Origin of the sequence: Ramlibacter sp. (assembly GCF_035655895.1) — a bacterium.
Lineage (GTDB): Bacteria > Pseudomonadota > Gammaproteobacteria > Burkholderiales > Burkholderiaceae_C > Ramlibacter.
Genome location: NZ_DASRTN010000009.1, coordinates 56,151 through 110,768, shown reverse-complemented (window position 1 = coordinate 110,768; position 54,618 = coordinate 56,151). Strand labels below are relative to the sequence as shown.

Annotated in this window: 55 protein-coding genes (2 of these 55 running past the window's edge); 26 read left to right on the top strand and 29 right to left on the bottom strand. The window is 68.5% G+C overall.

Features of this window, described 5'->3' with window-relative positions; genetic code table 11:
- Positions 1–647, top strand: the 3' portion of a protein-coding gene (gene adk / locus VFE82_RS12235) for an adenylate kinase (protein ID WP_325000595.1). It extends 10 nt beyond the left edge of the window; the window shows 647 of its 657 coding nt (coding positions 11–657); its start codon lies beyond the left edge, outside the window; the stop codon is at positions 645–647.
- 5 nt (positions 648–652) lie between these two features.
- Here adk and VFE82_RS12230 read toward each other — a convergent pair whose 3' ends face one another.
- From VFE82_RS12230 to VFE82_RS12220, 3 genes are read right to left on the bottom strand one after another with little or no spacing between them, the layout of a single operon-like run.
- Positions 653–1,117: a DUF6152 family protein gene (locus VFE82_RS12230; RefSeq protein ID WP_325000594.1), complete on the bottom strand. Its 465-nt coding sequence runs from the start codon at positions 1,115–1,117 to the stop codon at positions 653–655.
- Positions 1,118–1,132: 15 nt separating this feature from the next.
- On the bottom strand, positions 1,133–1,549 hold the full coding sequence (locus tag VFE82_RS12225) for a hypothetical protein (protein WP_325000593.1): 417 nt from the start codon (positions 1,547–1,549) through the stop codon (positions 1,133–1,135).
- On the bottom strand, positions 1,546–2,475 hold the full coding sequence (locus tag VFE82_RS12220) for an asparaginase (protein ID WP_325000592.1): 930 nt from the start codon (positions 2,473–2,475) through the stop codon (positions 1,546–1,548). The genes VFE82_RS12225 and VFE82_RS12220 overlap by 4 nt, the downstream gene beginning before the upstream one ends.
- Before the next feature lie 76 nt (positions 2,476–2,551).
- Here VFE82_RS12220 and lexA point away from each other — a divergent pair, with 76 nt between their 5' ends.
- Entirely contained in the window at positions 2,552–3,226 is a 675-nt protein-coding gene (lexA, locus tag VFE82_RS12215; protein WP_325000591.1) for a transcriptional repressor LexA, read from the top strand.
- A 129-nt stretch (positions 3,227–3,355) separates the two neighbouring features.
- The gene (locus VFE82_RS12210) at positions 3,356–3,673 is read left to right on the top strand and encodes a hypothetical protein (protein WP_325000590.1); all 318 of its coding nucleotides are present in this window, start codon (positions 3,356–3,358) and stop codon (positions 3,671–3,673) included.
- A gap of 301 nt (positions 3,674–3,974) precedes the next feature.
- Here the strand turns inward: VFE82_RS12210 and VFE82_RS12205 are convergent, their stop codons facing one another.
- Positions 3,975–4,487 (bottom strand): DUF1993 domain-containing protein, encoded by a 513-nt coding sequence (locus VFE82_RS12205; protein ID WP_325000589.1) that lies wholly within the window; start codon positions 4,485–4,487, stop codon positions 3,975–3,977.
- 139 nt (positions 4,488–4,626) lie between these two features.
- On the opposite strand from VFE82_RS12205, the gene VFE82_RS12200 reads away from it, so the two are divergent.
- A complete protein-coding gene (locus VFE82_RS12200) occupies positions 4,627–5,634 on the top strand; it encodes a D-2-hydroxyacid dehydrogenase family protein (protein ID WP_325000588.1) in 1,008 nt (335 codons plus the stop codon).
- 46 nt (positions 5,635–5,680) lie between these two features.
- On the opposite strand, the gene VFE82_RS12195 is transcribed toward VFE82_RS12200, so the two are convergent.
- Positions 5,681–7,741 (bottom strand): hypothetical protein, encoded by a 2,061-nt coding sequence (locus tag VFE82_RS12195; protein WP_325000587.1) that lies wholly within the window; start codon positions 7,739–7,741, stop codon positions 5,681–5,683.
- Positions 7,742–7,807: 66 nt separating this feature from the next.
- On the opposite strand from VFE82_RS12195, the gene VFE82_RS12190 reads away from it, so the two are divergent.
- The 5 genes from VFE82_RS12190 to VFE82_RS12170 all read left to right on the top strand — a co-directional run bounded on the left by VFE82_RS12190 (position 7,808) and on the right by VFE82_RS12170 (position 13,353).
- On the top strand, positions 7,808–9,328 hold the full coding sequence (locus tag VFE82_RS12190) for a 3-hydroxyacyl-CoA dehydrogenase (protein WP_325000586.1): 1,521 nt from the start codon (positions 7,808–7,810) through the stop codon (positions 9,326–9,328).
- A gap of 5 nt (positions 9,329–9,333) precedes the next feature.
- Positions 9,334–10,113, top strand: coding sequence for an oxepin-CoA hydrolase, alternative type (locus VFE82_RS12185; RefSeq protein ID WP_325000585.1), 780 nt, complete (start codon positions 9,334–9,336; stop codon positions 10,111–10,113).
- 105 nt (positions 10,114–10,218) lie between these two features.
- On the top strand, positions 10,219–10,938 hold the full coding sequence (locus VFE82_RS12180) for a Crp/Fnr family transcriptional regulator (protein WP_325000584.1): 720 nt from the start codon (positions 10,219–10,221) through the stop codon (positions 10,936–10,938).
- Positions 10,938–12,041: a phosphotransferase gene (locus VFE82_RS12175; protein ID WP_325000583.1), complete on the top strand. Its 1,104-nt coding sequence runs from the start codon at positions 10,938–10,940 to the stop codon at positions 12,039–12,041. Before VFE82_RS12180 ends, VFE82_RS12175 begins: the two co-directional genes overlap by 1 nt.
- 37 nt (positions 12,042–12,078) lie before the next feature.
- Positions 12,079–13,353, top strand: a complete 1,275-nt coding sequence (locus VFE82_RS12170; RefSeq protein WP_325000582.1) for an acyl-CoA dehydrogenase family protein — start codon at positions 12,079–12,081, stop codon at positions 13,351–13,353.
- Positions 13,354–13,396: 43 nt separating this feature from the next.
- Here VFE82_RS12170 and VFE82_RS12165 read toward each other — a convergent pair whose 3' ends face one another.
- The gene (locus tag VFE82_RS12165) at positions 13,397–14,110 is read right to left on the bottom strand and encodes a hypothetical protein (RefSeq protein ID WP_325000581.1); all 714 of its coding nucleotides are present in this window, start codon (positions 14,108–14,110) and stop codon (positions 13,397–13,399) included.
- Positions 14,111–14,175: 65 nt separating this feature from the next.
- Between VFE82_RS12165 and VFE82_RS12160 the strand changes: the two genes are divergently transcribed.
- The 3 genes from VFE82_RS12160 (at position 14,176) to VFE82_RS12150 (ending at position 16,656) form a co-directional block, all read left to right on the top strand.
- On the top strand, positions 14,176–14,868 hold the full coding sequence (locus VFE82_RS12160) for a glutathione S-transferase N-terminal domain-containing protein (RefSeq protein ID WP_325000580.1): 693 nt from the start codon (positions 14,176–14,178) through the stop codon (positions 14,866–14,868).
- A 132-nt stretch (positions 14,869–15,000) separates the two neighbouring features.
- Positions 15,001–16,278 (top strand): PQQ-dependent sugar dehydrogenase, encoded by a 1,278-nt coding sequence (locus VFE82_RS12155; protein ID WP_325000579.1) that lies wholly within the window; start codon positions 15,001–15,003, stop codon positions 16,276–16,278.
- A 63-nt stretch (positions 16,279–16,341) separates the two neighbouring features.
- Positions 16,342–16,656, top strand: a complete 315-nt coding sequence (locus tag VFE82_RS12150) for a cytochrome c (protein WP_325000578.1) — start codon at positions 16,342–16,344, stop codon at positions 16,654–16,656.
- Positions 16,657–16,749: 93 nt separating this feature from the next.
- On the opposite strand, the gene VFE82_RS12145 is transcribed toward VFE82_RS12150, so the two are convergent.
- Positions 16,750–19,353 carry an ATP-binding protein gene (locus VFE82_RS12145; RefSeq protein ID WP_325000577.1) on the bottom strand — a complete coding sequence of 868 codons (2,604 nt, stop codon included), beginning with the start codon at positions 19,351–19,353 and terminating at the stop codon, positions 16,750–16,752.
- A 217-nt stretch (positions 19,354–19,570) separates the two neighbouring features.
- Between VFE82_RS12145 and VFE82_RS12140 the strand changes: the two genes are divergently transcribed.
- The 3 genes from VFE82_RS12140 to VFE82_RS12130 all read left to right on the top strand — a co-directional run bounded on the left by VFE82_RS12140 (position 19,571) and on the right by VFE82_RS12130 (position 21,449).
- Positions 19,571–19,759: a DUF3606 domain-containing protein gene (locus VFE82_RS12140; RefSeq protein ID WP_325000576.1), complete on the top strand. Its 189-nt coding sequence runs from the start codon at positions 19,571–19,573 to the stop codon at positions 19,757–19,759.
- Positions 19,760–19,761: 2 nt separating this feature from the next.
- The gene (locus tag VFE82_RS12135; protein ID WP_325000575.1) at positions 19,762–19,959 is read left to right on the top strand and encodes a hypothetical protein; all 198 of its coding nucleotides are present in this window, start codon (positions 19,762–19,764) and stop codon (positions 19,957–19,959) included.
- A 353-nt stretch (positions 19,960–20,312) separates the two neighbouring features.
- Complete coding sequence (locus VFE82_RS12130; protein WP_325000574.1) at positions 20,313–21,449, top strand: ABC transporter substrate-binding protein; 1,137 nt, start codon at positions 20,313–20,315, stop codon at positions 21,447–21,449.
- Positions 21,450–21,538: 89 nt separating this feature from the next.
- Here the strand turns inward: VFE82_RS12130 and VFE82_RS12125 are convergent, their stop codons facing one another.
- Together VFE82_RS12125 and VFE82_RS12120 are read right to left on the bottom strand one after the other, a co-directional pair.
- A complete protein-coding gene (locus VFE82_RS12125) occupies positions 21,539–21,766 on the bottom strand; it encodes a hypothetical protein (protein ID WP_325000573.1) in 228 nt (75 codons plus the stop codon).
- A gap of 59 nt (positions 21,767–21,825) precedes the next feature.
- Positions 21,826–22,989, bottom strand: a complete 1,164-nt coding sequence (locus VFE82_RS12120) for an FAD-dependent oxidoreductase (RefSeq protein ID WP_325000572.1) — start codon at positions 22,987–22,989, stop codon at positions 21,826–21,828.
- A gap of 98 nt (positions 22,990–23,087) precedes the next feature.
- On the opposite strand from VFE82_RS12120, the gene VFE82_RS12115 reads away from it, so the two are divergent.
- Positions 23,088–23,687: a TetR/AcrR family transcriptional regulator gene (locus VFE82_RS12115; protein ID WP_325000571.1), complete on the top strand. Its 600-nt coding sequence runs from the start codon at positions 23,088–23,090 to the stop codon at positions 23,685–23,687.
- A 7-nt stretch (positions 23,688–23,694) separates the two neighbouring features.
- Here the strand turns inward: VFE82_RS12115 and VFE82_RS12110 are convergent, their stop codons facing one another.
- The 4 genes from VFE82_RS12110 to VFE82_RS12095 all read right to left on the bottom strand — a co-directional run bounded on the left by VFE82_RS12110 (position 23,695) and on the right by VFE82_RS12095 (position 27,652).
- Positions 23,695–25,827, bottom strand: coding sequence for an ATP-binding protein (locus VFE82_RS12110; protein WP_325000570.1), 2,133 nt, complete (start codon positions 25,825–25,827; stop codon positions 23,695–23,697).
- A 265-nt stretch (positions 25,828–26,092) separates the two neighbouring features.
- Complete coding sequence (locus tag VFE82_RS12105; protein WP_325000569.1) at positions 26,093–26,422, bottom strand: hypothetical protein; 330 nt, start codon at positions 26,420–26,422, stop codon at positions 26,093–26,095.
- 116 nt (positions 26,423–26,538) lie between these two features.
- A complete protein-coding gene (locus VFE82_RS12100; protein ID WP_325000568.1) occupies positions 26,539–27,165 on the bottom strand; it encodes a cation transporter in 627 nt (208 codons plus the stop codon).
- A 103-nt stretch (positions 27,166–27,268) separates the two neighbouring features.
- A complete protein-coding gene (locus tag VFE82_RS12095; protein WP_325000567.1) occupies positions 27,269–27,652 on the bottom strand; it encodes a DUF305 domain-containing protein in 384 nt (127 codons plus the stop codon).
- Between the two features lie 560 nt (positions 27,653–28,212).
- Here VFE82_RS12095 and VFE82_RS12090 point away from each other — a divergent pair.
- Positions 28,213–28,440: a hypothetical protein gene (locus VFE82_RS12090; protein ID WP_325000566.1), complete on the top strand. Its 228-nt coding sequence runs from the start codon at positions 28,213–28,215 to the stop codon at positions 28,438–28,440.
- A gap of 98 nt (positions 28,441–28,538) precedes the next feature.
- Here the strand turns inward: VFE82_RS12090 and VFE82_RS12085 are convergent, their stop codons facing one another.
- The 4 genes from VFE82_RS12085 to VFE82_RS12070 form a co-directional block, all read right to left on the bottom strand.
- Positions 28,539–29,708 (bottom strand): sensor histidine kinase, encoded by a 1,170-nt coding sequence (locus VFE82_RS12085; RefSeq protein ID WP_325000565.1) that lies wholly within the window; start codon positions 29,706–29,708, stop codon positions 28,539–28,541.
- A 100-nt stretch (positions 29,709–29,808) separates the two neighbouring features.
- Positions 29,809–30,036 (bottom strand): hypothetical protein, encoded by a 228-nt coding sequence (locus VFE82_RS12080; RefSeq protein WP_325000564.1) that lies wholly within the window; start codon positions 30,034–30,036, stop codon positions 29,809–29,811.
- Positions 30,037–30,338: 302 nt separating this feature from the next.
- Positions 30,339–31,058, bottom strand: a complete 720-nt coding sequence (locus VFE82_RS12075; protein WP_325000563.1) for a serine protease — start codon at positions 31,056–31,058, stop codon at positions 30,339–30,341.
- A gap of 212 nt (positions 31,059–31,270) precedes the next feature.
- Positions 31,271–31,471 carry a hypothetical protein gene (locus VFE82_RS12070; protein ID WP_325000562.1) on the bottom strand — a complete coding sequence of 67 codons (201 nt, stop codon included), beginning with the start codon at positions 31,469–31,471 and terminating at the stop codon, positions 31,271–31,273.
- 210 nt (positions 31,472–31,681) lie between these two features.
- Here VFE82_RS12070 and VFE82_RS12065 point away from each other — a divergent pair, with 210 nt between their 5' ends.
- The gene (locus VFE82_RS12065; protein ID WP_325000561.1) at positions 31,682–31,957 is read left to right on the top strand and encodes a hypothetical protein; all 276 of its coding nucleotides are present in this window, start codon (positions 31,682–31,684) and stop codon (positions 31,955–31,957) included.
- On the opposite strand, the gene VFE82_RS12060 is transcribed toward VFE82_RS12065, so the two are convergent.
- The 3 genes from VFE82_RS12060 to VFE82_RS12050 are packed head-to-tail and all read right to left on the bottom strand — an operon-like array spanning position 31,944 to position 35,087.
- Positions 31,944–32,927: a tripartite tricarboxylate transporter substrate binding protein gene (locus tag VFE82_RS12060; protein ID WP_325000560.1), complete on the bottom strand. Its 984-nt coding sequence runs from the start codon at positions 32,925–32,927 to the stop codon at positions 31,944–31,946. The two genes, VFE82_RS12065 and VFE82_RS12060, sit on opposite strands and share 14 nt — an antisense overlap.
- A gap of 30 nt (positions 32,928–32,957) precedes the next feature.
- On the bottom strand, positions 32,958–34,124 hold the full coding sequence (locus tag VFE82_RS12055) for a CaiB/BaiF CoA-transferase family protein (RefSeq protein ID WP_325000559.1): 1,167 nt from the start codon (positions 34,122–34,124) through the stop codon (positions 32,958–32,960).
- A gap of 24 nt (positions 34,125–34,148) precedes the next feature.
- Positions 34,149–35,087: a hydroxymethylglutaryl-CoA lyase gene (locus tag VFE82_RS12050; protein ID WP_325000558.1), complete on the bottom strand. Its 939-nt coding sequence runs from the start codon at positions 35,085–35,087 to the stop codon at positions 34,149–34,151.
- A 15-nt stretch (positions 35,088–35,102) separates the two neighbouring features.
- Between VFE82_RS12050 and VFE82_RS12045 the strand changes: the two genes are divergently transcribed.
- A complete protein-coding gene (locus VFE82_RS12045) occupies positions 35,103–36,092 on the top strand; it encodes a LysR family transcriptional regulator (protein WP_325000557.1) in 990 nt (329 codons plus the stop codon).
- A 34-nt stretch (positions 36,093–36,126) separates the two neighbouring features.
- Here VFE82_RS12045 and VFE82_RS12040 read toward each other — a convergent pair whose 3' ends face one another.
- A complete protein-coding gene (locus VFE82_RS12040; RefSeq protein ID WP_325000556.1) occupies positions 36,127–37,257 on the bottom strand; it encodes an ABC transporter substrate-binding protein in 1,131 nt (376 codons plus the stop codon).
- Positions 37,258–37,429: 172 nt separating this feature from the next.
- Positions 37,430–38,077: a TetR/AcrR family transcriptional regulator gene (locus tag VFE82_RS12035; protein ID WP_325000555.1), complete on the bottom strand. Its 648-nt coding sequence runs from the start codon at positions 38,075–38,077 to the stop codon at positions 37,430–37,432.
- A gap of 39 nt (positions 38,078–38,116) precedes the next feature.
- On the opposite strand from VFE82_RS12035, the gene VFE82_RS12030 reads away from it, so the two are divergent.
- Genes VFE82_RS12030 through VFE82_RS12020 form a run of 3 tightly spaced genes read left to right on the top strand, consistent with a single transcriptional unit; the run spans position 38,117 to position 43,894 of the window.
- Positions 38,117–39,349, top strand: coding sequence for an efflux RND transporter periplasmic adaptor subunit (locus VFE82_RS12030; RefSeq protein WP_414708754.1), 1,233 nt, complete (start codon positions 38,117–38,119; stop codon positions 39,347–39,349).
- A 10-nt stretch (positions 39,350–39,359) separates the two neighbouring features.
- Positions 39,360–42,494, top strand: a complete 3,135-nt coding sequence (locus tag VFE82_RS12025; RefSeq protein WP_325000554.1) for an efflux RND transporter permease subunit — start codon at positions 39,360–39,362, stop codon at positions 42,492–42,494.
- Entirely contained in the window at positions 42,491–43,894 is a 1,404-nt protein-coding gene (locus tag VFE82_RS12020) for an efflux transporter outer membrane subunit (RefSeq protein WP_325000553.1), read from the top strand. The genes VFE82_RS12025 and VFE82_RS12020 overlap by 4 nt, the downstream gene beginning before the upstream one ends.
- A gap of 25 nt (positions 43,895–43,919) precedes the next feature.
- On the opposite strand, the gene VFE82_RS12015 is transcribed toward VFE82_RS12020, so the two are convergent.
- Positions 43,920–46,142: a DUF3772 domain-containing protein gene (locus tag VFE82_RS12015; RefSeq protein ID WP_325000552.1), complete on the bottom strand. Its 2,223-nt coding sequence runs from the start codon at positions 46,140–46,142 to the stop codon at positions 43,920–43,922.
- Between the two features lie 575 nt (positions 46,143–46,717).
- Here VFE82_RS12015 and VFE82_RS12010 point away from each other — a divergent pair.
- On the top strand, positions 46,718–48,127 hold the full coding sequence (locus tag VFE82_RS12010; RefSeq protein WP_325000551.1) for a patatin-like phospholipase family protein: 1,410 nt from the start codon (positions 46,718–46,720) through the stop codon (positions 48,125–48,127).
- A 15-nt stretch (positions 48,128–48,142) separates the two neighbouring features.
- On the opposite strand, the gene VFE82_RS12005 is transcribed toward VFE82_RS12010, so the two are convergent.
- Genes VFE82_RS12005 through VFE82_RS11990 form a run of 4 tightly spaced genes read right to left on the bottom strand, consistent with a single transcriptional unit; the run spans position 48,143 to position 50,681 of the window.
- A complete protein-coding gene (locus VFE82_RS12005; protein WP_325000550.1) occupies positions 48,143–48,988 on the bottom strand; it encodes an NAD(P)H-binding protein in 846 nt (281 codons plus the stop codon).
- A gap of 15 nt (positions 48,989–49,003) precedes the next feature.
- The gene (locus VFE82_RS12000) at positions 49,004–49,339 is read right to left on the bottom strand and encodes a MoaF-related domain-containing protein (RefSeq protein WP_325000549.1); all 336 of its coding nucleotides are present in this window, start codon (positions 49,337–49,339) and stop codon (positions 49,004–49,006) included.
- Positions 49,336–50,223 (bottom strand): class III extradiol ring-cleavage dioxygenase, encoded by an 888-nt coding sequence (locus VFE82_RS11995; protein ID WP_325000548.1) that lies wholly within the window; start codon positions 50,221–50,223, stop codon positions 49,336–49,338. Before VFE82_RS11995 ends, VFE82_RS12000 begins: the two co-directional genes overlap by 4 nt.
- A 26-nt stretch (positions 50,224–50,249) precedes the next feature.
- A complete protein-coding gene (locus tag VFE82_RS11990) occupies positions 50,250–50,681 on the bottom strand; it encodes a DoxX family protein (RefSeq protein ID WP_325000547.1) in 432 nt (143 codons plus the stop codon).
- A 95-nt stretch (positions 50,682–50,776) separates the two neighbouring features.
- Between VFE82_RS11990 and VFE82_RS11985 the strand changes: the two genes are divergently transcribed.
- Positions 50,777–51,673 carry a LysR family transcriptional regulator gene (locus VFE82_RS11985; RefSeq protein WP_325000546.1) on the top strand — a complete coding sequence of 299 codons (897 nt, stop codon included), beginning with the start codon at positions 50,777–50,779 and terminating at the stop codon, positions 51,671–51,673.
- Positions 51,674–51,900: 227 nt separating this feature from the next.
- Here the strand turns inward: VFE82_RS11985 and VFE82_RS11980 are convergent, their stop codons facing one another.
- Both VFE82_RS11980 and VFE82_RS11975 read right to left on the bottom strand, forming a co-directional pair.
- Positions 51,901–52,668, bottom strand: coding sequence for a ZIP family metal transporter (locus VFE82_RS11980; RefSeq protein ID WP_325000545.1), 768 nt, complete (start codon positions 52,666–52,668; stop codon positions 51,901–51,903).
- A 94-nt stretch (positions 52,669–52,762) separates the two neighbouring features.
- The gene (locus tag VFE82_RS11975; RefSeq protein WP_325000544.1) at positions 52,763–53,200 is read right to left on the bottom strand and encodes a transcriptional repressor; all 438 of its coding nucleotides are present in this window, start codon (positions 53,198–53,200) and stop codon (positions 52,763–52,765) included.
- A 141-nt stretch (positions 53,201–53,341) separates the two neighbouring features.
- On the opposite strand from VFE82_RS11975, the gene VFE82_RS11970 reads away from it, so the two are divergent.
- Positions 53,342–54,052, top strand: a complete 711-nt coding sequence (locus VFE82_RS11970; RefSeq protein ID WP_325000543.1) for an ABC transporter ATP-binding protein — start codon at positions 53,342–53,344, stop codon at positions 54,050–54,052.
- Positions 54,049–54,618, top strand: partial view of an ABC transporter permease subunit gene (locus VFE82_RS11965; RefSeq protein ID WP_325000542.1) — the beginning only. Its footprint extends 828 nt past the window's final position; the window shows 570 of its 1,398 coding nt (coding positions 1–570); it begins with the start codon at positions 54,049–54,051; its stop codon lies beyond the right edge, outside the window. Before VFE82_RS11970 ends, VFE82_RS11965 begins: the two co-directional genes overlap by 4 nt.

Below are 54,618 nucleotides of genomic sequence, written 5' to 3'. Positions count from 1 at the left end.
TCTTGCTGGGCGCGCCAGGCGCGGGCAAAGGCACGCAAGCAACCTTCATCTGCCAGAAGTACGGCATCCCGCAGATCTCCACCGGAGACATGCTGCGGGCCGCGGTGAAGGCTGGCACGCCCCTCGGGCTGGCTGCCAAGAAGGTCATGGACTCGGGCGCCCTCGTGGGCGACGACATCATCATCGGCCTGGTCAAGGAGCGGCTCGCGCAGCCGGACTGCGCCAACGGCTTCCTGTTCGACGGCTTTCCACGCACCATCCCGCAGGCCGACGCCATGAAGGAGGCGGGCGTCAAGCTCGATTACGTGCTGGAGATCGACGTGCCGTTCGAGGCCATCGTCGAGCGCATGAGCGGCCGCCGCTCGCACGCCGCGTCCGGGCGCACCTACCACGTGAAGTTCAACCCGCCGAAGGTCGCCGGCCTGGACGACGTCACCGGCGAGCCGCTGATCCAGCGCGAGGACGACAAGGAAGAGACGGTCACCAAGCGCCTGCAGGTGTACGCCTCGCAGACCCGGCCGCTGGTGGACTACTACGCGAACTGGGCGAAGGCGGATCCGGGCAACGCCCCCCGCTACCGTGCCATCAGCGGCATCGGCGCGGTCGAGGAGATCACGGCGCGCGCCCTCGCGGCACTCGCCTCCTGAGGCCCTCAGGCCGGGCTGGATCGCAGCCCGTAGGCCTGGCCCCCGACGAACAGGTATTCGGCCCGCAGCACCGGGTCGCCCTGTTCGTCCTTGAACGAGAAGCCCACCACCGAGATCACCGTGCCAGGCTTGATCTCCGGAACCTTCCAGGCTTCCATCCGCGTCAGCGGCGCCAGCTCGACGGTCCAGGCGCGGTCCTTGCGCCGAGGCAGTTGCGCCCTGGCGAGCAGCGCCTTGCCGTCCACCGGCGCGCTCTGGGACGGAACGGCCCGGCCCGAGAGGTCGGTCGGAAGGCGCAGGTCGGGTGCGAGATCGAGCTTGACCTCGGCGTGCGGGTTCTGCCAGCGCACCGAGGTGGCGCGCCCCTCCAGGTAGATCGGCCGGTCCTGGTCGAAGCTGCTCCAGCCATGGTGGGCGGCAGCCAGCCCGGGAAGCCCGGCGGCGGCCAGAACGAAGTTGCGCCTCTTCATCATCAGTCTCCTTGGTCAGCGATACGCGATCCAGCGACCGCACGCGACGATCGCGATCCAGAGCGCGGTCGACACCAGCATCTGCGCGCGCGCGGGGCCATCCAGTTTCCACAGCGATCCGCGCAGGTGGAAAGCTGCCGCATTACACCCCGCCAGCAGAAGCAGCAGCATCTTGAGGGTGAAGGCGCGGTTGGCGATGAGCTCCTGCGGCTGCGACGAGAACATCAGCAGTCCGGAGGCCGCCGCGAGGAGGAAGCCCGCGCCGGCGATTCCCAGGCTCAAGCGTGCCAGTTCCTGCACCGGCAGCGCCGCGCCGCGGCCGAACACACGCAGTTCGAGCAGCACGAGGTTGCCCACCAGCAACGCGATCCCGAGGATGTGCGCCACTTCGAGGGCCGGATAGGCCCAGGGATGCCCGAGCAGTCCGCTCATGCAGCGAGCAACTGCAGCAGCAGGTCGATGCGCGCCTTGACCGGCGACAACGGATGCGCGGGCCATCTGTCACTCGCGTGCGGGACGACCCGCCCTTCCACGCAACGGGTCGATCGCAGCACGCGGATCCCGCGCTCGGCGGCCGCGGCCAGCGCGGCCTCCAGCGCCTCGTGCACGGTGCCGTTGCCCGTCCCCGCGACCACCAGCCCCTGGACGCCGTCGTCGAGCAGCAGTTCGACCAGGCGCGCGTCCGCCCCGGCGTGGCTCAGGACGATGCTCACGCGTGGCCAGCCGCGGTCGCCGGCGATCTGCCGGAGCGACGCGACCGCCGCCGGTGCCGGACAGGGGCGCACCAGCCGCACGCGCCCATCCTCCACGTAGCCCAGCGGCCCCGCCTCGCCGGAGGAATACGGGTCGAGGCGGTAGGGATGGACCTTGGTGATGTCGGCGGCGGCATGGATGCGTCCCGCGCAGACCACGGCAACGCCCCCGACGCCATCCGCACGCGCGACCGACACGGCATCGGCGATGTTCTGCGGGCCGTCGGCCGACAGCGCCGTTGCCGGCCGCATCGCGCAGGTCAGCACCAGCGGCTTGCGCGGCCCGAGCACCCGCTCGAGGAAGTACGCGGTTTCCTCCAATGTGTCGGTCCCGTGGGTCACCACGACACCCCGCACCTGCGGCTGGTCCAGCCAGTGGGCACAACGCTCGGCCAAGCGGACCCAGGTGGCGGGCGTTATGTCCTTGCTGTCCACCTGCGCGATCTGCTCGCTGACCAGGCGCACGCCGGCCAGGGCCGGGATGCCTTGCAGCAGATGCTCCACGGCGAGCTGGCCCGCCCGGTAAGCCACGTGGTCGCCGGGTGCATCGGCACTGCCGGCGATGGTGCCGCCGGTCCCCAACACCACGATCTGATCGGCCGTCACTTGCGTTCTTTCACGAAACTGGTTAAAAATACAGGTACTGGATGGGTAGCCAGTGACTGCCCCTAGGAGCCATCGCATGAACGAGACGCCCAAGCTCACCGCCCGTCAGCAGCAGATTCTGGACCTGATCCAGGCCGCCATTGCACGCACGGGAGCGCCGCCCACGCGCGCCGAGATCGCCGCCGAACTCGGCTTCAAATCCGCCAACGCGGCTGAGGAGCACCTGCAGGCACTGGCCCGCAAGGGCGTGATCGAACTGGTCAGCGGCACATCGCGCGGCATCCGGCTCAAGGGTGACACGCTGCGCTCCATCCACGAGTCCCGCTACAAGCAGTTCCCGTTGCCCTTGCAGAGCCTTGCACAGCTCGCGCTGCCGCTGGTCGGTCGCGTCGCCGCCGGCTCGCCCATCCTGGCCCAGGAACACGTCGACCAGACCTACTTCGTCGAGAGCAGCTTGTTCCAGCGCCGGCCCGACTACCTGCTCAAGGTGCGTGGCATGTCCATGCGAGACGCCGGCATCATGGATGGCGACCTGCTCGCCGTGCAGTCCACCCGTGAGGCCAAGAACGGCCAGATCGTGGTGGCCCGGCTCGGCGACGAGGTCACCGTCAAGCGCTTCCGCCGCAACAAGCACCTGATCGAGCTGCACGCGGAGAACCCGGACTATCCCACCATCGTGGTGGAGCCGGGCGAGCCCTTCGAGATCGAAGGCCTGGCGGTGGGTCTGATCCGCAACACCATGCTCATGTGACACCCTGCCGGGTGGCGCAGGTGGCGGGCGTATGGCGAAAGATCGCCATCACCCTGCACCGCCCGGCTTCCCTGCCAATCTCGCCTGTGTTCCCCATCCGAACTTCCGGGAGAGACCAACATGGGACTGATGTCGATGATCACGCTGACGGGCCTTCTGCGCCCACTGGGGCGGCTGCTGCGCGCCGGCTGGCCGGGCAGGCGCACCCGGAGCTGCAGCCAGCCCTGGGGAACGTCGCGCGGGATCCACACGGCGGCCGGCCACGGTCATGTCGCGTGGCCGCCCAAATGCGCCCAGCGGCGTGACGAGCGCCCCCTTCGGGTGCTGCGCATCGTGGACGAAGGCCACGCGCCCAGCACCGCGGGCCGGATGGTGATCTCGGGGCGGATGGCAGACGTCTGCGCAGAGCTCGAACGGCTGGCGGCGCTGGAAGCGGCCGCGGCCTGAGCCTGCGGCGACAGCGCGCGCGCGTGCCTGGCCCAGGCGGCCGCGTCGCGACGGGTCACTGCGGCCGCCCTGCTCTGCTGCTCTGCTGCTCTGCTGCGCCGATCCGATCAACTGCGGCACGTGGCGGCTGTCCTGGCGGCTGACCATCGATCGCGGTCGTGGCTCGTTCCAGCAAGCAAGCACCAGGCATTCGGCGCCAGGCATCAGGCCTTGGCACCCGTCACGAAGCACCGGGCCGGTCTCGAAGCACCAGACCGCTCATCAGCCACCCACCGTCGACGCCGAGGTCGACTGGCGCCCGTCACTGCGGGCCGACCAGGTAGTCCGACTTGCCCAGCTCCACGCCGTTGTGCCGCAGGATGGCATACGCGGTGGTGACATGGAAGAACAGGTTCGGCAGGACCCAGTGCTTGAGGTAAGCCTCGCCCTTCATGGTCCTGGTGGTCTCGCGCCCGACCGGGAACGTGATCTCCTTGTCCTCGGTGCCGTCGAGCTGCGCGGGCGGCACCGTGTCCAGCCAGGCCAGCGTCTTGGCGATGCGCGCCTTCAGCTCCTCGAACGTGGTCTCGTTGTCCTCGAAGCGCGGAGCCTGCACGCCCGACAGCCGTGCGACGCCGTTCTTCGCCGCGTCGCACGCGATCTGGATCTGGCGGGTCAGCGGCAGCATGTCGGGCGCCAGCCGGTCGGCCGCCAGCACCTGCGGGTCGAACTTGCGAACCTGCGCATGGGCCACGCCCTTGTCCAGGATGTGGCTCAGGTTGCTCAGCATGGTCCGGAAGATCGGCAGGCTGGCGGACGACATCGAAATCGGCATCAAAAGTCTCCTCGGGGGTCGTGACACGAAACCGCCGATGGTAGTGCCGCCCGCACCTGCTGTCGTTCCGCAGCGCTCGATGCGCCGTGAACCGGTGCAGGCGCCCCGGACGGCGCTTGCCTCAGGGCACAATCCCCGCATGAACATCGTGATCCTCGACGATTACCAGGACGCCGTTCGCAAGCTGAAGTGCGCGGCCAAGCTCGAGGCGTATCCCGCCAAGGTGTACACCAACACGGTCAAGGGGATCGGGCAGCTGTCGGTGCGCCTGCGCGACGCCGACGTCATCGTCCTGATCCGAGAGAGGACGCACATCAACCGGCAGCTGATCGAGAAACTGCCGCGCCTGAAGCTCATCTCGCAGACCGGCCGGGCCGGCTCGCACATCGACGTCGACGCCTGCACGGAGCGCGGCATCGTCGTGACCGAAGGTGTCGGGTCGCCAGTCGCGCCGGCCGAGCTCACCTGGGCGCTGATCATGGCGTCGATGCGCCGCCTGCCCCAGTACATCCAGACGCTCAAGCACGGCGGCTGGCAACAGTCGGGCATGAAATCCGCGTCCATGCCCGCCAACTTCGGGCTGGGCATGGTGCTCAAGGGCAAGACCCTGGGCATCTGGGGCTACGGCAAGATCGGCCAGATCATCGCCGGCTACGGCCGGGCCTTCGGGATGCGGGTGCTGGTGTGGGGACGGGAAGGTTCTCGCTCCCGCGCACAGGCCGACGGCCACCTCGCCGCCGAAAGCCGCGAGCAGGTCTTCGCCGAGAGCGACGTGCTGAGCCTGCATCTGCGCCTCAACGACGAGACCACCGGCATCGTCCGGCTCGAGGACTTCGGCCGCATGAAGCCGACCGCCCTGTTCGTCAACACCTCCCGCGCCGAGCTGATCGAGCCCGAGGCTCTGCTGACCGCCTTGAACCGGGGCCGGCCCGGCATGGCGGCGGTGGATGTGTTCGAGAGCGAACCCATCCTGCAGGGCCACGCGTTGCTGCGCCTCGAGAACTGCATCTGCACGCCGCACATCGGGTACGTGGAGCAGGAGAGCTACGAGCTCTACTTCGGCTCGGCGTTCGACAACGTGGTGAACTTCATCGAGGGTCACCCGACCAACGTGGTGAACCCGGCGGCGCTGCAAGTGCGCCGCTGACCCACGCACGGGGGAGCGCCGGGCGCCGCCGCGGCGCGCCGCGTGCTCACTCTCCCGTTTTCTTGGGCTTGAACGCGCTCAGGTCGACGTCGGGCAGGTCGAAGTCCAGCAGATGGCTGTCGGCCGGTGCGGCGGGCGGACGGCCGCTGTCCATCGACGCTTCGTTGGCCGGCGGCAGGTCGTCCAGGTTCAGGTCGAGCCCGATCTCCGGATAGATGCTCGCCGGCCGCGTCTCGGCGGCCGCGGCCGACAGCGGATGGATCGAGGTGTGGGCGAAGTCCGCGCGGGGGCCACCCAGTGAATCGCGAAATGCCGAGGCGCCGAAGCCAGACCGCGAGTCCGGGGCTGCGCCGTCGGCGAAGGCGGCCTTCTCGGTCGCCCCGAAGACCTCGGTGCCGATGTGATGGAGCAGCAGGAGTTCGCGGTAGGCCTGCAGGCTGAACGCCGGCGCGCCGTCCTGCGCGGGCTCCCGGAAGATCGATTCCTCGATCACTTCCAGCACGCGCCGCGAAGGCCACAGCGCGACGATCCGGGCCATGGCGTTCTCGTACGCCTCGAGACCGAGACTCTCGTCGCGGTACGCGTCGAACTCGGGCACCTGGGCATTGAAGGCCCTCTGGAATCCGGCGCGCACGTTCTCGAATTCGGCACGGCGGTCCAGCCTGTGGAAGATCTCCATCAGGTCCAGCCAGGCGACCGCGCTGGTGCCAGGATGCGCCGCGATGTGGGCCCGCAGCACGTCGATCGCGCGCTCGTACTCGCCCAGCGAGAAGAAGAAGTCGGCCTCTTGCTGGACGTCATGCAGTTCTTCCGCACGCAGCGACCGCAGGGTCGAGCCGTGGCTGGCCTGGAAGTCGGGCTGCTGGGACGGACGGAAGGCCTGGATCGGCGCCGGCTCGGTGAGCACCGGCGCCGCCGCTCTCTCCGGTGCGGGGGCCGGCACATCCAGGTCCAGGTCGAGAGCCGGCGCGCCCGGGCGTTCGCGCGGCGGCTGGGTGACAGGCGGGGTCTGCGTCGGCACCGCGGTCGCGGTGGCGAAGTCGCTGTCGGCTCCGGCGTCGGGTGCGCCCCACCACGGGCCGCTTCGGCGCGCCTGGGCGGCGCGGCGCCAGGCCCAGGCGGCCGCCGCGATGGCGGCAAGGGCCAGCAACGCCAGCAGGTACACCAGCGGATTGGCAAAGCGCTGCGTGCGGGCCTTCTGCAACTGGCTGCGCAGGTCGGCCAGCGCCGCGTCGTTGCGCTGGACGGACTGCCTCAGGGAACGCAGGTCGCTCTCGAGCGACTGGAGGCGCTGGGCGTCCCGCAGCAGGTCTTCCGGTTGCGCATTCAGCGCGCGCCACAGGGCGACCGCGGCGGCGCGCTGCTGCGGCGTGCCCTCGCCCGGCGTGGCCATTCCATCGCTCAGGCGCAAGGTGGGCTCGAGCGGCGCCGAAAGGTCCAGCGGCTCGAGCTTGAGCCGGGCCTGCGGCGCGGCTGCGCCCGGCTTGCGTGCGGCAGTGCGCCCGCCGCTCTGCGCGGGTGGGGTGGCCACTGGCCCGGGCGGCTCGCCCCGTGGTGCGTCGACCTGCGGCGAACGCTCGCCGGCGCGGCCGCGGCCGCTGCGATCCGGGCCGACGACACCGGATGAGGTCGCGCCGGCGCGTGGCTCCGGGCGTGCGGCTCCGGCCCCGGGGGGCGCCGTGCCGGTCGCCGGCACCCGTGCCAGGCTGCGCGGCGGCTCGGCTGCCGGATCCGGGTGCTCGGCCAGCAGCACCAGCCGCCGGGTCGTCCGGCTGCCGCAGCCCAGGTGCAGGTACACCGTGACCACCGGCTCGTTCAGGACGATGCTGGACCGCACGCGAACGACGGCGCCGGAACTCGCCGGCGCGATGTCGGCGGAGAGGCGCCCGCGGTCGATGCGGGTGTCGCCATAGAACACGTCGGCTTCGGCGCATTCCGGCAGGCTTTCACTGGCCAGATCGAACTGCACCGGCACCGTGATGTCCAGCGAGCGACCGATCAGGGCCACACCCTGGGCACGGCCGACGGACATCGCCCAGCCCCCGCCGGCGACGGCGCAGGCGGCAATGGCGACCGCCAGGCGTCGGGGGCGAAGGACGAGCTTCATGGATCGTGAATTCTCCCACAGGCGAGCTGACGCGAAGCCCCGAAAAGGGTGCCGGATAATCCCCAAATGCAAACTCGCTACACCACCGTCGGCGTCGTGGGCGCCGGGGCCATGGGACGCGGCATCGCCCAGATCGCCGCCCAGGCAGGCAGCCGTGTGCGGCTGTTCGACACGCAACCGCAGGCGATCCAGCGCGCGTTGCAGGACATCGGCGGCCAATGGGATCGGCTTCAGGACAAAGGCCGCATGGATGCCGCCGCAGTCGCCGCGTGCAAGGAGCGCCTGTCCGGCGCCAGTGCGCTGGGCGAGCTCGCCGACTGCGATCTGGTGGTCGAGGCGGTGATCGAGCGCCTGGACGTCAAGCAGGACGTGTTCGGCCAGCTCGAGGCCGTCGTCGCGCCGACTGCCGTCCTGGCCACCAACACCTCCTCGCTGTCGGTCACGGCGATTGCGGCCACGCTGAAGCATCCTGGGCGCTTCGCGGGCTACCACTTCTTCAACCCGGTGCCGCTCATGAAGGTGGTCGAGGTGGTCGCCGGCCTCAAGACCGATCCCGCGGTGTGCGAAGGCCTGGCGGCGTACGCGCGCCAGATGGGCCACACGCCTGTCCAGGCGCAGGACACGCCCGGCTTCATCGTCAACCACGCGGGCCGCGGCTACGGCACCGAAGCGCTGCGCATCGTCGGTGAAGGCGTGGCCGATTTCGCCACCATCGACCGCATCCTGCGCGATCAGGCCGGCTTCAAGCTCGGACCCTTCGAGCTGATGGACCTCACGGCGCTGGACGTCTCGCACCCGGTGATGGAGTCGATCTACCGGCAGTACTACGACGAGCCGCGTTACCGGCCGAGCGTCATCACGGCGCAGCGGCTGGCCGGCGGCATGGTCGGCCGCAAGTCGGGCGAAGGCTTCTACCGCTACGCCGATGGCAAGGCACAGGTGCCGGGCGAGGCTGCTGCGCCGGTGGTCGAGGAGATTCCGCCGGTCTGGGTGTCGACCCGGGCGGCCCGCCGCCAGGAGCTCTACCAGCTGCTCAAGGACCTGGGCGCCCGCATCGAGACGGGCCAGTCGCCCTCCTCCAGCGCGCTCACGCTGGTCGCGCCGCTCGGCTTCGACGTCACGACGGTCGCGGTCGTCGAGCGCCTCGACCCTGCCCGCACCGTCGGCATCGACATGCTGATCGACGACGCCGCCACCAAGCGGCGCGTGCTGGCCACCAATCCGGCCACCCGGGCCGACATGCGGGATGCCGCGCACGCGCTCTTCGCGCGCGACGGCAAGGCGGTCAGCGTGGTCCGCGACTCCGCCGGTTTCGTCACGCAGCGCGTGGTGGCCACCATCGTGAACATCGCCTCCGACATCTGCCAGCAGCGCATCTGCAGCCCGCAGGACCTGGAGACCGCGGTGACGCTCGGCCTCGGATATCCCATGGGGCCGCTGGCCATGGGCAACCGCTGGGGCCCGGCCAACGTGCTCGAAGTGCTGTTCAACATGCAGACCGTCTACGGCGACCCGCGCTACCGTCCCAGCCCGTGGCTGCGCCGCCGGGGGGCGATCGGGCTGTCGCTGCTGCAAGAGGAATCCTGACCGCCATGCCCGCCGAACTGAAAAGCGTCACGCAGGCCGGCACCATGGTGCTGACCATCAGCAACCCCGAGATGCGCAACGCGCTCGGCCCGGAGATGTATGCGGCCGGAGTCGAGGCGCTGAACGTCGCGGAGCGGGCCGCGGAGGTCCGCAGCGTCGTCATCACCGGCGAGGGACGATTGTTCTGCGCCGGCGGGAACCTCCAGCGGCTGCAGGCCAATCGCGAGCAGGCACCGGAGGTGCAGGCCCGCAGCATCGAGGGCCTGCACGACTGGATCGAGACGATCCGCAGTTTCCCCAAGCCCGTCATCGCGGCCGTCGAAGGCCCGGCGGCCGGCGCCGGCTTCTCGCTCGCACTGGCCTGTGACCTGATCGTGGCGGCGTCCACATCGGTGTTCGTGATGGCGTACAGCAACGTGGCGCTGTCGCCCGACGGCGGCGCGACCTGGTCGCTCGGCCGGGCTTTGCCCCGGCAGTTGGCCGCCGAACTTCTGCTTGGCGGCGAGCGCATCGGCCCCGACCGGCTGCATGCGCTTGGCGTCGTCAACCGCGTGGTCCCGGAAGGCACGGCCCTGGCCGAGGCGCTCGCACTGGCCGCTCAGCTGAACGACAAGGCGCCCAACGTGCTGGCCAGCATCAAGGACCTGCTCAACGAGGCCGGGGCTGCCAGCCTGCACGAACAACTCGGGGCAGAGCGCGACCACTTCGTGCGCAACCTGCACCATCCCAACGCCGGCATCGGCATCGCCGCCTTCCTCGCCAAGGACAAGCCGCGGTACAGCTGAGCGCGCCGCGCGCCATGCCCTGCCGCGCGGGTGACAACCCTGAGCGGCGCGCCCCGTCCCGCGCGCGACAATCCGCGCGCGCACCAGTCACTGACAGGACAGCTCATGGACGAGCCCATTCTTACCATCGAGGAACGCGAGGCCATCAACGGTGGTCGCTGGTTCTCCTCGCTCTCACCATCGCTGCGGCACGACATTCTTCGATGCGCTTTCGTCAGACGCTACCGGGACGGCGACCTGATCGCCGCGCGCGGCGACCCGCCCGAGGACTGGATCGCGTGCGCCAAGGGCGCCGTGCGGGTGAGCTCGACCTCGGTGTCCGGCAAGCAGATCACGCTGACCTACGTCGAGCCGGGCATCTGGTTCGGCGACGTCGCCATCTTCGACGGCGACCGGCGCACGCACGACGCCTATGCGCATGGCGACACCACCATCCTGTGCGTGGCCAAGGCGGATTTCCGCAAGATCCTGGCCAGCCACGTCGAGCTGTACGAGGCGATGCTGCGGCTGCATGCACGCCGCATCCGCCAGCTGTTCGGACTGGTGGAGGATCTCAACACGCTTCCGCTGCGCTCGCGGCTGGCCAAGCAGCTGACGCACCTGGTGCGCAGCTACGGCGTTCCTTCGCTGGCCGACGGCCGCGAGATGCGCATCGGCCTGCACCTCGCGCAGGAAGAACTTGCACAGCTGCTGGGCGCATCGCGCCAGCGCGTCAACCAGGAACTCAAGGCGATGGAACGCGAGGAAGTGATCCGCATCGAGCCCGGCGGGCTGGTGGTGCGCAACCGGGACGCGCTTCTGCGCATCGTGGAGGCTGAGAGCTGATGGCCGATTTCGACCACTTCGTCGGCACCCGTCCGGTCTCGGACAAGCATGCGTTCGACGTCGCGGCGCTCACCGCCTGGCTCGAAGCGAACCTGCCCGGCTTCCGCGGGCCGCTCACCGTCGAGATGTTCAAGGGCGGGCAGTCCAACCCGACCTACAAGCTCACCACCCCCGGCGCCAGCTACGTCATGCGCGCCAAGCCCGGGCCGGTGGCCAAGCTGCTGCCCTCGGCACACGCGGTCGAGCGCGAGTTCGCGGTGATGAGCGGCCTGGCCGGCACCGACGTGCCGGTGCCGCGCATGCACTGCCTGTGCGAGGACGAGTCCATCATCGGCCGTGCCTTCTACGTCATGGAGTTCATGCAGGGCCGGGTGCTGTGGGACCAGGCCCTGCCCGGCATGACCCCCGCCCAGCGCGGCGAGATCTACGACGAGATGAACCGCGTGATCTCCGCCTTGCACACCGTCGACGTCGCCGCCCGCGGCCTGGGCGCGTACGGCAAGCCGGGCAACTACTTCGAGCGGCAGATCGGCCGCTGGAGCAAGCAGTACAAGGCTTCGGCGGATGGCGCAGGCCCCATGAGCCAGCCGATCCCGGCCATGGAAAAGCTGGTCGAGTGGCTGCCGGCGAACATTCCCGCCGCGGCCCGCGACGAAGCCCGGGTCTCGATCGTCCATGGCGACTTCCGGCTCGACAACCTGATGTTCCATCCGACCGAGCCGCGCGTGATCGCGGTCCTCGACTGGGAACTGTCGACGCTGGGCCACCCGCTGGCCGACTTCAGCTACCACTGCATGGCCTGGCACATCCCGCACGGCTCGTTCCGCGGCATCGGCGGTCTCGACCACGCAGGCCTGGGCATCCCGGCCGAGGACGACTACATCCGCCGCTACTGCGACCGCACCGGACTCGCCACGGTAGCCGACCTCAAGGCCGACTGGAACTTCTACATGGCCTACAACATGTTCCGCATCGCCGCCATCCTGCAGGGCATCGCCAAGCGGGTGGAGGCCGGCACCGCCTCCAGCGCGCAGGCGGCCGCGTCGGGCGCGAGCGCACGACCGATGGCCGAGCTGGCCTGGCAATTCGCCGAACGCGCCTGATCCCGGGCACGCCCCACCGTTTCACCGAAAGGCATCCATGGACTTCGAGTACTCCCCCAAGACACGCGAACTGCAGGCCCGGCTCCTGAAGTTCATGGACGACCACATCTACCCGAACGAGAAGGCCTACAAGCAGGAGCTCGAGGCCAACACTGCGGCCGGCAAGCGCTGGACGCCCCTCAAGCTCATCGAGGAACTCAAGCCGAAGGCCCGCGCGGCCGGGCTGTGGAACCTGTTCCTGCCGGTCGACAGCGCGGCGGCCTCGGGCTACGAGGGCGCCGGCCTGACCAACCAGGAATACGCGCCACTGGCCGAGATCATGGGACGCGTGCCCTGGTCCAGCGAGGTCTTCAACTGCTCGGCGCCCGACACCGGCAACATGGAGACCATCGCCCGCTACGGCTCCGAGGAGAACCGGGCACGCTGGCTCAAGCCGCTGCTGGAAGGCCAGATCCGCTCGGCCTTCGCCATGACCGAGCCCGAGGTCGCCTCCTCCGACGCCACCAACATCTCGACCCGCATCGAGCGCCAGGGCGACGAATACGTCATCAACGGGCACAAGTGGTGGATCTCCGGCGCCGGCGATCCGCGCTGCGCCGTGTTCATCACGATGGGCAAGACCGACCCGGAGGCTCCCCGCCACTCGCAGCAGAGCATGGTCCTGGTGCCGGCCGACGCCAAGGGCATCCGCATCGTGCGTCCGCTGAACGTCTTCGGCTACGACGACGCGCCGCACGGCCACGTCGAGATGTATTTCGAGAACGTGCGCGTGCCCGCCTCCAACATCCTGCTGGGCGAGGGACGCGGCTTCGAGATCGCGCAGGGCCGTCTCGGGCCGGGCCGCATTCACCACTGCATGCGCCTCATTGGACTGGCCGAGCGGGCGCTCGAACTGATGTGCCGGCGTTCCCTCGACCGGGTCGCCTTCGGCAAGACCGTGGCCCAGCAGACCGTCACGCAGGAACGCATCGCCGAAGCCCGCTGCAAGATCGACATGGCGCGCCTGCTCACGCTCAAGGCCGCCTGGCTGATGGACATGGCGGGCAACAAGGTGGCACGCACCGAGATCGCGATGATCAAGGTGGTGGCGCCCAGCATGGCCTGCCAGGTGATCGACTGGGCGATGCAGGCGCACGGCGGCGGTGGCGTCAGCGACGACTTCCCGCTCGCTTCGGCGTACGCGGGCGCCCGCACGCTGCGCTTCGCGGACGGCCCGGACGAAGTGCACCGCAACGCGATCGCCAAGTGGGAACTGGGCAAGTACGGCAGCTACGGGCGCGATGCCCAGGCGGCGGTGACCCGCGGCGCATGACACGCGCCGGATGAGCCGCACACGGTGAGCGCGGCGCCGGACGCTAGCGGCTGCCGGCGGCCGCGAAGCACTCCAGCGCGCTCTCGGCGGCCGCCGTGAAGATGCCGGTGGCGTGGCGCAGCCCCGCCAGGCCGCCCGGCCCCTGCTGCATGCGCAGGTAGACCTTGCCGCCGCGCAGGGCCAGCACGAACGGAACCGCCGGAGCGAGGCCTGGCGCAGGCCAGCCGAGCATCCTCTGCACGAGGTCGTCGTGCAGCCACGCCGGCGCATGCTGCGGCTTGGAGGCGAGCACCGCCCAGTGTGCCCACAGCGAACGCGGCGCGCTCTCCCAGGCCACGTCCTCGTACATGGCCAGCCACCGCATCTCCTCGGTCATGCCGCCGCCCACCGCCGTCTGCAGCGAATCGGTGCACACCGAGTACGCCTCGTTCTCGAGCGCGTCCTTCAGCACGCGGTTCATCACCACGACCGACACCTCCGGGTCGACGCCCAGCTCCGCACGCGCGCGCAGCTCGTCGCCTTCGATGAACGGGCGGCTCGGTCGGCCGACCTCCAGCCGCCACGGTCGCCCGCCCACCGTGCCCTTGAGGGAGAACACGACCCCGGGCGCACGGCTGCCGAAGCTCAGGCCCTGGCTCGCCGCCCAGACCGACACGGGGCCGAGGGCGGGCGCTTCGGAGGCCGCGCCTTCGGCGTCGTGCAGGGAAGGCCGGGAATGGGCGTTGCGCGTGAACGCCTTGCGAAGCCGGTCGAACATCGAATCTCCGGTTGGCCTACAGTGGTCGGATTATCAATTGCAACAAGCGGAAACGGAGCGCGACAATGATCGAAGTGTTCAGCTGGCCGACCCCGAACGGCCACAAGGTCCACATCCTGCTGGAAGAGCTGGGTCTGCCGTACAGGGCCGTTCCCATCGACATCGGCGCGGGCGACCAGTTCCGGCCCGAGTTCCTGGCGATCAGCCCCAACAACAAGATCCCCGCGATCACCGACCCGGACGGTCCCGATGGCCAGCCCATCTCGCTGTTCGAATCCGGCGCGATCCTGCTGTACCTGGCTGGCAAGACGGGCCGCTTCCTGCCCCCCGGCTTGCGCGAGCGCTATGAAGTGCTGCAGTGGCTGATGTTCCAGATGGGCGGTGTGGGCCCGATGCTCGGACAGAACCACCACTTCCGGCAGTACGCGCCGGAGAAGCTGCCCTACGCCATCGACCGCTACACCAATGAAGCCCGGCGCCTGTACGGCGTGATCGACCGGCGCCTGGCCACCAGTGCCTGGCTCGGAGGCGCGGAGTACTCCATCGCGGACATCGCCACCTGGCCCTGGCTGCGCAACTGGAAGAACCAGGGCATGGAACTGTCGGAGCACCCGCACCTGGAGCGCTGGTTCCGCACGATCGAGGCCCGCCCGGCGGTACAGCGCGGCGTGCAGGTCCTGGCGGACCTGCGCAAGCCCATCCACGATGACAAGTCGCGCGAGATGCTCTTCGGCAAGACCCAGTACCAGCGGCGTTGACGATCGCGTCAGGCCCGGGCGCGTGCAAGGCCCGCGGCCCGCGGGTTTGCCCTTGGCAGCAGCCCGTCTGGCGCGCCTAGGATGGTTCAGGCTTCCGATGGTCGGGAGCCGCCAGATGGTGAGGAGACGGCGATGAAGACGAACCGACTGCTGGCAGCGCTGCTGCTGGCCGGCCTGGCCACGGGCGTGGCCGCACAGGCCGGCAGGGACAACCTGTCCAACCTGAAGCAGATGAAGGTCTCGAACGTGGACCTCAACATCCCGCCGGTCCCGCAGACCGGCCGCAATGCCGACGCGATCCGGGCGAACCTGAAGAACGTGAAGCTGCCGCCCGGCTTCAAGATCGACCTGTACGCGGTGGTGCCCGACGCCCGGCACATGGCGGTCGCGCCCAGCACCAACATGCTGTTCGTCGGCACGCGCAAGACCACCGTGTGGGCCGTGACCGACCGCAACGGCGACGGCGTGGCCGACGAAGTCAAGCCGTTCGCGCCCTCGCTGCAGTTCAAGGTGCCCAACGGCGTCTGCTGGACGCGCGACGGCTTCCTCGTGGTCGCCGAGCACAATCGCGTGCTCAACTTCCCGGCGGCCGAGTTCTTCTACGAAGGCCCCGACGTGGCGGTGATCGAACTGGTGCCGCAAGGCAAGCTGATCTCGCCGGAAGACGAGTCGTACAACCACGGCGCCCGCACCTGCCGCGTGGCCGATGACGGCACCCTCTACATCACGCTGGGCCAGCCGCACAACGTGCCTCCGGAGGAGAAGTTCGCCAGCTATGCCAGCCAGGGCATCGGCGGGATCGTGCGGATGAATGCGATGGACGGCAGCAAGCGCGAGGTGTTCGCGCTCGGGGTGCGCAACTCCGTGGGCATGGACATCAATCCGAAGGACAAGACCATCTGGTTCACCGACAACCAGACCGACGGCCTCGGGGACGAGGTCCCGCCCGGCGAGCTCAATCGCGCGACCAAGGCCGGCCTGCATTTCGGCTACCCGTACTGGAACGGCAAGTTCAAGGTCGCGGGCTCGGCGGCCGCGCCGGAGCTGAAGAACATGAAGGAGCCGGCCAACGCCGTGTTCCCGCAGGCGGAGTTTCCCGCCCACCAGGCGCAGCTGGGCATGGCGTTCTACACCGGCGGCATGTTCCCGCCCAGGTACCAGGGCGGCGCGTTCGTGGCCGCGCATGGCTCCTGGAACCGCACCAAGCCCACCGGCGCGCTGGTGAACTTCGTGCCGATCAAGGCCGACGGCACGGCAGGCCAGCCGGAGGTGTTCGCCGAGGGATGGCTCGACGGCACCGGCGTCTACAAGGGCCGGCCGGTGGATGTCGCGCCAATGAAAGACGGCTCGCTCCTGATCTCCGACGACTTCGCCGGCGCGATCTACCGCGTCACCTACGCACCCAACTGACCACAGGGCCGCGCCAGCGCACCATCCGCGCCGGCGCGGCCGCCAGGTCGCTGCAGTCGAACCATGCGCCACATCCTTTCCTTCTGCATCGCCCTCGCGGTGGCGGGCACCGGACACGCGGCCGACGCCGCTGCCGGCAGGAGCAAGGCCGCCATGTGCGCCACCTGCCACGGCGCCAACGGCGTGTCGGTCACGCCGGATGCCCCCAACCTGGCCGGCCAGCCGGCCCAGTACCTGACCGGCCAGCTGCGCAACTACCGCAGCGGCAAGCGGCCGCACGAGGTGATGGCGGTGGTCGCCAAGCCACTGACCGACGAGGACATCGAGAACCTCGCAGCGTGGTACTCGTCACTTCGGATCCAGGTCGAGACGCCCTGAGCCGTGCGGCCTGCGCTGGGGCCTCTCGACGACAGGACCCCACCGACAGCGCCGCCCACGAGGGGCGGCCGCCCGTGCTCGGAGCCGTGCGCGTCAGTGCCCTGCCGCGCTGCCCGATGCGCCGCCCCTGCCGGACGTCGCCGACCCGCCGGTTCTGGCCAGGTCCGTCAGCAAGGTGTCGAGCCGCTGCACGTCGACCGGCTTGGTGAGGTGGACGTCGAAGCCGGCCTGCGCTGCGCGGTCGCGATCGTCGTGGCTGCCCCAGCCCGTCAGCGCCACCAGCTTGCACGCGGCCAACCGCGGGTCAGGGCTGGTGCGCAGGCGGCGGGCCACGTCGTAGCCGTTCATCCCGGGCAGGCCGATGTCCAGCAGCACGCAATCCGGCGTGAACGCGTGGGTGACCTCCAGCGCCTGCTCGCCGCTGACAGCCACCCGCGCCTCGTGGCCCTGCGCTTCCAGCAGGATTGCCAGGGTGTCGGCCGCGTCCACGTTGTCGTCCACGACCAGGATGCGCAGGCCCTGCTCCGGCAGGCCGGGCGCCGGGTCCGCGGTTGCCGCCTGGACAGCGGCCGGATGCCCTGCCGCGAGCGGGAGCGTCAGCGTGAAGGTGCTTCCATGGCCCAGCCCCGGGCTGGTGGCGGCGATGCGCCCGCCGTGCATCTCGAGCAGCTGGCGCACCAGCGCCAGCCCGATGCCGAGACCACCCTGGGCGTTGGCACGGCTGCGGTCCTCCTGCACGAACATCTCGAAGACCGAAGGCAGGATGGCGGCCTCCATCCCGGCACCGTTGTCCTGCACGCGCAGTTCGGCCTGGCCATCGCGCCTGCACAGCTGCACCTCGATGCGTCCACCGGCCGGCGTGTACTTGATGGCATTGCTCAGCAAGTTGCCCACCACCTGCGCCAGCCGGGTCGCGTCGCCCTCGACCGGCAGTTCCTCGTCCGGAAGGACGAGCTGGAGTTCATGGCGCGCGATCTCCAGGGCGGGACGGCAGCTCTCCACCGCCGCATTGACCGCCGAGCGCAGGTCGAAGCGGTGCTTCTGCAGCTGGATCTTGCCCGTGCTGATCCGGGAGATGTCCATCAGGTCGTCGATCAGACGCACCATGTGCCCGAGCTGGCGCTCCATCATCTGCAAGGTGCGGGCCGACGTGTCCGGCGAGGGCGTGCGCTGCAGCAGGCCGATGCCGGTGCGGATCGGGGCCAGCGGATTGCGCAGCTCGTGGGCCAGCACCGCCAGGAATTCATCCTTGCGGCGGTCCTGCTCGCGCAGCCGTTCGTACAGCTGCGCGTTCTCGATGCTGACCGCAGCCACCGCGGCCAGCTGCTTGAGCACGGCTTCGTCGGAGGCAGTGAATTCCCCGTCCACCTTGTCCGACAGCTGCACCAGCCCGAGGTTGGTGCCGCTGTGCCCGACCAGCGGAACGGCCAGCCAGCCGTTCATCGGCGGGTGCTCCGCGGCGTGCGGGCCGAAGCCACGCCAGGCCGGGTGGGCCTCGAGCTCCGCCTGCGTCATGCGGGCCGCGGTGTTGGTGCGGCACACCTCCGCGTAGATGCCCGTGCCATCGGGGGCGCCCACGTAGTCGCGCCAACGGTCGTACTTGGGCGAGAGCGACACGGCGTTGATGGCCTGCGACCAGTCTCCGCCCACGGTGAGCGAGGTGACGGACTGGTGCGCGCCGATCAACTCGCGCGCCTCGTCGGTCAGCAGGCGCGCCAGGGCGTCGACCGACAAGGTGCGGTTCAGCTGCTGCGACACCGTGGCCACCCGCGCCATCAGGTCGGCGCGCCGCTGTTCGCGGCCGAGATCGCCGGCCAGGCGCTGCTCGTCCTGCTTGAAATCGGTGACGTCGCGCGTCGTGCCGGCCACGGCTTCCACCCGCCCCTGCGCGTCCAGCACGGGCACGAGGATGTAGTCGTACACGCGCGGGCCGAAGGCCCCCTCGAAGGGCACCTGGCCCCGGACGCTGCGGCCGGTGGCCTTGACCTCCTCGATCTCGCGGTCGTGCATCGCCGCGTGCCACTCCGGATAGCCGAGCTCCCGGCAGGTGCGCCCGATCGCCTCGTCCCAGGTGCGGCCCCACATCTGGAGCAGGACCTGGTTCGCGTAGACGAACCGGTGCTCCAGGTCGAACACGTACGCCAGGTCGGGCGTGTTCGACAGGATCGTCTCGTACAGGCGCTTGCGCTGCTCGGACTCCTCGCGCACGCGGTGCAGTTCGGCCGCCTTGTCCTGCGCGTCCAGCTGCTGGCCGATCAGGTCGGCGAACGCGCGGAACATCGCCACGGAGGGCTGGCCTGTCAGGCGCGCGGGCGCGGGATCGATGGCGCAGAGCGTCCCGAAGAACTCGCCGTCCCGCCGGTAGATCGGCACCGAGATGTAGCTGCGAAAGCCATACATCGCCGGCGTGTGGTGGGTGCGGAAATGCGGATCGGCGGCGACGTCGTCGATCACCACGGCTTCACCGCTCTGGCGGATCTCGTTGCAGATGGTGGTCTGCAACTGGAGCTCGCCGCCCACACCGAGACCGAAGGCGATCTCGTCGCGGACCGCACAGCAGATCCACTGCTGGTCGGTCACGCGGGCGACGGCGGCGAAGCCCATCCCGGTCGTGCGCGTGAGCACTTCGAGGATGAGCGGAACGGCATCGATCGACGCCACCGCCTCGATGTCCTGCTGAAGACTGCCCGTACCCATCTGTGTCCAGTGTATCGGCTGACAGGCTCAGCAATGGACAGGTCGAAGCGATCGACCCGGCTGCCGCGTGGACTTCATTCCCCATGCATGGTCGGCCCCTGCCGAGGGGCGGGGACCGCCGGAAGGGTCCTTCTCCTATCGCGCTCTCTGGGCACGACCTACAGCCGGTAGGTGCCTGTCCCGCTACCGTGGCGCCATCGCATCCACTGGAGACCCCATGTCCGACGACAAGACGAAATCGCAAGGCCAGGACCGCCAGCGCATCAACGTGCACGAGGACTACGAACTGCGCGACTGGAGCAGGAGCCTGGGCGTGACGCCCGAGCGCCTCAAGGAAGCCGTCCAGGCAGTGGGCGACCGTGCCGAGAAGGTGCGCGAGTACCTGCAGTCCGACAAGCCGCGCTGACCATGTTCCAGATCGGAGGGAGCGGTTCGCCGCCGCCGGCCGAGCGCAAGCGACCGCCCGCCGCCAGGAAGCCGCCCCTGGTGGCGGTGACGGTCAGGCTCGAGCCCAGGCAGCGGGAGAAGCTCGAGCTGCTCGGCGGCGACACGTGGCTGCGTGACCAGATCGACCGCGCGACCTTCGATGCCCCGGCGGGCGAATGAACCGGCCCAGCGAAAAGCCGGACCCGGGCCGGCACGAGCAGCCCTCGCCCAGCCGCCCCGGTCCGCGCGAGCAGCGCCAGCCGGCGCCGCCGTCGCGCACACCGCCCGAGGAGGTGCCCGGCCCCGCTCAGCCGGCGTGATGCGGGGCCTCTTCTGCCCCGAATCCTGACGGCGCCGTCAGGGTTCGCGCGCCGCGTCCCACGCCCGTCGAGAAGTCCTCGGCGCTGTTGTTTGTGCGCCTCCCGCCCGCGCGATCTACGGGATGTTCTCTAGGGTCCAACCCCTAGATCCTGGGTAGACTCACTGTCGAGCTGTGCCACCCCATCGATGCACGGCAAGACGAGGGAAAACCCATGAAGAGACTGCTAGCCGTCGCCGCCCTGGCGTTCGCAGGTGCCGCGTTGGCTGCCGGCGCCAAGGATGGTTCCGAGATCGTGATCGGCCAGGTGGCCCCCCTCACGGGCACCATCGCCGGCACCGGTGATGAATACGTGGCCGGCGGCGCTGCCTACTTTGCGCACGTGAACGCCAGCGGCGGCATCGGCGGACGCCGCATCCGCGTGGTCGTCAAGGACGACAGCTACAAGCCCGAACAGACCCTGGCCCTCACCCGGGAGCTGCTCGAGAAGGAGCAGCCGCTCGCCCTGTTCGGCTTCGTCGGCACCGGCAACGTCCTGGCGCTGAACAAGAACCGCGTCCTCGAGGACGCCGGCATCGCCCTGCTGGCACCGTACACCGGCGCGCTGGACCTGCGCGAGCCGATGAACCCGCACATCTTCCACGTGCGCGCCAGCTACTCGGACGAGACCGCTCGCATGGTCGAGCAGCTGTCCACGCTGGGCCTGCGCAAGTTCGCGGTGTTCTACCAGGACGACCCGTTCGGCAAGAGCGGACTGGCCGGCGCCGAGAGCGCCATGCGCAAGCTGGGCCAGAAGCTGGTGGCCAGCGGCGCCTACGACCGCACCAAGCCCGAGGAAGTCGACGCCGCGGTCGCCGCCATCGCACCGGCCGCCCCCGAGGCCGTCATCATGGTGTCGGTCAACCGCGCCTCGTCCGCGTTCATCAAGAAGCTGCGCGCCCAGGGCAGCAACGCCCGGATGTTCAGCATCTCGGTGGTGAACTTCAAGGAGCTGCTGAAGAACGCCGGCGAGGACGTGGTCCGTGGCGTCGGCATTTCGCAGGTGATGCCCTTCCCCTACGCGCCGCAGATCCCGGTGGTGCGCGAGTTCCAGCAGATGATGGCCAAGTACCAGCCCGGCAAGGTCGTCTCGTACGCAAGCATCGAGTCGTACATCGCGGCCAAGGTCCTGGTCGAGGCGATCCGCCGCGCCGGCCCGAACCCGACGCGCGCCGGCGTGATGACGCAGCTGGAGAAGATGAACGATTACGACACCGGCGGCTTCCCGATCAGCTTCTCGCGCGAGAACCGCGTCGGATCGAAGTTCGTCGAAGTGACCGTCATCGGCCAGAACGGCAAGCTGATGCGCTGACCGACACGGCAGGGGCCCCGCCCCTGCCCTCGCCGTCACCAAGCTCCGATCTTCGCGGCGCCCCCAGGGGCGCCGCGCCACTTTCGCGCTCAGGGCGAACGATGCAGCCGCGGCGCCGACAGCGCCTGGATGTTGTCGCGGATCGCCTGGTCCACATCCTTCCACCGCCCTGCCAGCTGCCGCGTGATGAGCAGCTTCTCCAGCGCCTTCAGCTCGGCGGCGCTCGGCGCCACCTTGATCTGCGCGATGGCGGCGGCCGGGTTCCCGGCGCGCAGCAGCGCTAGGATCTTGTCAGGCCAGGCACTGGATCGTGGCACGGCGGGTCCTCTGGTTGGATCGGACCGCCATTGTCCCTCCTCGGCTCGCCCGGCACGCATCACCTGAACACCAGGCCCGACAGGCGCCAGGCCAGCGCATTCCGGAACGACCGCCGGCGTGCCAGCAGCGACAGCGCCATGTTGCGGGCGCCGCTCAGCGCCGGTGGCGCGACCGCCAGCCCGGTGAGCCGTCCGGCCAGCGACACCACCTGGCGCGCGACAACCTGCCGCTGGCGTCCATAGCGGTCGAGCGCCTGGTCGTCGCCGGCCAGCGCCGCCGCAAGGGCCTCGGCCAGCGCGATCGCATCCTGGATGCCCACGTTCATCCCCTGTCCGCCCGCCGGGCTGTGGACATGCGCCGCATCGCCGGCCAGCACGACGCGGCCGGTGCGATACGTGTCCGCCACCCGGTGGTGGACGCGGAAGCGGGATCCCCAGAGCACCTCGGCCACGAGGGCCCGGCCCACCCCGGGGCCGCGCGCGTCCAGCAGCTGCTGCACATCGGCGCGACCGGGCGACGCGGGTGCGTCGTCGGTGGCGGCCACGATGCGGTGGATGCCGCCCGGCAGCGGTGCGACCACGACCATGCCCGCCGGCGAGAAGAACAGCACCACTTCGCGCGGTGGCACCTCGGCACCGGCCTCGAATCGGACGTCCGCGAGGACGAAGGACTGGGCCTGCGTGCCGCCGGAAAACCCGATTCCGGCCTGCTGCCGCACGGCGCTGTGCATTCCGTCGGCGCCCACGAGGAACCGGAACCGTGGCCGGCTCCCGTCATCCAGGATCGCCGTGACGCCCTCGGCGTCCTGGGTGAACGACTGCAGCGCCAGGGGCCGACGGACCTGCACCCCCGCCTCGCGCGTCCGCTGCAGCAGCACCGCTTCGGTCACCTCCTGCGACACCATGAGCGCGTACGGATACCGCGTGGGCAGCGTGGTGAAGTCGATCGGCACCAGGACCCGGTCGCGGTCGCGGACGGTGAAGCGCCCAGCCTGCAGGCCTGCGCCGACGAGGCGCTCCGTCACGCCCAGCGGCTCGAGCACTTCGAGCGTCCGGGCATGGACGACGGCCGCACGCGTCGTGTTCGCTCCCTCGGCCTGCCGATCGACGATCGCCGTGCGGATGCCGCGCACCGCCAGCGCCGCCGCGAGCGCCAGGCCGGTGGGACCCGCGCCCACGACGAGCACATCGGCATCGGGCGTGGATGGTTTCGTGTCGGACATGGCTGTGTTCCTCCCCGGTGCCAGCGGAAGGCCGGACCGGCCGGCCCTAGAATGTCAACGTCTGTTGATTTTGACCGGCATCGCAGAAAAGTCAACGCATGTTGAAAAAAGAGACGTCACGGGCACCCGAGCCTCCCGAGCCGCTGCGCAAGTCGCAGCGCACGCGCGCGGCCATCCTCGACGCGGCCCGCCGCCTGTTCGCCGAACGCGGCCCCGCCGGCACCACGGTGCGCGACATCGCGGCCGCCGCCGGCGCGGACCCCGCCCTGGTGGTGCGCTACTTCGGCAGCAAGGAGGCACTTTTCGTCGCCGCCACCCACTTCGAGCTCCATCTTCCGGACCTCGACGCAGGGGCGCCGGGCAGCGAAGGCGAGACGCTGGTGCGCCACTTCTTCGAGGTGTGGGAACACGGTCCGTCGGCACCCGCCATGACGATCCTGCTGCGCTCGGCCGTCGCCGACGCCGCCGCGGCCGAGACAATGCGGCAGGTCTTCGCGCAGCAGTTGATGCCGGCCGTGCGCCGCAGCTGCCCCGGACCGGACGCCTCCCGGCGCGCCGGCCTGATCGCCAGCCAGATGCTGGGCGTGGCGCTGTGCCGCTACATCCTCAAGATCCCCGCCATGGCGACCGCGTCGCCGGACGACCTGGTGCCGCTGCTGGCGCCGGTCCTCCAGCGGTACCTCACCCAGCCTGTCTGACGGTGCGTCAGGCCAGCGCGGCGCGCAGCGACTTGGTCAGCAGCGACGCCGTGAAGGGCTTGGGCAGCACCGGGTCCTGGAAGGACGCCACCCGCTCCAGCTGGTCGGAGTAGCCCGTCATGTACATCGTTCTGATCCGGGGCCAGCGTTCGCGCACCTTCTCGGACAGCTCCACCCCCCCCATCCCGTTGGGCATCACCAGGTCGGTCAGCAGCAGGTCGGGCGCCGGGGCCTGCTCTTTCTCGAGGTACTGGATGGCGGCGCCGCCTTCCGGGCAGTGCACGACGGAGCAGCCCAGGTCCTCCAGCATGCGGGCGACCGCCTGCGCGACATCGGCGTTGTCCTCGACCAGCAGCACGCGCTTGTCGAAGTTCGGGGCTCCCGCCGCGGCGGCCTCCTGGGCGGCTCCGGCAGGCGCGACCGGCAAGGCCAGCGTCACGACGGTGCCCACGCCCCGCGTGCTCTCGATCCGGGCCTCCCCGCCCGCCCGCGCACACAGCGAATGCACCTGGGCCAGGCCCAGGCCCGTGCCCTTGCCGATGGCCTTGGTGGTGAAGAAGGGATCGAACGCCCGTCGCAGAACACCGGGGTCCATCCCCTCGCCGTCATCGGCGGCCCGGACCAGCACCCGGGTCGTCGACGCCGCCGGATCGGCCGACGCGGCCAGGGTGAAGCTGCCGCCCTCGGGCATCGCATCCCGGGCGTTGACGGCCAGGTTCAGCACGGCCAGCTCCAGCTCGGCCTGGTCGACCAGCACCGCCGGCGTGCCGGGATCCACCGTGATCGCCAGGGCGATCCCGCTGCCCAGCACCGGCTTGAGCAGGTCCGCCAGCCGGGGCAGCTGGTCCTGCAGGACGATGCTCTCGGGCTTGAGCGGCTGGCGGCGCGTGAAGGCGAGCAGTTGCCGCGTCAGCTTGGTGGCGGACTCGAGCGCGCGGCCGATCGCATTGAGCGAGCGCTCGTCCTTGGCGGCTGCTCCACGCCGCAGCAGGTGCAGGTTGCCTGCGATCACCATCAGCGCGTTGTTGAAGTCGTGGGCCACGCCGCCGGTCAGCCGCCCGAGCGCCTCGAGCTTCTGCGACTGCAGGAGCGCCTCCTCGGCCTGCCGCCGGGCGGTCACTTCCTGCTGCAGCTGGGCCGTCACCTCGGCGGACCGGCGGGTGCTGCGCACCGTGCAGTACGCGAAGTACGACAGCAGCAGGATGGGCAGCACCGCGAACGCGGCCGTGCGGGCCATCTCGCGGACCCAGGCCGCCCGGACCGTCGCGACATCCTTGGCCACCGCGACCCAGACCGGGTAGCCGGCCAGGGGCCGGAAGGTGACCAGCCGCTGCGTGCCATCCAGCGCCGGCAGCACGGTCGCCGTGGCGCCGCGCGGGGAGCTCGCCTGCAGCTGCCGCACCGTGCCCTCGCTGACGCGGTCCGGCATCGCCGGCAGGACGGGCCAGCGTGAATAGAGTGCGCCGTCCTCCCGCAGCAGCGCGACCGCCAGGCCAGGCTCCGTCTGCGCCAGCTCGCCGTGGAAGTTCGAGAAGTAGCTCGAGAAGATGGCGACCGTGACCACGCCGAGGAACCGGCCGGCCCGGTCGTAGCGGCCACGGCTGATGTTGAAGAACCGCTCGCCTTCCTGGGTCATGACGCCGCTGGCGAACACCCCGCCGCGCGACGCCTGGTGCCACTGGAAGTACGGCCGCCCGGACACGTTGAAGCCAGCCGGCCCGCGCGCCGCCCGGCTGCCGACCAGGGCGCGGCCATCGGGACCGAACACCCAGATGGACTGGATCTGCGGGCGGCTCTTGGTGAGGGCCTGCAGTTCGGCGTGCAGGGCGTCGGCGTTGCCTTCGACCTGTTCGGGGCTGGCGCCGTCGGTCAACCGCAGCACCAGCTGCAGCAGGCTCTCGTTGGTGTCGAACACCCGCTGCGCATGTTCCTGGGCGACGCTGGCGTTGCGCTGCAGGCCGGTGTGCGCATCCTCGTCCAGATCGAGGTAGCGCCACACCGCAAATGCAACGAACGCCCCCACGGTCATGACCACACAGGCGAGCAGGAACAGCCGGAGGGTGGAGAGACTGGCAGTGGGGAGCCCGGGTTTGCGGCTGCGCAGCCAGCGGAAGAGTCGATGCTCGGCGTTGGAGGGCATGGGGGTGCGCTCCTTCTCGCGCGGTTCACGGCTCGACCGGGATCATAGCCAAGGTCGCCCACCGCTGGCTGGCGGCGACCGGCGCGGCGCCGGTGTGCACGGCCGCTTCCACCGAGACGTCTTGATGAGCTGGCCGGGACGGGCGTGCGGCGCCTGTCCGGCCAGCGCGATCGCCCGCGGCCGTTGCGGATCGCCAGTCTCCGCGCAGGTGCAGATGCACGTGCACCTGAAGGTTCAGGTTCCGGAGCAGCGCTTGGACGTGCGCTCAGACCATCTTGGCACTGTCCAGGACGACATCGCACGCGCCGGCAGGCTCTGCAGACATCTCATAGCCGAACGGAGCCAGCGCGACCACCAGCTTCGAGAGCTGCTCCTGATTGGGCACGGTGAGCTGGGTCACGACGACGCCGTCGCGCACCATGCAGACGGTCCATCCCGGGCCGAAGCGCGGCGGGCCCTCGAGAACTCCTGCAACGACGGCGCGGATCTCTTCCGGCAGGTGGTCCAGGTTCGATTCCATGTGCAGACGATATCGGACTGCCGGCGAAGCCGTGCTGCTGACTTGTCGCTCTTTCACGCCGGACAGTTTCGACACGGCTGTTCCTCGCACGGGTCTCCTGCTGGACCCGGCGGACGCCGCAGGCCAGTGACGGGGAACGCCCCGAGCCAGGACGCGACCGCAAGGTGCTTCCCCGGCCGGGTGCCGTCGATTCAGGAGGCCACCCCTGCACGCCCGTCGCGCAGCTCGCCCCTGGCCTGCCGCAGCACCGAGGCCCCGCCCCAGATCGCCAACACGGCCATGAGGCCGGCCACGGCCAGGTCCGGCCACGCGGACCGGGTGCCGAACACGCCCAGCGCTGCCAGCATCACCGCGACGTTCCCGATCGCGTCGTTGCGCGAGCAGATCCAGGCCGAGCGCTGGTTCGCGTCCCCGCCGCGGTGCCGGTAGAGCAGAAGGGCGACGCCGATGTTCGCGGCCAGCGCCAGCAAGCCCACCAGCCCCATCGTGATCGGCTCGGGCGTCCCGCCGGTCGCAGCCGTCCACGCCGCGCGGCCGAGCACGACAGCGCCGAACGCCACCATGCAGGCGGCCTTGACCAAGGCGGCCTTGGCACGGACCGACAGGGCCATGCCCAGGACGGCGAGCGACAGCGCGTAGTTCGCCGCGTCGCCGAGGAAGTCGATGGAGTCGGCCATCAGCGACACAGACCCGGAGCTGACGGCCGCGGCCAGCTCGGCGACGAACATCCCCCCGTTGACTGCCAGGGCGATCCACAGGGCCGTGCGCAAGCGTGGATCGGCGGCAGGTTGGGCAGGGGCGCAGCAATGGGCGGACATCGGTTTCTCCTTGGGAATGGCGATTGGAAACCCCGTCGCGGGGGCGGGGTCAAGCACGGCAGTGGCGCTTGTGCGGCCGCCGCCGTGCAGGGGCCCTGTCACATCACTTCTTCGTGCCGTGCCCGCGCCCGGCCAGGAAGGCGTCGAAGGCGGCGATTTCCTTCTTCTGCGCGGCAATGATCTCGCGCGCCATCGCCTTCATCGTCGCGTCCTTCCCATGGCGCAGCTGGTGCTGCGCCATGTCGATGGCACCCTGGTGGTGGACCTTCATCATCATGGCGAAGTCGACGTCCACGTCTCCCGTGGACGGCATGGCGGCCATCGCCTCGTCGTTCTTCTTCATCATGGCGTGCATGTCCATGGCGCCATGGTGGCTGGGCTGCTCGCCATGGGCGCCGTGGCCGGCGTCGTGGCCTTGTGCAAGGGCGGAGCCCGTCAGGGTGATGGCGACGGCGATGGCCGTCCAGCGTGCGCTGAGGGATTTCAAGGTGATCTCCTGGATCGTTCGTCCGACTGTGTACCAGGCACTGTGCACCTTCCCACCGGGGGAAAGTCAACAGGCCTGGCCCTTCGCCGCGCGCTTGCAGGCGCGCCATGGGACCTGTCAACATTGACAGGGGGGCCGGCGCGGGGGCCCCGCACCGGCCGATGTGGGCGGCCAGAATGTTGATGTGACTTCCCTGCCCTCGCCCGTCCTTTCTGCGCGTGACTGGCGGCGAGGGCGCGACGCCGGCAGGCGCTTCCCGATCGAGCCGATCGCCGTTGCGAGGCCACCACGCGTGGCGGAGGTCACGTGCGGGACGAGCGTCGAGAGATCGTCGTCGACGCCCGAGCGTGCTCCGTGGCAGCTGCACTGAAGCAGGGCTCCTGCCGCCCCCGGCGGCGCGCCATGTCCGGTGAGCGGCCATGCGGCGCGGGTCGCCGGGAGCGATACGCTGCACTGGCGCCGTTGCAGCGTCGCCATGCAGAAGCGGGCGGACGCCCGCGTCGTTCCGTCCGGTGAGGTCCTCCAGCGCTCTGCGCCCGACGTGTCGATTCCTCTGGCGGGTGTGTCGACTCGCCGGTCTCTCCGCTTCGGCCGTCATCGCCCTTGGCGTCTTCTACCTGGTCTTTTCCCTGCCTGCCTGGGTGGAAGGATCCGACCAGCACCTGCTCGGCTGGAGCTGGGTGACGACGCCGCTCGGCTACCTCGCCGGCGGTGCGGTGTTCCTGTGGATCGAGGTTCCGGTCACCGCCCTCCTCTACCTAATCTGCGGCGGCGCCTTCGAGGACTGAGGTGTCCGGCTCTTGCCATCGCCGCGGTGGGCCGTTCAGCACGGCGGCCAGGATGCGAGAGCTTCGACCGGACCGTCACGTTCCCATGGCGCGGTCCATCACCGCTGCAAGTGGCTTGCACGGCGCTCGGCTGCCGGCGGTGACGTGCGTGGAAGCCGCACGCAAAAGCTTGTGGCCTCTGCCGTCGAGCTGAAGTCAACAGTGCCCCCGTGCGCCACAGCGATCTCCCTGGTGATGTAGAGCCCCAGGCCCAACCCTGACGAGCCACGTCCTCTGTCTGCCTGCGAGGCCGGTCTCTGGCGCAAGGGAGAGAACAGGTTGTCCCGCATGTCGGCAGGGATCGGCGCGCCTTCATTGCTGACCCTGACGCGGACAGCTTCCACGTCGGCATCGACCGCGACGATCACGGGCTTGCCGGCAGCACCATGTTGAACGGCGTTCGCCATCAGATTGGCCAGCATCTGTGCAGTCCGGGCCGCGTCCCAGCAGCCGGTGAGGTCTCCATCGCACGTCAGTTCGATCGTGGCGTCTGGATGCAGGGCCGTGACCTCGGCCACGATGTTCCTCGTGATCGAGCCGAAGTCTGCTGGCGCGGGCATGATGGGCAGGGCCACGCCGAAGGCGGTCTGCGTGAAGTCCAGGATGTCTTCCACCATCGCGCGCATGCGCTCGGCGGCTGTCTGGATGCGAACCACGGCCTTTGTCTGGGCCGGGGGAAGCGAGTCCGCGCCGAGCAGGTAGTGCGTGCTCATGTGAACGACGCCCAGCGGCGTGCGCAGGTCGTGGCCCAGCACGCCCAGCAGCAGGTTGCGGGAATCGTCCACCTTCTGCGAGTAGAGCGACGTGGATGCCGAGAGCGCCTGGTCCACGCTCTCGCCGAAGCGCGTGAGATCGTCGAGGTCCGCCGCGCGCGGCTCCTTGAGTTGCTTGCACCAGCTTTGGATGACCGAAGCACGCAGTGCTCGAAACTCCGAGACGAGGTGGTCGAACGAAAAGCCTTGTTCGAAGCGCTGCGCAGCGTGTTCTCGAGCGATGCGCGTGACCTCTGGCGCATCACCGGGTCTGTTTCCCCGTGATTTGTCGTGCGACGCCTGCACCCCTTGGGTGCGACCCACATCATCGGCGATGGCAAGCAACAGGACCTTCGCGTGGTCGGCAAGTTCCTCGCGGGTGAAACCGTGCGCCGAGGGTAGCCTCGTCTGCGCGAACTGCACCCATTCGTCGACGATGAGTTCGACCTGCTGCTTGATGAACTCACCGATGCGCATCCGTGCTCCTTGCGTTTGATCCAACCAAGCGGCCTGCAGAAGCTCCCTGCCGCGGGCGCTGCGCCCACCCCGACGACCCGCCGGCCAAGCCCGGACGACGCTAGGCCGCCAGGCGTGCGCCATCCCCTTGCAGCAGTGATCTGGCCGTGAGTCCATGGAAGACGAGCGACATCGCGACAGCCCAGAGCGTCAGCGACACCAGGGTCTGTGCAGCAGAGCCATCCAGCCCGGCCTGCAGGACGAACAGCAGAGAGAACAACGAGCCGATCCCGCGAATGCCGAACCACCCGCTCATCGCGACATGCGCCGAGGCGCGTCCGTTCGCCAAGGTCGGACGGTAGCACGGCCGGCGGCCGCGCCACCGCAACATCATTGGAACGAACCACGAGACCGCCAAGGTTTGAGGTCCAGCCCGACGGAGAACAGCGACAGCAGCAGCGCCGTTTTGCGCCAGATGCTCCAGACGGTCGTGGACCAGCGCATCGGGCCGAACCACGCGGAGCCCCACAGCCCAGCACGGCGCCGACCGCGAGGTCCACCATCGGCGGCGCGAGGGGGAGTCGATCCAGCAAGCGCGCGAGCAGCATCACTGCGAGCAGGAGCACCGGAGGACCGGCGTCCGGTGGATGCTCACTGGGTCAGCGTCCGCAGGATGTCCGCGTACCAGGCGCAGTTCAGACCGAGCGTTTCGTCGACACCCTGTTCACGCGTCAACATGTCAAGCCTGGCCGAGTGAATCCCCAGCAGTTTCCACGGCAGCGAGCCAGGTTGACCGGGGGCATGGAGAACAACAGGCGCGCCACTGGCGCCACGGTGCATGCGCGCGTCCGTCAGGAAGTAGCCCTGCCCCTGGAAGCGGACGCCAAATGCCGAAGCGACGATGGCATGGCGCGCCACGGGCAGGTTGTGCAGGGTGTCGAAGAACCCCAGCGGAAAGCCCACCACCAGCAATGCGGCGCCCAGCGGCACCTCGTCCAGGGGGCCTTGCAGGTGCGCATCACTGAACGCATGGAGTGCATGCACGCCGGGCAGTGAGGCCCGGTCCAGTTCGATCACCGCCACGTCGATCTCGCCGCCAGAATCCTCCGCTTGCCGCCAGAGGCTCCTGCCGTCCTTGTAGAGCCAGACGGACACGGTCTCCGTGCGTGTGAGATCCACGGGGTCGAGATGGACGACGACGGTGATGCGGTTGGGGTGGTGCCCGGTCGCCGCATCCACCAGCACATGGCGGCTGGTGACGAGGAAGATGCGCTCACCCCGCGCGAAGAAGAAGCCCGTCCCTGCCGTCAACGGCGTGTCGCCGTCGAAGGTCGACACGCGAAGGGTGGCCAGCAGCATCGGATCGATCATGGCCTTCGTTATCCAAGGCTCCCGAGGCCGCTGTTGTAGGTCGTCCACTCAAAAGACGACGAGGAATGGTGGGGTCGACGCCTCCGCCTGGGCGCTCCGCGGCGCGGCCGCAGACCTCTGGCGCGGCCGTACCGGCCGTGACGAGGGCCTCATCGCCCTTGCCCACCGCGCCGTGGCGGCCCCTCCCACCGCTGCGGATGCCGGGCTGTCGACTACCTCCCGGCTCGCTTCAACAGCGCTGCAAGCATCTCGTTGGCCATGTTGCGGAGGCTGCGAACCTGGTGGACCAGCGAGACCGCCGCGGGATCGGACTTGGCCTGCTCGCCGGCCAGGAAGGCAGCCTCGGCCTCGCTGGCGGCGTGCTCCGCCTCACTCCACTTGTGCATCAGCTGGTCGAAGTCCGAATCCGGCATGGCGCGACATCGTGACGAGGACGCAGGAATGACCTTGTAGGAAGAGACTGTCGGGGCTCGTCCTCCGGTAGCAAGTCAGCCGTTCACGATCTCACCCGAACGCCAGGCGCAGAACGCATGTAGCCTTGCGGGTGGCCAACAAGCCTGCTGCTTGTTCCCCCGTTTGTTCCCATGGAAACGCTATGGACGGAGATCAGAGCGCCCCCTCGGATGAGGATCCCGACGAGCTTCTGGAGCAAGCCGCGATGGACTGGGCAGCCCTCAAGGGATTGCATCTTCCTAAGTACAAGGCTCAAGCTGATCCGGACGCTGATCTCGAATTGGCCAAGCAGCGTCGGTGCTCCGGCCAAGGTGCTGCGCGAGCTCACCGACGAAGAGGTCGCCAACCTCCGCGCGAACGCGGCCGACTACGCCCGCAAGTCCGAGGCATTCCGCCACGGTACCTTCTCGCCGATCGCGTACTTCGTCATGCTCACTCAGCTCTGATGTCCGCCTTCTGCACGATGCGCGCGTACCGCGCCTGCTCGTTGCGGAAGATCACGACGGCCTGCTCCGGCGAAGTTGCACGGATGATGTTCTCCTGCTTGACCATCGCTTCCTTGACGTCCGGAGCGTTGAACGCATTGACGATCGCCGTGTGCAGGCGATTGACTTCCGCGGCGGGCAGGCCTTTCGGCCCGACGGCGGCGAACCACCCGCCGACCACGACCTCGGGGAAGCCCTGCTCCTTCATCGTGGGCAGATTGGGCAGCGACGGCACGCGGGAGTCGCCCATCACTGCGATGGCGCGCAGGGCTCCCGACTTGAGCTGCCCCTGGACGGAAGGCACTGCAACCACGCCGAAGTCCACCTGGCCGCCCATCAGGTCCGTCAGCATCGGACCCACGCCCCTGTACGGGACGTGTTTGGCCTTCACGTCCGCTGCGTCCACGAACATCTCTGTCGCCAGGTGCAGGATGGTGCCGTTGCCAGAGGAAGCGAAGTTGTAGCCGTCCGGCTTGGCCTTCAACGCAGCCTGCAACTCCTTGGCGGTGTTCACAGGCAGCTTGGCGGGGTTGACCACCAACACGAAGGGGGCTTCCGCGACGACGCTGATGGGAGTGATGTCCGCCAGGTTGTCGTACGGCATCTTCTTGAAGATGCTGGGGTTCACGGCGTGGTTGTTGGACACGAAGGCGATTGTCCGACCATCGGGCGCCGCCTTCACCAATTGCGCCGTGCCGGTGATGCCCCCGGCACCCGGCAGGTTTTCGATGACGACAGTCTGCTTCAGCTCGCGGGACAGCGCGTTCTGCACGGACCGGATCGTCACGTCCACCCCCGAGCCCGGACCCACCGGCAGGATCACGCGCAGCGGGCTGTCATTGCCCTGGGCCGCCGCGGGCGTGATGGCCGGGAGAATGGCGGCGCCCGCGAGTGCAACCAGCATCAGGCGGCGGATGGATTGGTGCTTCATGGTTTTTGTCTCCAGTGTTGTTCGCTGATCTCAGGCCTGCTTGCGAAGCTCGCTGCGCGAGGGAAGCTGCGCGAGCACTTCATCGGTGTGCTCGCCTGGCTTGGGCAGTGGGCGACGCACTCCGGGCCGCCGGCCACCCATCAGCAGCGGCAGCAGAACGGCTTGCGTGGTCTCGCCATCGTCGGTCTCCATCGGCACCAGGCCGCCGGATTCGATCAGGTGCATGTCGTTCACCAGTTGATCCGGCCGGACGATGGGCGCATAGGGAAGCCCCGCCTCCTGCAACCGCGGCTGCAGCGCGTCGCTCTGCATGCTGGCCATCGTCTTGCGAAGCTCGGCCAGGAGATAAGGTTGGCGCGCGAAGCGCTGGCTGTTCGTGGCCAGCTCGGGATCGTTGGCCAGGTCCATGCGGCCGATCACCCGGCACAGCGCCTGGAAGTGCTTGTCGCTCGTCGCAGCGATGAACAGTTGCTCGTCGCCTGCCAACGTGAAGATGTTGTAAACGGAAAACGTGCCGCCCCGCTCGGGGAGCGGGTCGGGTTTCTCGCCGGTCATGAGGAACTGCTGCATGTGCTGGGACGCGAGCAGCGTGCAGTTCTCGAACAGCGCGCTCTGGATCTCCTGGCCCTTGCCGGTGCGATTGCGTTCCTGCAGCGCCGCCAGGATGCCGATCGCTCCGAACATGCCGCCCATGATGTCGTTCACCGAAGCGCCCATGCGCAGCGGCCGACCCGCAGGGCCGGTCATGTAGGTCAGGCCGGCCATGTTCTGGACGACCTCATCAAGGGCCAGACGGTTCTCGTAGGGACCAGGCAGGAAACCCTTGTGGGAGGCATAGATCAGGTGCGGATGGATCTTCGACACCGTCTCGTAGCCAAGCCCGAACTTCGCCATCAGACCTGGCCGGAAGTTCTCCAGCACCACGTCGCACTGTCCCATCAGCTCACGCGCCGTTTCCTGGCCCGCGGGGCTGGCGATGTCAAGGATGACGCTCTTCTTGTTGCGGTTGAAGCTGCGGAAGAACCCGATGCCGAGACCGGGCAGCGTGCGCGTCTTGTCGCCGCCGGGCGGTTCCACCTTGATGACCTCGGCGCCGAGATCCGCCAGGATCATTCCGCAGGTGGGGCCCATCACCATGTGGGTGAATTCGAGGACGCGGATGCCTTCCAGGGGCAGGCCGGTGGATTCGTTGCGCATGGGGGGAGGGTCCAGTTGGTGTCGTCAGGCGGCCACGCGAGAGAAGTTCTTGGGCAGCCCCGCGCGCCACATGGTGCCGTGGGTCGCTTCGCCGTCGAGCCAGCCGACCAGCTTGGCGCGCACGGCCAGCAGCTTCGGGATGTCGATGCCCGTCTGGACGCCCATGGACTCCAGCATGAACACCAGGTCTTCAGTGGAGGCATTGCCGCTGGCACCCGGCGCATGCGGGCAGCCACCGATGCCGGCCAGGGAGGCGTCGAAGCGCTTCACGCCGACCTGCATGGCGGCAAAGACGTTCGCCAGGGCCAGCCCGCGGGTATCGTGGAAGTGACCGACGGAGAAGCGGTCTCCCGCGATTTGCACCGCCTTCTCGAAGAGGCGGCTGACCGCGGCCGGGTTGGCATAGCCCACGGTGTCGGCCAAGCCCACGCGATCCGCGCCGGCGTCCAGCAGGGCCTTCAGCAGGCGCAGCACCTCGGACTCCTTCACCTCGCCCTGGATCGTGCAGCCGAACGCCGTTCCCACGCCCCCCTCGATCACGCATCTGCTCCCTGCCGCATCGCGTGCAGCGCGGATCTTCGCGAGCTCGGCGACCACGTCGTCCGGCGTCTTGCGCAGGTTGGCGAGGCTGTGCTCGTGGGAGGCGGACAGTGGAAGGACCATCACGTCCGCGCCGTGCTCGATGGCGCGCTCAGCCCCCTTGAGGTTCGGGACCAGCACGGTCGCCACCAACCCCGGCAGGGTCTTGGCGTAGGCCAGAACCTCTGCCGTATCCGCCAACTGCGGCAGAAGCCTGGCGGGCACGAACGATCCGACCTCGAATTCGCGCTGTCCGGCCGCATGGGCATCCCGCAGCCACTCCTTCTTACGCTCGGTGTCGAGGATCTTCTGGATGCTCTGAAGGCCGTCGCGAAGCCCGCTTTCACGAACGATGGCGGCGCCGGGAAAGGTGGATGCGCTCATGTCGACGCAGTCTAGGTGCCGCGGCGCTTTCCCGAAGTGGTATTTTCCGAACGCGAATTTTCCAATCCGTCAAAGCGATCCCTCGAAGCACAAGCGGCCATGAAAGACCTCGACCTCACTTCAATGCGCTACTTCGTCGCGGTCTGCGAAGCCGGCAGCCTGTCGCGCGCTGCGGAGCGGGAGAACGTGGTCACATCGGCCATCAGCAAGCGGCTGTCGCTCATGGAGAGCCAGTTCGGGATCCCGCTGCTGCAACGACAGCACCGCGGCGTCGTCCCGACCCCTGCAGGAGAAACCCTGCTGGAGCACTCGAGGGCGATGCTCTCGAGTGCACAACGAGTGGTGCAGGACATGGCGAGCTTCGCGGGCGGCGTGCGCGGCCAGGTCCGGCTGCTCGCCACGGTGTCGTCGATCGCGGAGTGCCTGCCCGACGACGTAGCCCTCTTCATGAAGCAGCCGCAACACCGGCAGATCCAGGTGCACATCCAGGAGGCTTCCAGCCGCGAGATCGTGCGACGCCTGCGGGAAGGCAGTGCCTCTGTCGGCGTCTTGTGGGACGCCGCGGACCTGCAGGGTCTGTGCACCCTGCCCTACCGCACCGACCACATCTCCGTCGTCGTGCAGGCGTCCCATCCGCTTGGCCGCCGCAAGCAGTGCGCCTTTGTCGACACCCTGCCCTACGAACACGTCAGCCTCGAAGGAACCACGGCCGTGAACAGCAGGATGGAGCGGGCGGCAGCCATCGCGGGACAGCGAATCACCTACCGCGCCACCGTTTCCAATTTCGAGTCCGCGCTGCGCGTCGTGCGCGCCAACCTCGGCCTCTCCATCATCCCGCGCGAGATCGCCGCCAGCCACGCGGCGACTCTAGGCCTGAAGATCATCCCCCTCACCGACGAATGGGCGAAGAGGCGGTTTGCGATCTGCTACCGAAGCAAGGAGCTGCTGCCCAAGTCGGCTGCGCTGCTGGTCGACTACCTGGCCGGGCTCGCGAAGAAGGACTAGCTCACTGCCGGTCAGGCGCAGCGGTACACAACTCTCATGACGCCATGCCTTCGGGAAAGATTCCCTCGACACCGGTGGGGTTCGTGTCGGGCGCGCGTCCGATCGCCTGACGTAGCATGTCGCGCACTTGTTCCAGCCGGACGCGGTCCTGGAGAGCGGCACGGAAGCTGGTGGGCGAGGTGTTGTACTGCGAAAGCGGTCCGTACGCGCGCGGCGTGGGCATGTCCTGCCGCACGGACCAGGAGGTTCCCGTGCCCTGTCGCTCAGGCGAGAGCAGCCAGGAAACGTACAGCTTCGCTGCCTCCGGATGACGAGCTCGGCGGAAGATCGCTGTCGGATGCGCCCAGCTCAGGAAACTGTCGGTGCGCGGCAGAAGGAAGCGAACGGGGGAGTCGGCCGCCGGCACGATCGGACCGGAGGTATTGAAGGACACGGCCCGTTCCCCGCGCTCGACCACCTGGCGATTCACACCGGAACCCTGGATCCAGAGCACGTCCTGCTTCAGGAGATTGTCGAACCACCCCCAGCCATGTTTCGCGATCGCCTGGTCGAACTGGTAGAGAACCGAGTCGTCGTGCTCGGGATGCGTGAGTGCGATCTTCCCCTTCAGCCCGGGATCCAGGAAGTCCGCCCAGTCGCGCGGCGCCTGCGCCTCCGGCAGGACGCGCGTATTCACCAGCGTGCTGAAAACGAAGATGGACGTGGGTGTCCAGAATGCGTCAGGGTCGCGGTACTCGGCGAACACCTGGTCCCAGCCGAGTGGCTTGTACGGCAGCAGGTGCCCCTGAGCCTTCCAGCGGTCGTAGTAGTGGTGGGCCAGGATGTGGACCACGTCCGGCTGCAGCGCGCCGCGTGCGAGCTGGTTGTCGATGCGCACGCCCTGGAGCTTGCTGCGGTCGACCAGGATGCGCACCTTCATTCCGGGGAAGCGGCGCGCGAAGGCTTGTTCGAGGCCGGCGGCCCCATTGGGCAGATCACCGCCTCCGTACACCAGCAGCTGCCCGCCTTCGGCAAGCGCGCTCTTGTGCATCTCGTCCAGGCTCCGGTTCTCCACCCAGGCGGCGGGCGACCGCTCCTGTGATGCGCAACCGCCAAGCGCGCCAATTGCCGCGCTGGCAGCAGCAAGGCGCGACCATTCTCTGCGAGTCAGCAAGGTTTCTTTCATGTGCTCCCTCCGAGAGCGGGTCATAGGCACCTTCGAGATGCTCTGAAAATCCTAGATGGAGCGGGTGCTGCGTTCTTGATCTTTGGTGAGCTCACCGTTTCCAGAACGGAACAGCCATGGTTCGCCGTGCCCAGATTTCCGCTCGCGAAAAGCGATGGGTGGGCTGGTGCGCTCATGCACCAAGCCGACGGTGCGGGGCTGGCGGCTTCGAATCGGTCCGGGCGTAGCCTCCCAGGAACAGCCGAACGGCGCGCGCTGCCATCGCCTTGACGTGTGCCTTGGCGGGGACCGGAGGCTCCTGCCGGTAGATCCAGAGCTCCGTCTCGGCACCGATCAGTGCCAGCAGCTGCTGGGCCAGGATCTCGACCGGCTCATCTTCCAGCTCCCCCCGCTGCACGGCCCCGGCCAGGGCGGTGGAGATCGCCTCGAGGCATCGGCGCAAGCCGACCTCGAAGAACAACTCACCGATGTTGGATCGCCCGGCTTCGCCGACCACCATCCGATAGAGCGCCATCGCTTCGGGGGCCACGCGCAAGGTGATGATCTTCTGCGCAAAGCTGTTCAGCCCGGCTTCGAGACCCACTTCGTCCAGCCGGCCCAGCTCGGCCAATGCGTCGACGAGGTGGTCAGTGGCCAGCGCCTGCGTGACCGCCACGAAGAGGTCCTGCTTGGATGGGAAGTAGCCGTACAGCGTCGCTTTCGAGGCGCCAAGCCGCTGCGCCAATTCGTTCATGGACGCGCGCTCATAGCCCAGCTCCCGGAACAGCCGGGCGGCCTCCTGAACGATGGCGTCGCGACGCGCCTCGGTACGTACTTTCACCATCCGACTCCTTAAGCGAACTGACCTGTTCATTTTTGCTTGACGAACGTCGCGCGTCAAATCAATAATGAACCGTACCGTACGGTTTTAGGAGAGCTGTCCATGATTCTTCCCACCTCGCGCCTGCGGGCCGTCGCTCTGGCTGGCGCACTGACTGCCGTTTTGGCCGGCTGCGGCGAGCCCCCCGCCCCCCCGAGTGGCGCCGGCCGTGCCCCCGGCGTTCGGCCCCAGGTCAGCGTCGTCACCGTCCAGCCGCAGCGCCTTGCCATGACCACCGAACTGCCGGGCCGGGTGGCGGCCGCCGTGAGCGCAGAGGTGCGGCCCCAGGTGACCGGCATCGTGCAAAAGCGCCTGTTCACCGAGGGCAGCTTGGTCCGGGCCGGCGAGCTGCTGTACCAGATCGACCCCTCCAGCTACGCCGCCGCAGTGGACAACGCCGAAGCGGCACTGGCACGGGCTGAGGCCACGCATGCGACGGCCAGACTGAAGGCGGCGCGCCAGCGCGAACTCGCCCTCATCGAAGCCGTCAGCCGCCAGGATGCGGACGATGCGGAAGCCGCCCTCAAGCAGGCAGAAGCCGACGTCGCCGCTGCTCGCGCCGCCGTGCGCACACAGCGCATCCAGCTCGGATACACCCGCGTGACTGCCCCCGTGGCAGGCCGCATCGGCCGCTCGGCGGTCACGCCCGGTGCACTGGCCACCGCCAACCAGGCCACGGCCTTGGCCACCATCCAGCAGCTCGACCCCATCTATGTGGACGTGACCCAGCCCAGCACCGCGCTCCTGGAGATCCGGCGCTCGCTCGCGGCCGGACAGCTCAAGCAAGGGGCGGCCAAGGTGCGCATCGTCCTGGAGGACGGCAGCGTGCACCCGGAAGCTGGCGTGCTGCAGTTCTCCGAAGCGCAGGTGGACGCCTCGACGGGTTCCGTGACATTGCGTGCGCGGGTGCCCAACCCCAGGGGCGATCTCCTCCCGGGCATGTACGCGCGGGCGGTGATCGAACAAGGCGTCATCGAGCAGGCGATCACCGTGCCCCAAGCTGCCGTCGAGCGCGACGCGGCAGGACAACCCAGCGTGATGGTCGTCGGCGATGGCGCGACCCTGCAAAAACGGTCGATCCGCACGGTGCGAACAGTGGGCAGCGACTGGCTGGTGGCCGATGGACTGAAGCCAGGGGACGTGGTCGCCGTCGCAGGACAGCAGAAGGTTCCCCCCGGTGCCGCAGTGAACGCGCAGCCGCTCAAGCCGGCCACGGGCGTCGCGCAACGCTGAAGGAAACACCATGGCCCGCTTTTTCATCGACCGACCTGTCTTCGCCTGGGTCCTGGCCATCGCCACCATGTTGGCGGGCCTGGTCGCCATCAAGACGCTCCCTATCGCCCAGTACCCGGCGATCGCGCCTCCCGCCGTCACCATCAACGCCACGTACCCGGGCGCCACCGCCAAGACGCTGGAAGACACCGTCACCCAGATCATCGAGCAGAAGATGAAGGGGCTGGACCGGCTGCGGTACATGCAGTCCACGAGCGACTCGTCGGGCGCGGTGGCGATCACCCTGACCTTTGAAAACGGCACGGACGCGGACACCGCGCAAGTGCAGGTGCAGAACAAGCTCGCTCTCGCCACGCCACTGCTGCCGCAGGAAGTGCAGCAGCAAGGCGTGCAGGTCAGCAAGTCGTCCACCAACTTCCTTGCGATCTACGCGTTCGTCTCGGCCGACGGACGGATGTCCGGCGGTGACCTGGCCGACGTCGTCGCCGCCCAGGTGGTCGACCCGGTCAGCCGCGTGGAAGGCGTGGGTGACACGACGCTGTTCGGCTCGCAGCGCGCCATGCGCATCTGGTTGGACGCCGACAAGCTGGCGAACTACAAGCTCGCGCCGCTGGACGTGCGCCAGGCCGTGCAGGCCCACAACGTCCAAGTCGCGGCCGGACAACTCGGCGGACTGCCGGCCGTTCCCGGCCAGGCGCTCAACGCGACGATCACCGCGCGAACCAAGCTCAAGACAGCGGACGAGTTCGCCGGCATCCGGCTGCGCACCCAGGCCGACGGCGCTTCCGTGTACCTGCGCGATGTGGCCCGGGTTGAACTCGGCAATGAACAGTATGCCGTCGATGCCCGCTACAACGGCAAGCCGGCGGCCGGGCTGGCCGTCAAGCTCGCGACGGGCGCCAACGCGTTGGACACGGTGAAGGCAGTCGACGCGGAGCTGGACCGCTTGCGGCAGTTCCTGCCTGCCGGCATGGAGGTGGTCAAGCCCTATGACACCGCTCCCTTCGTGCGGCTGTCCATCCAGGAGGTCGTGAAGACGCTGGCCGAAGCGATCGTGCTCGTCTTCCTGGTCATGCTCCTGTTCCTGCAGAACTTCCGCGCAACGCTGATCCCCACCATCGCGGTGCCGGTGGTGCTGCTCGGCACCTTCGGCGTGATGGCAGCCTTCGGCTACACGATCAACACGCTCACCATGCTCGCGATGGTGCTGGCCATCGGCCTTCTGGTGGACGACGCCATCGTGGTGGTCGAGAACGTCGAGCGGTTGATGCAGGAGAAACACCTGTCGGCGCGCGAGGCGACCTACGAGTCGATGGGCCAGATCAGCGGCGCGCTGATCGGCGTCGCTCTGGTGCTGGCCGCTGTGTTCCTTCCCATGGCCTTCTTCGGCGGCGCCGCGGGCGTGATCTACCGCCAGTTCACCGTCGCCATCGTGGCCGCAATGACGTTGTCGGTGCTGGTGGCGATGATCCTGACGCCGGCCCTGTGCGCGACGCTCCTCAGGCCGGGGCATGCGCTGGCGACGACGGGGTTCTTCGGTGCCTTCAACCGGGTCTTCGACCGCGGGACCACCCGCTACGAAGGCGTTGTGCGCGGCCTCGCCAAGCGCAGCAAGATCGCGATGGTGGCGTACGTCGTGCTGGCCGGCGTGGCCGTATTCGGCCTGTCCAAGGTGCCAGGCGGCTTCCTGCCAGACGAAGACCAGGGCGTGATGTTCACGCTGGTGCAGCTGCCCGCAGGGGCCACCCAGCAACGCACGCAGGAAGTGATCAAGCAAGTGGAGCGCCACTATCTCGAGGGCGAGAAGGAGGCCGTGGAGGGAATCTTCACGGTTGCCGGCTTCAGCTTTGCCGGCTCCGGCCAGAACACTGGCCTGGCATTCGTCAAGCTCAAGCCCTGGGACCAACGTACCGGGGCCGGCGGCAAGGCCGCGGCCATTGCCGGCCGCGCGAACGCGGCGTTCGCCCCGCTGAAGGACGGCATGGTGTTCGCAGTCACCCCGCCCGCGGTGTCCGAACTCGGCAACGCAACGGGCTTCGACCTGATGCTGCAGGACCGCGGGAACCTGGGCCACGAGGCGCTGACCGCCGCCCGCAACCAGCTGCTGGCGGCGCTGGCCAAGGAGCAGGGGCTGGTGGGTGTTCGTCCCAACGGCTTGGAAGACACGCCGGAGTTCCGGCTGGTGCTGGACGAGAACAAGCTCGGCGCGCTCGGCCTGTCCATCTCCGACGTCAATGGCACGCTGGGAGTCGCATGGGCCGGGTCTTACGTCAACGACTTCCTGGATGCCGGGCGGGTGAAGAAGGTCTTCCTGCAGGCCGATGCGCGGCACCGCATGGCACCAGAGGACCTGGACCGCTGGTTCGTGCGGAACAACGCGGGTTCTATGGTGCCGTTCGCCGCGTTCGCGAAAGGGGAGTGGACCAGCGGCTCGCCGAGACTGGAACGCTACAACGGGCTGCCTTCCATGCAGATCCTGGGCATGGCAATGCCTGGTGCCATGTCCAGCGGTGACGCCATGGCGCTCGTGGAACGTCACGCCGCGCAGCTGCCCCCCGGCATCGGATTCGAGTGGAGCGGGCTCTCGCTGCAGGAACGGGAGTCCGCCGGTCAGGCCACCCTGCTCTACCTGGCATCGATCCTGGTGGTGTTCCTCTGCCTGGCGGCGCTGTACGAGAGCTGGTCGGTTCCCTTCGCCGTCATCCTCGCGGTGCCACTCGGGGTGCTGGGCACCGTGGCCGCCGCAGTGCTGACCTGGAAGATGAACGACGTGTATTTCCAGGTGGGCCTGCTCACGACCGTAGGACTTGCGTCGAAAAACGCGATCCTGATCGTGGAGTTCGCCAAGGCTTTGGTCGAACAGGGCCGCGATGTCGTCGACGCGGCGGTCGAGGCCGCCCGGATGCGGTTGCGGCCGATCCTGATGACCTCGCTCGCGTTCGTGCTGGGCGTGTTGCCCCTCGCCCATGCTTCCGGTGCGGGTGCCGGGGCGCAGAACGCCCTGGGAGCCGCCGTGATCGGCGGCATGGTGGGCGGCACGCTGCTGGTCGCACTGCTCGTCCCTGTGTTCTTCGTTGCCGTGCAGCGCGCGGCCCGCCGCCGTGCGGTCCCGCAGCAGCTGTCCACGAACCTGGAGGTCGCATGACATCCCGCATGACCCAATCGCTGGCTGCGAGCGCTGCAGCCCTCCTCATCGCCGGCTGCGCCAACCTGGCGCCCACCTACGAACGCCCTGTTGCACCGGTTCCCGCAGCGTGGGCGGGCACGCCGCCTGGCACGGCAGCACCTGCTGCGGTGCCCTGGCGAAACTACTTCGCGGACCAGCGCCTGCAGAAGCTGCTGGATCTGGCCCTGGCCAACAACCGCGACTTGCGCATCGCCGCGCTCAACATCGAGCGCGCGCGGGCGCAGTTCCGGGTCCAGGACGCGGCCACCCTGCCGAGCGTCAGCGTCGACGCCAGCGGCACGGCCGCCCGCGCGCCGGCAGGCCTCACGCCGACCGGCTCGGCGCAGACCACGCACCAGTACACGGCGACCGTTGGGGCGACCGCGTTCGAACTCGATTTTTTCGGCCGTGTGGCCAACCTCCGGAACCAGGCTCTCGAGCAGTTTCTCTCGACCGAGGAAGCCCGCAATGCGGCGCAGATCAGCCTGGTGGCGGAGGTGGCGAATGCATGGTTCCAGTGGAGTGCTGACCTGGCGAGGGTGGCGCTGGCGGAAGAGACGCTGCGCAGCCGCTCGAACACGGTCGCACTGACCGAGAAGCGCCTGGCGCTTGGCGCCACCACGGCGCTGGTGCTTCGCCAGCAGCAGGTGCTGGTGGCAGCTGCCCGAAACGACGTGGCAACGTACCGGGGGCAAGTGCGACTCGATCGCAACGCACTGGAACTGCTGCTGGGCGCGACCGTCCCTGCCGAGATGGAACCGGCAGCCCTCGACCCAGCGCTCGGCGATACGCTGCCACCCTTGCCTGAGCGCCTGTCATCCGAGCTGCTCCTGCGCCGGCCTGACATCCTGTCCAGCGAGCTGCAGCTTCGCGCCGCAACTGCCAACATCGGGGCGGCGCGCGCCGCCTTCTACCCGCGCATCAGCCTCACGGCAGCTGCAGGCAGCGCGAGTACGGAACTGTCGCAGCTGTTCCGCTCGGGAGCGGGCATCTGGAGCTTCGTGCCGCAGATCACGCTTCCGATCTTCGATGGCGGCGCCAACCGCGCGAATCTCCAGGGCGCCAATGCGGAGCGCGACATCTCGTTGGCGCGCTACGAGCAGTCGATTCAGACCGGCTTCCGTGAAGTGGCCGACGCTCTTGCACTCCGGGAGACGATCGCCCAGCGGCTAGACGCGCAACAGGCGCTGGTGCAGGCCAGCGCGCAGGCCCTGGAGCTGGCGCGAGCGCGCTATACCCGCGGCATGGACAGCTGGCTGGAAGTGCTCGATGCCGAACGCGATGACCAAGCCGCCCGCCAGGGGCTCATCGAGTTGCGTCGAGCGCAAATCTCCAACGGTGTGACGCTGTACAAAGTCTTGGGAGGGGGTTTGGCTTGAGGTGACCTGCCCTTCAAGTCCGGCATCACAACCGCGCCTGCTGCCCGTTTTCCTTCAGGTCACTGAGGACTCGCAGCAGCACCTCGCTGCGAGTGATCGCGACACGGCGCGGGGACGCTACCAAACCAGAAGCACTGAACACCAAACGGTCTGCCTCGACGCCGTCGAGCAGAACGCGCGGTGGCGGATGGGGGAGGATGTCCTCGTGCTGCTCCAGCGCAGCAAGGATCGTCCGGCGGACATGCTCCGGATCCACGTCGAGCGGAAGCGGCAGCTTGATCTGCACCAGGCCTTGCGCCCGCACGTCGTGGGTGACATTGCGCACGACCTTGGTGATGAACTCGGAATTGGGAACGATCAGCGTCGAGCGATCGGCCATCTGGATCTCGGTCGCCCGGACGTTGATGCGGACGATGTCGCCCTCGAGCCCTGCGATGGCGACCCAGTCCCCGACCTTGACGGGGCGCTCTGCGAGAAGGATCAGACCGGAGACGAAGTTGGAAACGATGGCTTGCAGGCCGAAGCCGATGCCCACGGTCAAGGCACTGGCGATCCAGGCGACCTGGTTCAGCGCCAGCCCCATGGCAGACAGTCCCATGGCCACCGCGACGACACCGCCGATGAAGCCGAGCAAGGCGGAGATCGAGTTCTGCATCCCGAGGTCCAACCCCATCGTGGGCAGCAGGTGCTTGGTCGTCCAGCGCCGCAGCACGCGGACGGCAGCGAGCGACAAGAGGACGACCAGCAGCGCATTGAGCACCGCAGCGGGACGAACCTGCAGATTTCCGATCGTCAGCCCCTCGCGCCACCGGGCCGCGCGTCCCACGAGCTCAGCAGGCCCTTCCCCATAGGGCGCGAACACCAGCACCAGCAGCAGCCCGGCGAGCAGGACTTGGAGCAGCCCGGCAGCGACAACGGCGATTTGCGCGTGGCGCGCTGGCATGTCGCCGGCCTGCGGATCGTCTGCTTCGCGCCCCGGAGGCCGGCTGGCGGACCAGATGACGGCGTCCTTGATGACTGCGTTGAGCACATACCCGCCGCAGAGCAGGATGAAGGTCCAGACCACCTGGCCGGTCGCCGCGCTCCCGAGCGCCACATACCCAGCCAGCATGGCCGCAATGGCGAGACCGAGGATCGACCAGGCGCCGGCGAGCAGTGGCGCGATCCACCAGGGGCGCGCGGCCGCGCCGAGCTGACGCCAGAGGCGCTCGTGCACACGGATGGCCCGGGCCGTCACAAGGGCCAGTGAGATCGAAGCGACGGCCTCTGCAGCGATGACGGAGTACAAGGAGAACTGCCCGACTTCGCTGAGGGCCCGGAGCAACCACGCTGCAAACAGCGTCGAAGCAAGCCATAGCGGCTGCAGACGCATGCCCATCGCGACCTCATCGGGGATGACAGGTAGCCGCCAGGACGGGCTCTTGGCCGCCAGCAGCCCGTGCAACAGGCCGAAGACGAAGAAGCAGAAGCACGCCATCGCACCGGCGCGCAGCGCAAAGCTCTCCCAACTGGAACGTGTCGCAGCCTCTCCCGTGAGGCTGAGGAGTGCCAGCAGCGCACCTAGCGGCAACAGCAGCGCTCCGAGGGCCGTGGCCAGCGCGCGCAGTGACCTGCGCAAGCGCCCCGCGGGCGTGCGCTCCACCAGGAGCCGATTGGTGATCGCGCGGATCGGCCACCTCAGGAGCAGAGCGATGAGGAAGGTCGCCGCAGCGAGGAGCGCCTGGCGACCGTCGATCTGGTCGACCCATGCCTTGAATTGTCGACCCAGTCGATCCAGTCGTTGCATGTCAGACGGGATTCCGGCGCGCACATTGCGGAAGAAGGTCGGGCTGAGCAGCATGTCTGTGCGGGTGGACAGTTCGGCAGCAAAGCGCTGGCGCGCACTGGCCGCTGTCTTGTCCGCCAGCTGTTCGCTGGTGACGACGAGCAGCCGGGCGAGCCTGATCCGGGCGTCGATCTGCGCCACCGACTTCTGCAAGGTCTTGCGCTGCTCCGTCACGTCCGGCGCCTCGCCCTCGGTGGCGGCCTTGCCCAATTCGTCGAGGCGAGCCTGGCCGCTCGCCAACAACGGCGCCTGCTCGGCGGCCACCGAGTTGGCTTGACGCTCAAACTCGAGCAGCCTGCGGCGAAGGACCGGCAGCTCGTTCATGGGCACGCGCTGATCCTGCAATCGGCGCTCGATCTCCTCGACGGCCAGTCGAACCGAATCGAGCTTCGCGTCCGGGTCGTCCGCAGCTTGGGCGAGCACTCTGCCACCGCAGAGAGCCAGCAGGAACCAGAGGATCCAAAGTGTAAGCATGCCTTGAGCAGCCGACCTCCCCCGGCACGTACCGGCTCGTGTGCCCGCCAGAGCGGCCGGAACTCTGTTCGGAGCGAAACCGCCCATCACAGCGGCCGCACAGGCTTGGACGCGGCCGGCCGGGCGACGGGGTCCCGCATCGTGTTCACCGGTTGCCCTTGCATCGCAGCGGGCGCGAACTGCTGGAACTGGCGATCTGGTGCATCCCCCGGCCGACCGCATCTGCCTTGCGGACTGGACGGGTGCCGCGCACGACGGGCGATTCGGGTCATGGTCACGTTTTCGTGGAAGGATGGGGCGAATTGGTGTGCTTGACGTCCGGGTGCCTTCAACCGCTGGCTCGCGACGACGGCCTGAAGATCGAGCGACTCTCGAGGGCGCGGCTTTCGCGAGAAGCGCTGGCCGATCGGTCGGACGCTTGTCGATAAGATCGCCACTGGACAGTGCGCCGAGCAGTCTACTTTCGATCAAGCAACCACGCGGTCCGACAGAAATCAACTGACACAAGCATGGGATCCCGACGAGTGTTCAAGGCGATGCGGGGCGCTGTCGCGCTCGCCCTGTCGGTGCTGGGCCTCCTTGCTGGATGCAGCACGGCGCAGTACCCGGTCAATTCGCCGTTGGCCAAGTTCGACCCGGAGACGGGCTATCGGATGAAGCGCTTTGCCGGTGCTCTGGGGGATGAAGAGCTTTTCGTGGTCCTGACCTTCTCGGGCGGCGGCACCCGGGCGGCAGCACTGGCCTATGGGGTTCTGGAGGAGCTGTCGAGGACGCCGATCTTCTGGAGGGGAGCGCGGAAACGACTGCTCGATGAAGTTGACCTGGTGTACGGCGTGTCGGGCGGCTCCATCACCGCCGCCTACTGGGGACTGCACGGAGATCGCATCTTTGCGGACTTCGACGACGCGTTCCTCGGCCGCGACTTCGAGTCTCAGCTGCTGGACGCTGCCATCCGGCTCCCGAACCTGTGGCGCGTGACGTCACCACGCTTCGGCCGCGGCGACCTCCTGCAGGAGCGGCTGGATGCGCAGTTGTTCCACGGAGCCACGTTCGCAGATCTGGCCGCGCGCAGAGGAGGGCCACTGGTCGTGATCAGCGCCACCGACCTCAGCAACGGTGCACGGATCGACTTCACGCAGGACTACTTCGACCTGATCTGCTCGGATCTTTCCAGCTTCCCTGTGGCGCGGGCGGTGGCGGCATCCAGCGCAGTCCCGGTGGTGTTCTCGCCCATCACCCTGTGGAACTATGCGGGCTCCTGCGGCTACATCCCGTCGCCGCTGCTGGCCTCAGCCCGGGAGGCTCCATCCGTCAGGCGCCTGAGCGAAAGCCGCGAGGAGGAGCGCGCGCGCTCCGTCGTGAAGTACCTGGACCGCGGCGCGAACCCCTACCTGCACCTGGTGGACGGGGGCTTGGCAGACAACCTCGCAGTGCGGGGACTGCTCGAATTGGCCGAACTGTCCGAGCGTGGGGATCCGATGGCCGCGGCGGGCCGTCCGTTGCGGCTTCGCAAGCTTCTCTTCATCACCGTGGACGCCGGCGTCGAGACGAAACGCCAGATCAGCATGGCGCCAAACACCCCGAGCGTGGCAGACGTGATCCAGGCTCTGGCGGACATTCCGGTGGACCGCTTCTCCGCCGAAACCCGCCTGCTCTTGCGAGCGGCTTTCGAGAAGTGGCGGTCGCAGCCGGTGCCATCCGATCCGCATGGGGAGATGCCGCAGATCTTCACCGCGGAGGTCTCGCTGCGTTCTGTACCCGACGAGGGTCAACGCAGCCTCCTGATGCTGCTGCCGACGTCGCTGTCCCTTCCGGGTGACGACGTGCGCAAGTTGCGGGCTGCCGGGGCACGGCTCCTGCGGGAATCCACTGACTTCCAGCGGTTGGTTCGTCAGCTCAGCGTCGGGCCCGCGGGCGGCACACCGTCACCTTGAGAACGGCGGCTCCTGTCACTGGAGCGCGTGCCGCACGACGACCGTCAGCGGTGTGGTGGGCCGCCCCAGCAGCCGAGACAACGTGCGGCTGTCATCGTCCAGCGCGCCGTGCGCTGCATCCGCCTCCCAGCTGGCAAGTGCCTGTGCAAAGGGGGCCGGAACGCCCGCACTCTGCAGTGCCTGGGCGTAGCCCGCCTGACCGAGGTCCCGGTACGGCAGTTCCCTGCCTGCTTGCCGGCCGATCTCCGCGGCAAGGTCCGCCAGCGTGTAGCGTTCATCCCCGCCAAGTTCGTAGACTTGGTTGTCGTGCCCGGGTGTCGTGAGCACGATGGCCGCCGCCTCGGCCAGATCCGCGCGCGCCGCACCGGCGATACGCCCCCCGCTCGCAGCGCCGATGAACGCACCTGCGGCCAGAGCCGTCCTGGCAGAGCCCGCGTGGTTCTCGATGTACCAGCCATTGCGAAGGATGGTGAACGGGATCCCGCACTCGCGCAGCATCGCTTCGGTTTCGACATGCTCCGACGCCAGACTCATGGGGCTGGTGTCCGCATGCAGCAGGCTTGTGTAGACGACTGCCTTGACCCCCGCCGCCTTGGCAGCTTGGATGACGTGGCGGTGCTGAGTGGCGCGCTGTCCGACCTCGCTGGAGGAGATCAGCAGCAACGTGTCGATGCCGACGAGCGCAGTCGCAAGCGTCTCGGGGCGGGCGTAGTCCGCCTCTCGGGTAGCCACTCCAAGGTCCGCAGCCTTCCCGGGGGAGCGAACAAGGGCGACCAGATCGGACGGTGCGACTCTGGCTTTGAGTTTTTCCACGACGAGCCGACCAAGTTGGCCAGTGGCTCCAGTGACTCCATAGGTCATGTGTGCTCCTCGAGATCAGGCCGCGACGACAGCTTGGATCTTGCCGCTCATGCGCAAGAACGCCCCGTCGGGGTTGATGATGTTGGTGTGGACGACGGCCTGCGCGAATTCTTCCACTTGGACCGCGGTTGCCTTGGGCTTCTCCTGCCAGGTCACGACGAACAGGCCAGGCCGCACGTTGATCGCTTCATGGCGGACAGTCTCCTTCATGCCCGCGAACTGGCTGCCGATCATCTCGAACGTGAGTTCGGAGGTGGAGTCGAACCCGATCCGCGGCGTGAACTGCGTGAAGTCGATGTCGAACACGTGTCCCAGCGGGATCGTGGTGGCGGTCGCAATCGAGGTATTCATATGGCCCGGGGTCCGTTAGGCGCGTGCTCGCGGCTTGCGAGTTGGTCGAAGCGCGAGGGACTGGTGTCCTCGCTGAACCGGAAGCTGGACGCCGCCATGGAGCCGGCGAAGAGCTCTCCGTAGACCGGCGTCACGGGTTCGCCCTCCGCCGCGCCGGCGACCACCATCAGCGGCATGAGGTGGTCTTCGCGCGGATGATTCAAGCGGGCGAATGGCGCCTGGTCCCAGTGCAGGAGCGCCTCGGCGCGTGCCCGTGGATCAGGGTTCATGACCGCGCCGCGCAACCACGCGTCGAAGGCCTGCGAGGGTGCCGCCATCTGCGGGCCGCGCTCTCGCAGATTGTGCGAAGTGAAGCCACTTCCGATGATGAGCACATCTTCATCACGCAGCGGCGCCAACGCCCGGCCGAGCGCCAGGTGCTCGGCGGGGTCGAGCGAGTTCTTCAGCGAGATCTGCACGATCGGCACGTCGGCATCAGGGTAGATCGGCTTCATCATGCTGAAGGTGCCGTGATCGAAGCCGCGCTGCGCGTCCAGTCGAACCGGCCCACCTGCATTGTTCACCAGTGTGCGAACGCGCTCTGCCAGTGCCGGATCCCCGGGTGCCGGGTACTTGATGTCGTACAGCTCGGGTGGGAAGCCGTAGTAGTCGAAGACCATGCCGGGTGCACGACCGGACGAGATGGTGAACTCCGTCTCTTCCCAGTGACCGGAGACGACGAGCACCGCCTTGGGCGGGCGCGGCAGCTGCCGCGGGATGTCTTGCAACGAGGCCTCCAGCAGGTTGAACATCTGGCGCATCGGTCCCGTCATGTAGGGCCAGGGGCCACCACCATGGGACAGGAAGTACACCGGCATGCGCCGGGAAGCGGAAGGTCGGGACATGGTCGCCTCGTGCGTGGGTTGCTGGGTCAGCGCGGCATGATCGGAGCCTTCTTGGTCCGACCCCAGATGACGAACACCTGAAGTGCGATGAGAAGGACATTCACGGGCAGCACGGCGAGTTCACCGCGGGATGCGTGCAGCACGATGGCGAACGCCTGCAGCACGGTGGCGCCGACGGCGGCCCACACGGTGAGTTGCGGTGCAATGCGCGTGAGCGCGGGCAAGATGAGGCCCAGGCCAGCCGCCAGGTCGGCCGTCCCCGCAATGCGCACGATGGCGGCTGGCAGGTCGCCCGTCCACGCCATCTGTTGGCTCAGGTCAGCAATGGGCTTCGCCAGTTTCATCAGGCCCGACGGGATGTACATCGCGGCCAGGAGCATCTGCGCGATCCAGAGCGAGATGCGCCAAGGTTTGGCCGAGCCGGACACGGTGCTGGTCGGGGAGGTGCGCGCTGTCATGGGGTTCTCCAACAATCGATCGCGGGATGTTCCCATCAACTCGTCGCGGCGAAAACGAGGTAGATTCGATCCATTCCATCTAAAAACTTGATCGAGTGGCCATCCCCTCGTTGGATCAACTGCTGGTCTTTGTGACCGTGGCTGAGGCTGGCGGCTTCTCTGCAGCAGCGCGACAACTCGGGCGCGCCCAATCCGCGGTGACCTACGCGGTGCGCGCCCTGGAGGAGGAGACCGGGCTGCTGCTGTTTGACCGGACGGGCTACCGAGCCGCCCTGACCGACGCCGGGCGCGCGCTCCTGCCCAGGGCCCGCCGGCTGATCAGCGATGCGGAGGACTTCCACCGCCAGGCGCAGGGGTTCGCCACCGGGGTGGAAGCGGGATTGACGATTGCGGCGGAGCCGTTCGTGCCCCTGCAACGTCTAGGCCATGCGCTCGAGCGCCTGCATGCAACCCACGGGGCGGTCCGCGTGCGCATCGTCCTGGAGACGCGCGCCCGTGCACTCGCGCTCATGAACGAAGGACAAGTCCAGTTGGCGATCCTGGTTCACGGCGCGCCGCACGGGACGGAGTTCGAGGCCGCACATTGGACAGACCATGAACTCGTTGCCGTTGCAGCGCCGACCCACCCTCTGGCGAAGGCAGTCGCGCCCATCGCAGTCGACGACTTGCGACCCCATCTGCAGCTGGTGTGGACGCCGCTTTCTGCCGCGCTGGACAGCGTCGATGCCGGTGTTCACGGGACGGACCGGTGGTACGTGACGGAGCTCCACGCGAAACGGGAGCTTCTATGCGCAGGGGTCGGGTGGGGCAGCCTGCCCGATCACCTTGCCCAACCGGACATTGCAGCTGGACGGCTGGCGCTGCTCGAACTCGAATCCTGGGAGGGGGGCGATCGAATGCCCCGTTACTCCACAGAGATCGTGCGTCGCAAGACCGCCATCGTCGGCCCGGCGGGACGTCTGCTGTACGACGCGCTGCGTCTCAGCGCTTGAACCCGTGCCGCCTGCCCTCCAGGACTCGTTGCTCCAGCCGCTCCCTGAAGCCGAGCCGCACAGCGGCGGTCACCGCTTTCATCGAAGCCGGAAAGCACCTCGGTGGGCCGGGTGGGTCCGCAGCAGAGTTGGATCAAACGGGGCGACTTCTCGGGCTCGCAACAGAAACGTCGTGAACGTAGGTGTGTTCGAGACACCGCGGAGGAACTGAAGTGCGCGGAACCGGATCAGTGCCCAGCCATGTGATGCAAACCCTGGACAGTCACCAATCCGCCAATGAGCAGCGCTGCCTGCGCCAGGACGTCACGCGGGCCCCTCCGCCGGTGGAGCTCCGGGATCAGGTCGGCTATGGCGATGTAGACAAAGCTCGCCGCTGAAAGAACCAGGACGTACGGCAGGGCCGCCTTTGCGTTCTGCAGAGCGGCATGACCGAGGACGCCGCCGACCACCATGGCGGCACCGGACAATGCGTTGAGTGCGAGCGCGCGCCCGCGCGTCACGCCCGCACTCAGCAGCACCATGAAGTCGCCGAGCTCCTGCGGAATCTCGTGCGCCAGGACGGCCACGGCAGTCCCCCAGCCCAGCGCAGGTTCGCTGAGGAAAGCCGCGGCGATCAGGACGCCGTCCACCGCATTGTGCAGGCCGTCGCCCAGGACGATGAGGCTCACCTGGGGCTTGGCGGCCGAGTCAATGGCATGCGCAACGCTGGCGTGCCCTCCCTGGGCATGATCGTGCCGCCACAGGGCGAGCTTCTCGAGCAGGAAGAATGCGAGCAGTCCGCCGAGGAGCACCAAACCCGACTGCTCGGCCTCCAGGCCCAGATGGATGGCTTCAGGCAAGAGCCCCATGAATGCCGTGGCCAGCATCAGACCGACCGCGTACGCCACCATTCGATCCGCGAAGCGCGGCAGCCACGTCAGTCCGAGCAGCGCAGCGAGCGCCACCGAGAGCAGGCCGCCGGCCAAGGTCGCCAATACGATCTGAACCAGCGTCATGTCCGGGCCCGACGGCGCGGTTGCAGCGAGACACGCCCCGGCCTAGCGCGTGAGGCCGTTCGGTGCCATGCGCCCCGCGGGCGAGCCTTAGGCGTCAGCCGTGCTTGTGGGGGTGCGAGTGCGAACGGGCCTTCGCTCCTGCACCGGACTTTCCTTTCCCCTTCGGAGAGCAGTCGCTGCAGCGGCCGTAGAGCGTGAGGTCGTGGTCCTCCACGGTGAATCCCGGCGGAGCCAGGGAACCCAGGTCGCCCGGACATCCCTCCATCTCGAACACACGCTGACACACCAGGCACTGGAAATGGTGGTGGTGCCCCATGCCGGCCATCTCGTACCGGGGGTTCTCGCCGGGCAGATCCACGACCCGCAGGGCCCCTTCGTCGACCAGCACCCGGAGGTTCCGGTAAACGGTGGCGATGCTCAGGCCCGGCACCGCGGACTGAGCCGCTTCGAGGACCTCCTGTGGCAGCAACGGACGCGCTGCAAGCGAGATTGCTTCGCGGATGGCGGCGCGCTGGCGTGTGTTGCGTTCCATGCATGAAGGTTAACGAATCCGGTCGAGGCCCATCGATGGGGCCCTTTAATGCGAGTGAGTTCGCATTATACTTCGCGACCCTGGTGCCGCTCGACGGTCCCTGTCGAGCCGGACAAGTTGCAATGACATCGAGGAGAAGAAGTGCTGGAAGCCAAGGATCTGACGAAGCGCTATGGAGGGCAGGTCGCATTGGATCGGCTGAACCTGCTGGTGCGGCCCGGCGAGATTTACTGCCTCCTCGGAAGCAACGGCGCGGGGAAGACGACGACGGTGAACCTCTTCCTGAACTTCATCGAACCGGATGAAGGCGAAGTCCGCATCAACGGGGTCGACGTCCGGCGCGAGCCTGTGCGCAGCAAGCAGTTCGTCGCCTATATCCCCGAGCAGGTGAACCTCTACGGGACGCTCACCGGCCTGGAGAACCTGCGGTACTTCTCCGCCCTGGCCCTGGGCCATCCGCTGCCCCGCGGCCGGCTGCTGGAGCTGATGGCCGAGGTGGGCCTGGATGCGGACGCCGCCGACAAGCGGGTCGCCGCGTACTCGAAGGGCATGCGCCAGAAGATCTGGATCGCCGTCGCGCTCGCGCGGGAGGCCAAGGCGCTGCTGCTCGATGAGCCGACCTCGGGACTCGATCCCTCTGCCGCAGCGGAGTTCACGGAACTGCTCCGGCGGGCCAGCGGGCTGGGAGTGGCCATCCTGGCCACCACGCACGACCTGTTCCACGCGCAGCAGATCGCCCACCGCATCGGCATCATGAAGCGCGGGCGCCTGGTGGACAGCATCGAGGGCGCCCAGGTAGCCGCCGTGGACCTGCAGAAGGTCTACCTGGCGCACATGAGGGCCGCCCGATGATCCGCCTCGTCGCATACCGTGACCTGCTGGAGCGGGTACGGGACGGGCGCCTGCTGTGGGCAGGAGGCATGGTGCTGGTCCTGCTGCTGGCGGCCCTGGCCGTGGGGCATGGCCGCCAGCAGGAGGCGCGCGCGGAGCAGCAGGCCGCCCAGACGTCCGACTACCGCGACTGGCTCCGGCAAGGACGGCGCCATCCGCACGACGCCGCCCACCAGGGCATGCATGCGTTCAAGCCGGGAGCCCCGCTGGGCGTCGTCGAACCGGGCATCAATCCGTACATCGGCAGCACGATCTGGCTCCAGGCGCATCGCCAAAGCGAGGTGAAGTTCCGCCCCGCCCAGGACGCCACCGGACTGCAGCGGTTCGGGGACTTGTCGGTCGGTTGGGTGCTGCAGGTCCTGGGGCCACTGCTGGTGGTGCTGCTCGGATTCAACGCGTTCGCGGCCGAGCGGGAGCGCGGGATTCTCCGGCAGACCCTGTCCCTGGGAAGTGCACCGGCCAAGCTGTTGTGGGGCAAGGCACTCGCGCTCGGGCTGGCCCTGGCGGTCCTGCTGGTGCCGGCGGCT

Excerpts from the sequence above, each read along its gene's own strand:
- VFE82_RS12100 (WP_325000568.1), bottom strand. The coding sequence starts at position 27,165 with ATGTCCGCCCATTGCTGCGCCCCTGCCCAACCTGCCGCCGATCCACGC.
- VFE82_RS12180 (WP_325000584.1), top strand. The coding sequence starts at position 10,219 with ATGGACGAGCCCATTCTTACCATCGAGGAACGCGAGGCCATCAACGGT.
- VFE82_RS12120 (WP_325000572.1), bottom strand. The coding sequence starts at position 22,989 with ATGTCCGACACGAAACCATCCACGCCCGATGCCGATGTGCTCGTCGTG.
- VFE82_RS12195 (WP_325000587.1), bottom strand. The coding sequence starts at position 7,741 with ATGAAGCTCGTCCTTCGCCCCCGACGCCTGGCGGTCGCCATTGCCGCC.
- VFE82_RS11990 (WP_325000547.1), bottom strand. The coding sequence starts at position 50,681 with ATGACAGCGCGCACCTCCCCGACCAGCACCGTGTCCGGCTCGGCCAAA.
- VFE82_RS12055 (WP_325000559.1), bottom strand. The coding sequence starts at position 34,124 with ATGCGCAACGAATCCACCGGCCTGCCCCTGGAAGGCATCCGCGTCCTC.
- VFE82_RS12040 (WP_325000556.1), bottom strand. The coding sequence starts at position 37,257 with ATGAAAGAAACCTTGCTGACTCGCAGAGAATGGTCGCGCCTTGCTGCT.
- VFE82_RS12140 (WP_325000576.1), top strand. The coding sequence starts at position 19,571 with ATGTCCGACGACAAGACGAAATCGCAAGGCCAGGACCGCCAGCGCATC.
- lexA (WP_325000591.1), top strand. The coding sequence starts at position 2,552 with ATGAACGAGACGCCCAAGCTCACCGCCCGTCAGCAGCAGATTCTGGAC.
- VFE82_RS12185 (WP_325000585.1), top strand. The coding sequence starts at position 9,334 with ATGCCCGCCGAACTGAAAAGCGTCACGCAGGCCGGCACCATGGTGCTG.
- VFE82_RS12230 (WP_325000594.1), bottom strand. The coding sequence starts at position 1,117 with ATGAAGAGGCGCAACTTCGTTCTGGCCGCCGCCGGGCTTCCCGGGCTG.
- VFE82_RS12020 (WP_325000553.1), top strand. The coding sequence starts at position 42,491 with ATGACATCCCGCATGACCCAATCGCTGGCTGCGAGCGCTGCAGCCCTC.
- VFE82_RS12060 (WP_325000560.1), bottom strand. The coding sequence starts at position 32,927 with ATGAAGCACCAATCCATCCGCCGCCTGATGCTGGTTGCACTCGCGGGC.
- VFE82_RS12000 (WP_325000549.1), bottom strand. The coding sequence starts at position 49,339 with ATGAATACCTCGATTGCGACCGCCACCACGATCCCGCTGGGACACGTG.
- VFE82_RS12070 (WP_325000562.1), bottom strand. The coding sequence starts at position 31,471 with ATGCCGGATTCGGACTTCGACCAGCTGATGCACAAGTGGAGTGAGGCG.
- VFE82_RS12050 (WP_325000558.1), bottom strand. The coding sequence starts at position 35,087 with ATGAGCGCATCCACCTTTCCCGGCGCCGCCATCGTTCGTGAAAGCGGG.
- VFE82_RS12210 (WP_325000590.1), top strand. The coding sequence starts at position 3,356 with ATGTCGATGATCACGCTGACGGGCCTTCTGCGCCCACTGGGGCGGCTG.
- VFE82_RS12130 (WP_325000574.1), top strand. The coding sequence starts at position 20,313 with ATGAAGAGACTGCTAGCCGTCGCCGCCCTGGCGTTCGCAGGTGCCGCG.
- VFE82_RS11995 (WP_325000548.1), bottom strand. The coding sequence starts at position 50,223 with ATGTCCCGACCTTCCGCTTCCCGGCGCATGCCGGTGTACTTCCTGTCC.
- VFE82_RS12165 (WP_325000581.1), bottom strand. The coding sequence starts at position 14,110 with ATGTTCGACCGGCTTCGCAAGGCGTTCACGCGCAACGCCCATTCCCGG.
- VFE82_RS12170 (WP_325000582.1), top strand. The coding sequence starts at position 12,079 with ATGGACTTCGAGTACTCCCCCAAGACACGCGAACTGCAGGCCCGGCTC.
- VFE82_RS12145 (WP_325000577.1), bottom strand. The coding sequence starts at position 19,353 with ATGGGTACGGGCAGTCTTCAGCAGGACATCGAGGCGGTGGCGTCGATC.
- VFE82_RS12115 (WP_325000571.1), top strand. The coding sequence starts at position 23,088 with ATGTTGAAAAAAGAGACGTCACGGGCACCCGAGCCTCCCGAGCCGCTG.
- VFE82_RS11980 (WP_325000545.1), bottom strand. The coding sequence starts at position 52,668 with ATGACGCTGGTTCAGATCGTATTGGCGACCTTGGCCGGCGGCCTGCTC.
- VFE82_RS12025 (WP_325000554.1), top strand. The coding sequence starts at position 39,360 with ATGGCCCGCTTTTTCATCGACCGACCTGTCTTCGCCTGGGTCCTGGCC.
- VFE82_RS12155 (WP_325000579.1), top strand. The coding sequence starts at position 15,001 with ATGAAGACGAACCGACTGCTGGCAGCGCTGCTGCTGGCCGGCCTGGCC.
- VFE82_RS12205 (WP_325000589.1), bottom strand. The coding sequence starts at position 4,487 with ATGCCGATTTCGATGTCGTCCGCCAGCCTGCCGATCTTCCGGACCATG.
- VFE82_RS12225 (WP_325000593.1), bottom strand. The coding sequence starts at position 1,549 with ATGAGCGGACTGCTCGGGCATCCCTGGGCCTATCCGGCCCTCGAAGTG.
- VFE82_RS12075 (WP_325000563.1), bottom strand. The coding sequence starts at position 31,058 with ATGATCGATCCGATGCTGCTGGCCACCCTTCGCGTGTCGACCTTCGAC.
- VFE82_RS12190 (WP_325000586.1), top strand. The coding sequence starts at position 7,808 with ATGCAAACTCGCTACACCACCGTCGGCGTCGTGGGCGCCGGGGCCATG.
- VFE82_RS12135 (WP_325000575.1), top strand. The coding sequence starts at position 19,762 with ATGTTCCAGATCGGAGGGAGCGGTTCGCCGCCGCCGGCCGAGCGCAAG.
- VFE82_RS12175 (WP_325000583.1), top strand. The coding sequence starts at position 10,938 with ATGGCCGATTTCGACCACTTCGTCGGCACCCGTCCGGTCTCGGACAAG.
- VFE82_RS12200 (WP_325000588.1), top strand. The coding sequence starts at position 4,627 with ATGAACATCGTGATCCTCGACGATTACCAGGACGCCGTTCGCAAGCTG.
- VFE82_RS12160 (WP_325000580.1), top strand. The coding sequence starts at position 14,176 with ATGATCGAAGTGTTCAGCTGGCCGACCCCGAACGGCCACAAGGTCCAC.
- VFE82_RS12065 (WP_325000561.1), top strand. The coding sequence starts at position 31,682 with ATGAGGATCCCGACGAGCTTCTGGAGCAAGCCGCGATGGACTGGGCAG.
- VFE82_RS12110 (WP_325000570.1), bottom strand. The coding sequence starts at position 25,827 with ATGCCCTCCAACGCCGAGCATCGACTCTTCCGCTGGCTGCGCAGCCGC.
- VFE82_RS12005 (WP_325000550.1), bottom strand. The coding sequence starts at position 48,988 with ATGACCTATGGAGTCACTGGAGCCACTGGCCAACTTGGTCGGCTCGTC.
- VFE82_RS11975 (WP_325000544.1), bottom strand. The coding sequence starts at position 53,200 with ATGGAACGCAACACACGCCAGCGCGCCGCCATCCGCGAAGCAATCTCG.
- VFE82_RS12085 (WP_325000565.1), bottom strand. The coding sequence starts at position 29,708 with ATGCGCATCGGTGAGTTCATCAAGCAGCAGGTCGAACTCATCGTCGAC.
- VFE82_RS12150 (WP_325000578.1), top strand. The coding sequence starts at position 16,342 with ATGCGCCACATCCTTTCCTTCTGCATCGCCCTCGCGGTGGCGGGCACC.